Annotated in this window: 21 protein-coding genes; 5 read left to right on the top strand and 16 right to left on the bottom strand. The window is 41.1% G+C overall.

Going from position 1 to position 45,773, the window contains the following annotated elements; all coding sequences use genetic code 11:
- Positions 1 to 1,344 precede the first annotated feature (1,344 nt).
- Positions 1,345 to 2,910 (bottom strand): helix-turn-helix transcriptional regulator, encoded by a 1,566-nt coding sequence (locus H524_RS16430; protein WP_052338931.1) that lies wholly within the window; start codon positions 2,908 to 2,910, stop codon positions 1,345 to 1,347.
- Positions 2,911 to 3,459: 549 nt separating this feature from the next.
- A complete protein-coding gene (locus tag H524_RS0105550; protein WP_027939513.1) occupies positions 3,460 to 4,365 on the bottom strand; it encodes an AraC family transcriptional regulator in 906 nt (301 codons plus the stop codon).
- A 1,010-nt stretch (positions 4,366 to 5,375) separates the two neighbouring features.
- Between H524_RS0105550 and H524_RS0105540 the strand changes: the two genes are divergently transcribed.
- Positions 5,376 to 6,800 (top strand): rhamnulokinase, encoded by a 1,425-nt coding sequence (locus H524_RS0105540; protein WP_027939512.1) that lies wholly within the window; start codon positions 5,376 to 5,378, stop codon positions 6,798 to 6,800.
- Positions 6,801 to 7,806: 1,006 nt separating this feature from the next.
- On the opposite strand, the gene H524_RS0105535 is transcribed toward H524_RS0105540, so the two are convergent.
- From H524_RS0105535 to fucO (H524_RS0105455), 14 genes are all read right to left on the bottom strand, one after another.
- On the bottom strand, positions 7,807 to 12,639 hold the full coding sequence (locus H524_RS0105535; protein ID WP_027939511.1) for a hypothetical protein: 4,833 nt from the start codon (positions 12,637 to 12,639) through the stop codon (positions 7,807 to 7,809).
- Between the two features lie 25 nt (positions 12,640 to 12,664).
- Positions 12,665 to 15,154 carry a hypothetical protein gene (locus tag H524_RS0105530; protein ID WP_027939510.1) on the bottom strand — a complete coding sequence of 830 codons (2,490 nt, stop codon included), beginning with the start codon at positions 15,152 to 15,154 and terminating at the stop codon, positions 12,665 to 12,667.
- A 25-nt stretch (positions 15,155 to 15,179) separates the two neighbouring features.
- Complete coding sequence (locus tag H524_RS0105525; protein ID WP_027939509.1) at positions 15,180 to 17,321, bottom strand: hypothetical protein; 2,142 nt, start codon at positions 17,319 to 17,321, stop codon at positions 15,180 to 15,182.
- 63 nt (positions 17,322 to 17,384) lie between these two features.
- Positions 17,385 to 18,224: a phosphoadenosine phosphosulfate reductase family protein gene (locus H524_RS0105520; RefSeq protein ID WP_027939508.1), complete on the bottom strand. Its 840-nt coding sequence runs from the start codon at positions 18,222 to 18,224 to the stop codon at positions 17,385 to 17,387.
- 153 nt (positions 18,225 to 18,377) lie between these two features.
- Positions 18,378 to 21,977 (bottom strand): hypothetical protein, encoded by a 3,600-nt coding sequence (locus H524_RS0105515; RefSeq protein WP_027939507.1) that lies wholly within the window; start codon positions 21,975 to 21,977, stop codon positions 18,378 to 18,380.
- Entirely contained in the window at positions 21,970 to 23,178 is a 1,209-nt protein-coding gene (locus tag H524_RS0105510; RefSeq protein ID WP_027939506.1) for a DUF4007 family protein, read from the bottom strand. The genes H524_RS0105515 and H524_RS0105510 overlap by 8 nt, the downstream gene beginning before the upstream one ends.
- A gap of 498 nt (positions 23,179 to 23,676) precedes the next feature.
- On the bottom strand, positions 23,677 to 24,717 hold the full coding sequence (locus tag H524_RS0105500) for a substrate-binding domain-containing protein (protein ID WP_044121565.1): 1,041 nt from the start codon (positions 24,715 to 24,717) through the stop codon (positions 23,677 to 23,679).
- A gap of 1,116 nt (positions 24,718 to 25,833) precedes the next feature.
- Entirely contained in the window at positions 25,834 to 26,817 is a 984-nt protein-coding gene (locus tag H524_RS0105495) for an ABC transporter permease (RefSeq protein ID WP_156907549.1), read from the bottom strand.
- Between the two features lie 210 nt (positions 26,818 to 27,027).
- Positions 27,028 to 28,518 (bottom strand): sugar ABC transporter ATP-binding protein, encoded by a 1,491-nt coding sequence (locus H524_RS0105490; RefSeq protein ID WP_027939502.1) that lies wholly within the window; start codon positions 28,516 to 28,518, stop codon positions 27,028 to 27,030.
- Positions 28,519 to 29,186: 668 nt separating this feature from the next.
- Entirely contained in the window at positions 29,187 to 29,840 is a 654-nt protein-coding gene (locus H524_RS0105485; protein ID WP_027939501.1) for an L-fuculose-phosphate aldolase, read from the bottom strand.
- A gap of 381 nt (positions 29,841 to 30,221) precedes the next feature.
- Positions 30,222 to 32,000, bottom strand: coding sequence for an L-fucose isomerase (locus H524_RS0105480; protein ID WP_027939500.1), 1,779 nt, complete (start codon positions 31,998 to 32,000; stop codon positions 30,222 to 30,224).
- Positions 32,001 to 32,264: 264 nt separating this feature from the next.
- A complete protein-coding gene (fucO, locus tag H524_RS0105475; RefSeq protein ID WP_027939499.1) occupies positions 32,265 to 33,413 on the bottom strand; it encodes a lactaldehyde reductase in 1,149 nt (382 codons plus the stop codon).
- A 308-nt stretch (positions 33,414 to 33,721) separates the two neighbouring features.
- On the bottom strand, positions 33,722 to 34,156 hold the full coding sequence (locus H524_RS0105470; protein WP_027939498.1) for an RbsD/FucU family protein: 435 nt from the start codon (positions 34,154 to 34,156) through the stop codon (positions 33,722 to 33,724).
- Between the two features lie 1,985 nt (positions 34,157 to 36,141).
- Entirely contained in the window at positions 36,142 to 37,290 is a 1,149-nt protein-coding gene (gene fucO, locus H524_RS0105455) for a lactaldehyde reductase (protein ID WP_027939497.1), read from the bottom strand.
- A gap of 1,076 nt (positions 37,291 to 38,366) precedes the next feature.
- On the opposite strand from fucO (H524_RS0105455), the gene rnt reads away from it, so the two are divergent.
- The 4 genes from rnt (at position 38,367) to H524_RS14415 (ending at position 44,995) form a co-directional block, all read left to right on the top strand.
- Positions 38,367 to 39,026, top strand: a complete 660-nt coding sequence (gene rnt / locus H524_RS0105450) for a ribonuclease T (protein WP_044121563.1) — start codon at positions 38,367 to 38,369, stop codon at positions 39,024 to 39,026.
- Positions 39,027 to 39,799: 773 nt separating this feature from the next.
- Complete coding sequence (locus tag H524_RS0105445) at positions 39,800 to 40,381, top strand: superoxide dismutase (protein ID WP_027939495.1); 582 nt, start codon at positions 39,800 to 39,802, stop codon at positions 40,379 to 40,381.
- A 2,175-nt stretch (positions 40,382 to 42,556) separates the two neighbouring features.
- Complete coding sequence (locus H524_RS0105435) at positions 42,557 to 43,066, top strand: hypothetical protein (protein WP_027939494.1); 510 nt, start codon at positions 42,557 to 42,559, stop codon at positions 43,064 to 43,066.
- 876 nt (positions 43,067 to 43,942) lie between these two features.
- A complete protein-coding gene (locus H524_RS14415; protein ID WP_044121562.1) occupies positions 43,943 to 44,995 on the top strand; it encodes a DMT family transporter in 1,053 nt (350 codons plus the stop codon).
- Positions 44,996 to 45,773 lie beyond the last annotated feature (778 nt).

Here is a 45,773-nt window from a genome sequence, read left to right as displayed (position 1 = left end):
AGTAGGTAAATGACCTATATAACAAGGGTCATTTATTTGATATAGAAAAACTGTTGTAAAAGATAACATATAACACAACTAACATTGGTCATTTAAGATTTATTGTTCTATTAAACCTAGTATGTAAATGACCTATATAGCAAGGGTCATTTATTTGATATAGAAAACAGTTGTAAAAGCTATACATATCACACAACTAACATTGGTCATTTAAATTTTTATAAAAATAGCCGCAAAACCATCACTTAACTCATTTTAAGAAAAGTCAATAGCTAAATAAGACTTTTTGAGCTATTTTGAAACAAATAAATGACACATAGGGTCTAAATTTAGTGACCCATCACACCATCGACGACAAGCAGATCACCATCGCTTACGACGATCTCTTTGGCACTAACTTCTCTGAGAACGTCTACTCAGCTGGTATCCGCTATCAGTTCTAATTTTAGTGTAGCTACATAAGCTAAGCTAAAAGAGCAGCAGCTAAAACTATCCCAATTTTCGCTCTTTTAGCCTTTACGATATTCAAGCTACCTAATTACACCGAGTTTAGAGCCCCGCAAACAAGTATTAGACACTTGCATGAGTCTAAGATCTTCGATTCATGGTGCTGTTTTAGACCCCAGCAGCGCCATGATCTTGGCTATAAACAAACGTTTGAGGCCACTATCTATGAGCCATAGCAAAAAGACTATAGGCAATAAATGACAGGCTATAAGCACGTGCGAGCATGCTTATGGCCACGGCTTCAGACTAAACTTTTGTATGTATAAATAACTTGTCTTGTATGGGACATAGCAAGACAAGCTTAGCTGCAAGCACCGCCTCATGTGACTTAACCATCCTGCAGTTACATAAAAGCAGTGCACCCTACCTCGCCTTTAACTCCGCTCCTAAGTATTAAGGCGAGATTGCAGCAAATGTACATACCCATAGCCATACGAGCATGCAAAACTCAATGCAAATATCTAATACAATGAGCGGGGCTCTTCCGTGACAAACTCAATTAATCCCCTTAGCATTCTCATCAGATAAGAGCAAAAGCATCAGGCCAACTATCCGCGCCCAGGTTCTTTTCTAGCCTTGCCGTCCACCTTCCCATGCATATAGCTCACGATCTTAAATCAGTTGCGATCCATCCTATTTAATCAACACAATCCGGCCTATCCAATCGACAAAATCCGGCCATTTAATCAACACAATCCAGCCTATTCAATCGACAAAATCCGGCCTATCCAATCGCCGCAATTTGCTCCACCTGATAACTAACAAAGCCACAGTCTCATAAGCCAATGGCTAGCGAGACTCTCGCTTTGCTAAGATTGCCAATGAGACGCAAGAAACTTACTGCTTGCAATTAGCCTCACGCCACTCGCTTGGAGTTAAGCCGTCAATCTCTCTAAATACATTGCAAAAATGAGCTACTGATGAAAAGCGCAACACCAGAGCAATTTCTCGTACCTTGCAGTTACTATGCATAAGCATATCCTTGGCGATGCTGATGCGTTCTTTAGTTACATACTCCATCAAGGTAATGTTGCAATGCTTTTTGAAAAGCCGGCTTAGATGCTCGCCACTGCAGCCAACGTCTTTGGCAATGTTCGCCACAAAGATATCCTCGTAGATATGCTTATCCAGATACTGTAAGGCTTTTTCTATCATCTTTGGCAGTGGAGCCGCACTATCACTAGCATCTAATTGAACAGCTGCAGAATGCGAAGCACTCGATCCTGATAGTAAGTCATCACCACTTAAGGTCGCTGAATTTAAACTATCGCTATCATCTGCACTAGTATTGCTATAAGCTACAGCACCCGCACCATCCCCAAGTGCTGCAGAGTCACCTTCAGTTGCTGCTGAGTCATCTTCAGCACCATGACTGATATTCATTTCATTATGAAACTCAGCGGCTACAGTTTTACCATCTGCATTACCATCTGATGCAGTTATACCATCTGTATTACCAGTGGTTGCGGCTATACCATCTGCATTATCTGTGGATGCGGCTATACCATTTGCGTTGCCATTTGAGGTTGCAGCATTCTTCTCCTTTACTGCTGCATTAGCTGAGGCAAGACTAAGTCTTGTTTTAGTAGGCTCTCTTTTTCCTTGAAGGGCGGAGACTAAATCAGTAAAAGCACGTGCTGCAATGTAGCGCATGTGACGGATGCGCTCGGCATCAGTTAAAGCTTCTGTAGCAATAGCAAGGCGCTCAGCAAGTGCTACGATACGATTTTCTTTTACCCCTGCAAGACGTGCCTGCCTTGAGGCTAGTCCAATCATAAAGATAACTTCATGACGAAGCGACTTAAGAGTATCTACAGATAGTGTGGAGCTTTGCTGCATGGCATAGAGGCGATAAGCCCAACCTAAACGCTGTATATCACCAGCTGCTACGGCGCTTAACAAAGACTCTAGACTATCGCCACCCAGAGTATGCTTGTTACCCTTGTATACGACACTCTTAGACAGATCTTTTAAGATCTCATCATCACCCTCAAAAGACTCTACTAGCTCATCCACTGAGATTGTGTTTTGCTCGCTACTTGCTTTCTTCTCTATGTTCTCTTGAGAGGACTCAGATTTAACCTCGCCTTCTTTTTCATCCTGGGCTGGCATATCGGTATTTTTACCGAGGTAGTGGTCGTCTAAAAAGCTAGTAGCTTGCCTTAAAGCAATAGCTAATGGAACTTCACCCTGATAGTTTGCTTTCAGTGCCTCCACGCTGGTTGATGCAGCGCAATTAAGCGACTTCTCAGCACTACTCTCTGTCGCAACAGTAGGCATAAGCTTGCCTTTACCTTCTGCAGCATGTTTTTGCATCACTATTGCTGCAGATACTGCTGTAGGATCTTGTCCTTGAGAGTTAGCCTGTGCGGTGACATCTAAGGCCATATTATTTGCTGACATGGTAACTCCCCAAAAGAACAGATAGATCTACGCAGCTGCTATTAAGCTAAGCTGCAAAAAGTGACTATAACGAGTAGTTAACTAAGAAAGAATGCATGCAGCACTCTTACTGCAAAGCATGTAATGCGGCACAGATGTTAATTATCAGCAATTTGCATGCTGTATCAGCTGTCTTGAGTTAACTATGTATTGCCGCACCATGACGTTGCGTGATGCTACGTGATACAGCTAACAGCTGAATGTTACGCCATTGAGCACGGTATCGCCATGCTTTGGCTGATGCAGAGCACGAATGTAGCGTAGCGCCGTTTCTATGCGTTGTTATGGCTAGCTTACACACTTAGATAACTTAACTGAGCTAACTTAGCTTAGATGCATTGATAGCACCTTAGGTCACATACAATGAATTGCATTGCGTTGCGTTGCAAGGCATTTCTTTAGTAATGCCTTAGTTTTGTAATGCCTTGGTTTGTTCATGCATTGGTGTAGTAAGACCTTGGCTTAGTAAGGCATTAGTTTGGTTTGCTTGGATGCTGATAGCTAATTTGCTTACTTGAAGAGATCAGGATTTTCTCGAGTCTTGGTGATGAACTGACGTGGGGTTTGGTCAGTGTATTTCTTGAAAACCTTGGTGAAGTAAGAGACATCGGTAAAGCCGCACTCTAAAGCTACAGCAGTAACGGAATTGCGGCCTTCTTTGAGCATTTCCTGAGCGCAGTTGATGCGGTAGGAGTTGATGTACTCTAGTGGCTTTTTGTTGATGAGCTCTTTAAAGAGCTTTACCACTGATGGCGGCTGCAGATCTAAAAGCTCGGCGATCTCAGATAAAGAAATGTGTTGCTTGTAGTTACGGTGAATGTACGACAGCGCCATACGCATCTTCATAATACGGGACACAGCATCACCGCCAGCCTCATTCGGCTGCTCGAACATGGCCTTGTCTTCAAAGAGGCCTAAAAGATAGTACATGATGCCAAATGACTTAAGCTGATAGCCTGCACCTTGATCTCGTAAGGTAAAAAACAATCGCTGTACTATAGAGCAAATGTCCTCTAAATCAGCTTGCTTTTCTTGTGTGTAAGGAATGTAGCTAACGAACTTTCTTTGATTGTACAAAAGAGAGTAGATAAAGGAGTTAGACAAGGAGCGCTCACGGAGCAAGAAGTGCAGATCGAATACTACGCACTCGTATACGCAATCGTGAGGAATAGCACTATGCACAGCACCGGAGTTGAAGATAAAGATATCGCCTACTCCATCACGGCCCTTGCCGGTGAAGGTCTTGCCATCAATGGTTACCTCTAAGGTACCAGAGAGGACACGGCAAATCTCACACTCCTCATGCCAGTGAGTTTCCATGGTATAGCGAGGATGCTTCTCAGTTACATGATAAAAAGCAAATGGGAATGAGATATTGCCATGTGCTTTACTCTCTTTTAAGAATATGTCCTGCATAGCGCTTCAGCCTGTACTTATGATAAGAAATGCTGCCAAGGCTTAAGTCCTAGGCAGTAGCTACAATTACTTAACACACACACTAAAGCTAACTTTGCTAAGCGTTAGCAACTCTAGAACAACAAGCAACATAACACCAACGCTTGCAGTTCTCTCAAGAGACCACTACCTCTCTTGAGGGGCTAAGGTTTAAGCATTAATGATTAACCTTAGATGAGCACATCCAATCTAAAACTTAAGATGGGATAGGCATGTGATGATTTGAACACCTTTTACTCACACATGAACAGCCTATGCTCACGTATGAACACCTTATGCTCACACATGAACAGCCTATGCTCAAGTATGAACACCTTATGCTCGCGTATGAAGAGCTTATGTTCTAACTTTTAACGCTGATTAGATTCAGTAAGTTTTCATGTAAGATGAAAAATTTACCAAACTTAATGAATGCTAAAGACTATTCTTTAGGCTGTTTCTTATCTTAAACAGCACCTTCATGCAGCGCAAAGCCTTGCATCATACCTTGTATATTATGACCCTTTTAGCGGCTGTTAATACATAGCTAAAGCCCGTAAATAGCCGTGTTGTTAAAGTTTGGAAGCTGGATCCCAAATTTCGTCACACCCTAGATACTACCTACTGTGCCTCAAGAATGCCTAAGATTGATGATTCTTATCTTGGCTTATTGTCAATTGGTAAGAAATCATCCATTTAGGTGAAAATATTACCAAATCACCTGAAAATCGTGCAAGTATCCCCTACCCCATCAGGCCATAATGAAACCTACCCTCCCATGTATGCTTCGTATGCATTTAACAACATCCATTTACTTAGCAAATTTAGTAAAAAACTGCGCACTGCTAGCTAAGCTTGCTTATATGCCACTTAGCAAGGCCAAAGGTTTCTGATCTTTGTACTTACTAGAGATTGGTGATATTTAACGCCAATAATGCAGTGGACCGATGATTGTGAATGCTAGCGAGCAGATGTTTACAAGGAACGATACCATGGCTCGATATTCATTAGCTTTTGACTTCGGAGCAACCTCGATTCGCGCAATTTTAGGCGCTGTAGAGGACGGTCGCTTTACTTGCAAGGAAGTAATGCGTATGTCTCATCAGCGAGAGACTGTTAATGGTCGCAGCCGTTGGGAGTGGGACAAAATTGTCTCCAAGGTAGCCGAGACCATCGTGGCACATCAAGACGAAATTGACTCCATTGCTGTTAACACTTGGGGCGTTGACTTTGGCCTCATCGGCTCTGATGGCAAGCTCCTTTGCAACCCAGTTTCCTACCGTGATGCTCGCCACAACGAAGGCTATGATTACGCCCAGGAAAAGCTCAGCCTTGAAGACATCTTCATGGCGACTGGCAATCAGATCATGTCCATCAACTCCCTGTTCCAATTACTCGTCTATAAGAAAGACGAGCTTGATGGCAAGGACGACACCATGGGCAAGATCGACACCCTCTTGTTCATGCCAGATCTGCTCAACTACATGCTCACAGGCCAAAAGCGCTCAGAGCTGACCATTGCCTCTACCTCTCAGATCTTAGATCTGCGCACTAAAGAGTTCTCAGAGAAGATCATGCAAACTTATGGCATTCGCAAGGATATCTTTGCTCCTGTCATCTACCCAACTGAAGTAGTTGGTAGCATTAAAGACTCACTCATTCCTGAGGTTAAGGCTTTAAATAAAGACATTCCGGTTATTGCTTGTGCCTCTCATGACACTGCCTCTGCAGTACTGCTCACCGAGGCTTATACCGACCGTGATACTGCCTTCTTATCTTGCGGTACCTGGTCTTTAATTGGTGGCTTAACTGATGAGCCTGTGATCTGCAAGGACGCCTTTGCTCGCGATCTTACTAATGAGACTGGTTTTGCTGGATCCAATATGTTCTTTAAGAACATTACTGGCTTATACATCCTCGAAATGTTAAAGAGCGACTTAGAGTCTAAGCGCGGTGAGAAGATTCCATTTAGCGAGATCACTGAGTACGTTAAGAACTGTCCAATTACCGATACTGTCGATGTTGATGCAGCAGTCTTCTCTCAAAACGAGTTTGACGTAAAGGAGGCTATCGATGGCCTCACTCACAAGCACTATGAGCACGACTACGATTACTTCAAGGTCATCTATCTGTCCTTAGCTAATAAGTACAATGAGACCTTAAAGAATATTGAGTCAGTAATCGATCATAAGTTTAAGAAGCTGCACATGATCGGTGGCGGTACTCAATCTGAGTTCTTATGCCAATTAGTAGCTAACGTCACTAAGCTTGAGGTGATTGCAGGCCCAATGGAGGCAACCGCCTACGGCAACCTCCTCGCTCAAAAGCTTGGCCTCAAGGAGTTCAAGGACTTAGCTGAAGGCCGCAAGGTTATCTTAGCCTCCTCTGAGTTTAAGGAGTACCACCCTCAGAACTAAGCTCAGAGAGCATGCCAAGCCGCCCAGCGCCTAGCTCACGTAGTTTGGCAAAGCTCACTAAGATGGCTTGTAATTGAAAACATATGCTCACGTATGTGTAGCTGCAGCGCCTTAGAGCGCTGCTGCCATAGACATAACTCCACGCGTAAATGCAATCGAGTAGCCCCCTTTCGGGGGCTCTCACGCCACGGATACGTACCGGTCGGGTATATCGCGGCTTCAACCTGGTTACCACTCAATGGTTCGAAATGTTTGAGTGTTAAGTCTAGATCGTAACTTGGAGCTTTTAGTTGTTGGCACGCTCTTTCGCTACTGTCTAGACTGAAGATACTAAGACTTGTATATCTTACATTCAGTCCTTGGTTTAACCCATCACTTCAATTTCTTGTTCCGCAATACTCTTGTGTTTGTGTTAGGTTCGTCGATGGAGTAATCATCCTTAACACTAATTTTCTAGCCCGTGATTACTCTGTTCGTATTTCTAAACCTATGAATGAAGTTCTAAGAATGTTTTCTTCTGGTTGATTCGGTCCTTTCCGCCTGCCAAGCCTTAGCGGTACTACGACCTCTGCTGACTTCTTACTGTTCGTTGTTACTACGAGTTATTACCCGCCAGTAAGATCTCCTCAGGTAAGAGCAATTTCTTCCGCCTCATATATCTGCCTGCTTTACGACTAAGGTTCCGTCTAGTTATTGGACTTTGACTTATGTTGCAGTCTCGTCCACCTTTCGCCGCCTTATAGCAGGTTTCTGTTCGTCAGACCGAGGTTTTGCAACTGTATGACCGATTTTTTAATATCGAATCAAAACCGACTTCCTTCAGCATACATGTCACCATGCACACCTTGTCTTCAGCTAACGCTTCCCACTAGCGGGCACGTAAGGGACTTTAACCCTCTAGAAATTGCTCATGCTGAGCACACAACACTAAGGGCAGTCATATGACTGCCCTTGTTTTTTAGTACATACAAAGATTTAATCGCTCTTAAAAGCAATAAATCTTCTACTATTTATCGCTATTGCGATTCTTGAACAAGTCGACCACCTTAACAAGGTACTCACTGAACTTCTCTTCTTGCACAAGATGTGAGTCGATAACAGAATCTATCTCACCAATAAGATTAAAGGTGTCATGATTGCACTCAGACATTTTTACCTCATTAGTGCTAGTCTTGTGCTTTAAATAGCTATCAAATAGCATATTTAAACCTTCTGTACCAATTTTTAATTGGCCAAGATTAATATCTGAATTCTCTAATGTATGATTAGGAATAGCCTCTAAAATAAAATCTTTATCTTGCAGCTTAAAGTCACCTGACTCTAATGATGAACAAATAGAGATTGCAGTATTCATACATGAGAATCTGCCAGTCTTAATCGCATTTTTAATTAAATTAAGCTTCTCTGAATCAGAATATTCGCTCTTCATTGACTCAAAATCAGTCCATATCAAGCTTAAAATTCTTGATACGAAATGTGACTTATCAAATCTAACAATATTGTTCTGCTTATGCTTATGCTGCTCTTCCTCTACACCCTCATAATTAAAATGAGCAGAAAGACTTGCAGCACTAGTAAAGGCCTGATGTATGGAGTTCTTAAGAGCTTTAACACTCGACTGATTATAGAACTTTGACTCAGCAAACATGAAGTTCAATATGCAGTGATTTGACTGATCATCATAAAGAACATTGATCGCTAAAATATCGGCGACGCTCCTTTGATCCAGACCTAGATAGCTTTTGAAGTCATCTAGCATAATGTAAGTAGTGAACTTAGTAGCAAATCCAATTGTTTTAAGCTCAGATCCAATAAATTCAATTGCCTTATCGAGAATAAATTTAGACAGGACAATACCTATCATCTCGAAAAGATTATTGTGGAAATTGTACGCGCGTAAGACAATCGAGCCTGATAGAGCAAGAGCATCCTCATAAAGAAAATATGCTAAATTTTTAAAGTATGGAAGATCATGGCTTCCCTTAAGGTGCTCATACAATGTATTTGCAACCACCTCTTCTAGGCTTGCACTAATACTATTATCACAAGCTGAATAAATAATATTTTTGCCAGAAATTGGTGACTTCTTGTATTGCAAGATTCTAAACTTGCTTCGACCTTCATCATCCTGAATATTTGCAAAGTAACTCTTCTTTACAAAGTCATCACATGATAAAACAATAGAGCCTAGCTTATGGGCGCAATTAATAATTTCGTTAACCTTATGTGCATCTGGGAATGCGCAATTAGGAGCCCATATAGAGTCTGAATTGCCAAACTTGTTCGACACATAAGATAAAGCCTTTAAAAAGCCTGTATGACTCTCTGACTGCATATGTCTGAGCAGTGAGCGACTTTCTCCAGTGTATTGATTTTGATTGTACTCAGACAGAGATGGTAAATACCTAAATAAAGAGTCCTCGTCATTTACAACATCAAATGAGCTATAGAAATCTTTATCTTTAGGGAAATTACCAAGCTCTTGCTGTAATTTAGATTTAAAAGTATCAAATAAAATACATAAATCAAACTTAGGGAACGATAATACTTTACTTGAAATTTTGCTGCTTATCTTATCGTCTGTGCAAACAGTAATATTAAACTTACGCAGCACCCCGCTAGATAAAGTAGGGTTTAGGTAAGCCATTTTCTTCAATGCTGACTCAGTACGATATCTAACCTCATTAGCTACCTTGACACCCTCATCATTATTAGCATAGACAACATAAAGACTAATACGTTGTACGCTATCATCATCAGATAGAAAATGTTCTGAGAGCAAGTCGGTGAACAACCTTAATGGCAATGATGGCAGCATACAGTGATAAAGTACAATGCTTACTTCATTTCGTACTTCACCTAACCTTTTAATGCTATGCAGTATTTGCTCCTTTAGTAAAATAACCTCATTTTCAGTAATGAGACCAGAGCCAACATTATTACTAAATAAAGCATATCCATCGACTGAAGTGCTAATGCCTAAAATTGTGTCAATACCACGAATTTCAGATAAAGAATCAAAATTCCTGTCTAATGAAGCTAATTGCAGTGGAGCGAGATATTCACGACTTGGAATAAACTCTAAATAAGTATCTAGAGATAATTCTCCAAACAATCCTTGCTCATATAAAGAAAAATTAATATTTTGATATTCGCTTCTAGCATCAGTATTGTTATCACGGGAGAATAGACGCCAAAGGCCTAGAGTTCTCTCATTCTTTAAAGCAGTAGCTTTTAGGCTCTCAAGATGCCAAGGGCACACAATAGCAGAGTTCTTTACATACTCTCTTTCTGATTTATCAAAAGCAATACCAAGATTAAGTAATGCAAGTGAAATAACTCTGCCCTGAGACTTAAGTTTATCTTCAACAAATCGTAAGAGGTCGTTATATTCTTTACAGCAATTTTGCACATACTCTAAAGACAACTGGCCTAATAGAAATTGCTTTAAGCAAATAGAGTAGTTTTTAGAAAACTCCTTGAGTTTAACCTCAATTAAAGGCTCGTTCTCTTTTACAATTGATTGATTGCCAGCATACTGTAATTTATTATTAATAATACTTAAGGTACTAGTAATTACTTCTGTAATATCAAGACTCTTGCTTGATATAAAGCTTGGTGGTAACTCTAAAGGCGAAGAACTAGCCTTTAAACATGACTTATCAGATAGGCTAAGTTCTTTGAATAAACCCTTCGAGCCCGCAAGATTATATTCATATGCAGGGATCTTTAATATAGCTTCGGCTTTCTCATAGCTATCAGACGAGATTTCATTCAGGCTGCTTTTAAACCAATTACAGTAGTCGATTTGGTTACTTACATTTTCAGCACCATTAGCTAAGAGCTCAATTAAATCATGAGAAAGAGAGCTAGCAACAGAATCAAAATTAAAGCGCCACTTAAATGACTGCGTAAAATCATAAGATGTATCTTGATTATCATCGCAGCCTGACAGTTTTAAATTAAATTCAAAATTAATATCGCAATATTTTACTTGGCCTTTTCTAACCTGGGTATCAAATGGCAGACTAAAGTCACTGTCGTTTAATGCGCTCAGGTCCCATAGCAATTTTGCGGATCCATTTTTATCTTTATCGATAATAGTAACGGACTTATTCTCGCGTAATGAGCGCAGCAATGGGCCATACATAATTGAGAAGAAGCTGACAGCTTGCAATGATTTAAAATCAAGCTTTTCAAAACCGTATTTAACAACAATTTCTAAGCTAGAGATCTTAAATGATCTTTTTAAACCCTCATTAGAAATGCCATAGTAATTAAATGCTGCAAGCAATACTTTACTAAAGCCCTCACGAAAGTCTCTGTACTCAGCATTATTGGTTTGAAAGGCTAGCTTCTTCCATGCGTTGAAAAGAGTCTTATTCTCTCTAGATAAAATACTTCTGAGCTTATTAAAGAAGAATAAAATTTTATTTCTTTCTTCAGGCTCAATAGAGGTAAGTTTAGTGTCGCCTAAAGTAGCAACTTCCTGCAGATCGCTAAAATACTCTTCAAGATCATCATTTGAACAATCATATTCGTTCTGATAACTCTCAAGAATTTCTTTTTTATTTTTGTCAAGAAATTCTTTGGTTGAAGCTTTAACTGACTGCTTTTTTGCACCTGAATTTACTTTCTTTTCAATAATAAATAAGCTATCGAGTTTGTCTTGCCACTCAATACAATACAGGCTTCTCCATGAAAGCTCGAAGCTTAAGCCATCATCATTGTCTGAATTTTTGTATTCAGTGATAAAACGTGAGATAACCTCACTTTCCTCGTCAGAAAATAAACCATTACTCTCGCTAAAAGACTGACAGAAGTGATTGAATCTAGTCTTATCTGTACCTTCGATTAATCTTGCTAGGTTAGAGCCAGTATGAAGATCTTTGATAATCGCCTTAGACCAAGCACGCTGCCACCTTTTCATATCACATGACTTCTGTAATGAAGTAAATGCGTTGGTATTGCGAGGACAACTACAAACAGCTAAGGCATTACCCATGGCTGTTTCAATGGCAGTACATACGCCGTTAACATCTTTAACTGATTGTGATGATAACAAGTACAGAACTGTGGTTATGTACCTTGATGCCTCTAACAAATCATTATTACACAATCCACCAGAGAAGCCTTTCTCGGATGAAATATTGAATGCGTAATTAATAAAGTTAGGGTAATTTAATTTAAAAGTTCTATCTGCATGAATTTTTTCATAGAGCTTTCTAAGCTCAACAAAAAAACTGTCTATATTGAGCTTATTAAACAGATCTTCATTAATTGCTTTAGCTAACTGCTCAATCGATATGCCATCGTAGTACATGGATAAGAAGGCCGCCTCTGGCATCTTCTTGATCACATCGATTGCTTTAATAGTATTAATTTGTCCTCTAGTATCGAGAGCCTGCTGACTATTGGTGTATGCATCTGAGGTGATGTAAAGAACAGCATTCTCATTGGCATGATTACGCACAAAAACAGTAATGTTCTTACTATCGTATTCAGTGGATAAGAAACATTCTATTTTATTAATGCCGTTTTGCTTATTCTCAATAATCTGAGGTTCAATAAGCTTAATAGCTGCTTCTAATGCTTTGTAATACTTACTACCTAAACCATCAAGTCTAATTAATCCTGCACGGCCTTTAGCATCCGTATTAGTTGCCTTGGTTTTGTCATAAATAGAGGACATCACTCCATATGCAACTAAAAGAGTCTCAATAAACTCGAACTGCTGAGATAGTTCACTTTCAGGGCTACTAATCAAACTTCTCTGAAGAGAGATTAATTGATTGAAATAACGACGGTCATCATCGCTGCTAATAAGAGTCTGAGTCATATTTACAACAATCCCTTTTTAATCTCTATTCATCTATGTATGGGTTAAATATGTAGTAAAAACTAGCATCAGATAGTTCTTTACATAAGCCTAACTGCTTAAGACGAGACTGTAGCAGCGTTTCGTTGTGCTTTACTTTATTTTCATCAACCACAGAAAAGTGCGTGTCTGTACTCTTAAGAGTTCTGAAATCCTTGGAACTTACAACCATTCTGAATCTATTGAAAATCTTTTCAAGGAAATCAGAGTTCTGCATATAACGAGTATTGCAGCAAGTCAGTACAAGGGCCTCTAAAAGCTCGTCCGTAATTGCATAGTGATAATAATTCGTTGTGCCTTTAGTAACTAAGCCAATTGATTTTGCTGTCTTTGCAAGCATTGCATCACTTACAATTGAAGAAAAATCACGTCTTTTGCGCAAGGCCGCAGTGCAATTAGACAATATTTTTTCAAACGAAGAGCACTTATATACGATCTTGTTTAAATCAACTTCATCATCTTTAGTTTTATCGATATACAGTACGCTAGAAATTACATTCTTAAATTGTTCAGTTACATCCTTAGAGTTATCAAACTCTAATGAAGGCTCATCAACATACTTTGTTAAAGCGTCATATGAGCGCTCACTTAGTTCACGCTTTATGGATAAAAGCAACCAATCTCTAACTGTACGAGCAATAATATTTTCATAGTAGCCATGTACTGATTTAGATAGTGTCCTTAAGTCACAATTGCCGAAAATAAGCGGCATATATGGCTCTGGAAACTTGCTATCGTACTGCTGTATAACAATGTAACTTCTTCTAAGGAGGTAGCAGTAAATATATAAAGAGCTGATAATTGTCAAAACTCTAATCTTTTTTCTTGCAGAAAATTTAAGATTTAATATAGAAATAAAATCTTCTGCCATATTATCAAATAGAGCCTGACAGCTCTCCTGTGCTTGAACCGGGAAGTAAGACATGCCTTTTTTTGTCTGAATGTCCTCATTCATGACAGGCTCATCTAAACCCTCAATATCATCGCCAGCAAGAACTTTTACTGATTTAGTAAAGATATCGTCTTCTTGATTTAATAAGTCTGATAATTTGCTCTCAATTTCATTTTTTACTTCTGTTGAGCTACTTAATGAGAGCATCGCTAAAAGCGTATGTCCTTGACCTCTAAAGAATCTTGAATCTAAATTCAACTTTTCGTGAGTCTTTGGTTTTCCTTTAGCTAAATTTACTTCTGCATCATGGAAAAGACAACGCTTACTAAATGGGAATAAGATTTTTGAAGTCCATCTCTTGCTTGATGTATAGTCAAAAGTATTTGAGCGCAAGATATCAACTATATTGAAAAAGCGTTTAAATGACTCATTGGCATTATCATCATCACTTTTAGTAAAACATTTTTGCAAATGGTCTACATATTTAGTGAATCTTTCAATGAAAGCCTCATCGTTATCATACTCATGAACGCTTATGTAGTAATCTCGCCATAAAGTCCAAAGATCACCGTCTGAATGATCCTCTATGAATCTGCTATTAAGATTAGCATTGTCATAGAGCATTCTTCTTAATAAATGAGCCGGATTCAGCTTACTTGTAATATTAGTATTATTAATAGTGGCAGAAGCTAATTTGCGTGCAACATAATCTAATCTAGAGCCATCGCATTCATCTGGAGTGATGCCAAACAAGAATGTAAGGAACTCCATGAATGTGAACTCAACACTCTCTTCAGGCGAAAAGCCACGGCCAAATATTGACTCTTCAATGCAATAACGCTGCTTTCCTTTACTGCTCTTTTCTGAATTATTGTCTTTTATAGCGTTGCTCATAATTAAGGATCTCTTATCAGAGTCATGCAAGTTGAAGGAACTTGAATTTTTTTGAGATAAAGTCGAACCATCAACAATGGCAGAAGTATAAATATCTGCTGCAAACTTATCGACCTGTTGATTGTTTACCGGTGATGCACAGTTAAATGCATCCTCTTCTTTAACTAAATTATGATTTACAAAATTACTAGAGCCATTTGTTGACTCTAAATCCAGATCATCAAGAGAGTAATCCTTAGGTCCAAGTCCTAGAGAGCTATCTCCTATGCCATCTTTCTCGTAAACAAGTCCGACATACTCCTCATCTGTCATAGCGCTAAGGTCGCGATAACGACTCCTTCTGTTAGGCCTAAATTCTTGATGATAAATAATCAAAGTTGGATCTGGACCTAAATAGAACAAGTCTTCATCTTGAGGCATTCGGTCTACTAATATTTCGACATCTGAATATATATTAGTAAACTGTATGGAGTCTTCATAGTTATCCATGTACTCCATGTCATACATATCTGTTACAGATACATAACTGCTATGATCGAAATCTAATATCTGCTTATATGTATCTGCATCAGATAAGGTCTTTTTAATACATGAATAATCACCAATAGTCATCCTTTCTTCTAAGGTCTTGTCTTTTCTACGACCCTTTCTTAGCTTTTTTAAAATAAGATGCCTATCAATATTATTCATAATTCACGACCGCATCATTAATAATCTATGTAAGACCAGGAAGCACGTCGCACAGCTCAATATGATTACATTGAGCTTGAATTATTTGGGCAGATAACTTTTCTCTGAAAATTTCAATAGCAGCTAAACATTGAGGCGAATAGTTAATAGAAAGAGCTCCCGAACCAAGGCCTGATAGAGCTTCATAAATATCTGGTGTTACAGTCAAAGAAACCTTTGGATCTCCGGCTTCAACCATCGGTAACTCTAAAATACTTTGATTTGGAATAATAGCCCAAGAGTCATAATCGGACTCATAGCTTTTTTCATTTAGCGATAAGACTAAATCCTCATGCAGCATGCGACTTTCGTTTATTTCATTAGTCGTACTATTAAAATGAATATTAATTTTTTTATCATCAGAGTCTGCATCATAGCAATCTGAGAATACGGCTTTAAGACCAAACGAAATATTCGTATACCATGAGTGTGGCAAATAATGCTTTTTTAACTGAAAAGGTAATTCTTTACGATTGTCTAAATAAGGCTTTAAAGAAATTACCTTATGCCACAAAGTCAAAAACTCAATTCCGTGCTTGAAAGAAGAAAGATTGTAAAGATCATCTAACAGTTTCTTACAGGCATCCATTCGTTCTCTACTACCACTAACAGTATTGTCATCGTGCATAGTAAAGAAAAAACACCTTCTTAAACTTTCAAGAATATTTAACTGATCTAGATGGTGATGACTGTCTGTTTTTCTATTAGACACATTACTGTTCTTTCGCTCATCAAAGTCGCGTCTAATTGAAGCTAGAGCGGCTTTAAAAGAGTCAAAGGCATGATCTTTATATGTTCTTTTAAAGCTATCATCGGTAATAAAGTATTTGGCAACTGGAAAAAAGAAGCTATTTGAATCCTGAACGTCATCTTTTTTGCAGTTAGTCAAAAATGTATCGATAGGAATGCTGCTGCGTGTTCCTATGCCGGTCGACATTAGCTGCTTAAATACATTACTTATACCTGAATCATCATTGTTTTCACTATCATCAAAAGCAATAAGATTAAGGCCAAATAAATTATCGTACGGGTTCGAGTGTACGACATAGTCGTTTGAACCATAGCCGCCATTTAAGCACTCTGTTTCATATTTAAAGTAGTTGTACTCTTGAATGATTTTCTTATCGACAGGTAAACTCTTAATTTCCTTGCATGTTATTAAAGGAGCATTCTCATCCCAACGACCAAGTAGAGCATTAGATAATATGATAAGTAGTTTTCTGATATTAAGATGAGCACCATTAGCTATTAATAACATGATAATAGATGCTAGTCCGTACTTAAATCTTTGATTATCAGCATTTAAGACTTCATAATTTCTATGAATCGGACAGCTATTTCTTAAAGAACAGCTAGAGCAATCAGAGAAGTGCTTTTCATCAAAAAGTTCGGAGACTATTTCGTAAATTAATTTTTCATCAACAATGGATGACATATCCATTAAAAATAGCTTTTCACTAGCTGCTTTTACAAGCTTGCTCGAACGAACGTTTAAGGCGCAAAGGGCACCTTCACTAAAGCACGTATTACTATCGCCCAAAAAGTAAGAACGTAATGTCAGCAAATATTTTTGTGAAAACTCTTTCCTAACATCATCTGAGACGATATTTAACGACATCTCCTCAAAATGCTGCAGCAGAATACCTTTGTTAGCAGCAAGGATAATAATCTTGTTGACCTTATGATCAGTTGCGCTGTCATCTAAAAGAATGCCCATCATGTCATTTAAGAGCAACTCTTTTTCAGGAGATTGATCAGCGAGCTCACTGCAGTCTGAAACGAGCCAGACTGGGCATTTTCTATTAGGCTCTAAAGAATTAAACTCAGTAATTTCACGATAAGTTGAGTCATTCAGAGAAAACTGTAAATTAATACCAAATCTGCTTTGTAAAAGATTTAATATTAAATGAGTTTTGCCATCGCCTGCCTGTCCATTAACAACAATAATTGCTGGTCTATCCTGCTTTATCACATCGGTCATTGTTTCGATGTAATTTTCACAGCACTCAACGATAAACTGAAAGTTATCTCCTGTTTGGCTCTCAGCAAAAGAATTATTGTTATTTAAAGATGGGCCATATTTAGCAAGCTTATTTATATATTGCTCTGTACTTTCTTGAGTATTCATAATCCACCTAACTTGCTAAATAGATGACAATATTCATTTAATAAATCTATGTAGCAATTATTGCTACTTCATACAAAACGCACAGCTGCCTTTTCCTTCCATGCAGCCGTAAATAGTATCAATATCTAACTCTTCTTCGAGACCTACTCTAAGAGGATTTACTTTTCGCTTTGCTTCTGCAGATTTTTTTCTTGCCTCAAAGTCGCGTTTAATTTGAGCAACTCTTTCAGGCTTAGATAGTTCTGCAAGGGATTCGCCTTGACTCCATGTAAATGGAGTACCGTCCTCAATTGAGGTCTTCTCAAGCTCCATTGCTCTTATGAAAGCTTCTGGATGGTGCTCAAGCAGGCCAACCCACTCAATTTTTTGCTGGAAGAAGCAGAAAGTACATCCTGATCGAGAACGCCAGTCATAGTACTTTGGAAGACCCAAACCAGAGCTTTCTAAAATATCCATAACGCCGGCTTTATCAATGCCATCTTCACGGAATGGCATGACTACTTTGAGGTTATCTCTATTTGTAAGCAAACCAGAACGGCTAGGCTCATCAATACGAATTGCCACGTAGCTATAGACTTTCTCACCTGCGTCTAATGATGGTTTAATCCAATCGTAGAAAGGAACTAACTTCATCTGAATAGTGCACCAACGAGATTGTGGTGATGGTAGAAAGTTGTTGTTCTTCTTAAGAAGAAACTCGAATGTCTTGTCGTTATTGATGTAGTTAATTGGCTTGCCGAGATAGCACTCTAGCTTGCCAAGAAACTCATACACCTCAGGTAGCTCTTCGCCAGTGTCAGTAAAGAAATATTCAATTGGAGTGTCTGGATAGTTCTCTTTCATATAAATAGCCAAAGCAGCACTATCTTTTCCGCCCGAAAGGCCTAATACATGTCTGGCCATTTACATTATCCTCATTAAACACAGCTCTAAATATCATACTTCATAGATACTTTAAGCCATCTCGTTTACGTATACAAATTTGACGATGATCAAATATATTTTAAAGACGTACCAACGCTAGCGAACACACATTCAAGCTTGAGATGGTTGCGTTTATCTAGTTGCTAGCTTAAGCATTTGTGAACACAGAGCCACGATCTGCTTATAGTCACATTTACCAATGGTAGTCAAAATATTCTGCGCTTGTTCAGCAGCTTGATGAAGCTCTTGCGTTGTGAGCTCAACTACCTCAGAAATATCATCACCATCAGGTGTAGAGGAAATAACGCTAACAAATCTTCTATCTGACTGCTTATCGTGATAGCCTGCAAAACACTCTGCTTTTCTAAAGCCCATAGCTAACTCTGGTATTAGAGCTAAAGTCACAGCAATATCGTGATCATTAAGTGATTTAACTGGCTTATCTGTACAGAGCGTTATGATGCCTTCTATTGAACTTCTACCACCTTCAAAAGTGCTTAGGCGCTTAATAAACATCTCGACCTTGCTGTCATTAGCTGCAGCAATTTCATTAATTGATTCAGCACGGTTCTTGATTTGCTCAACAACATCAGCACCTGAACAACCTAAAGACTTAAATAATAAACTTTGAATTTTGTTCAAAGTCTGGCTGTAATATTCAATTATCTCTTTAATATCTTGAATCAATAACGAATTATCTTTAGCAATATTTGGATAGAGTCCAAATAATTTGTCATAGATAAGATCAAGTGGGTCGTTAGCATTGAGCACGTAAGACTTTAATTTTTGTGCTCTTTTTGAAAGATTAATTGTTCTCTGTGTTAGAGCAGGTAACTTCAACATGAAGAAAACGATAGCTCTTGCTAATGCTAAAGGCTCACTACTTGTGCACTTAATTTCAAGATCTCTAAATGCCTCTAACAGACTATTAGCAGCATCTAGAGAGGTATTGTCGAGCTTATAAAGTTTAAATGTGAATCGATCAACATTTACAAGATAGTCGCCAACAAAATCCTCAGAAAAATCTGTCACGAAGAAATTGTCGTTATAAACAGCAACACGATCTTTATTAACGAGCATATAGAATAATAATAAGATCAGGTGAAGGCCTGCTTTAACGCCAAATGGTTGGTTAGACCAAAGATCAAAGATTTCAAATGCACTTACATTAGGCTTAGAAATAAGCAGCTTATCAGTTGCATCAAAGAGCGCACAAATTTTTGGATCAGACTTGTCATCTAAGACAAAACCATAGCCTGTAGAGTTTTGTCTATGCAAGCCATGTAGCTCGAAAATAGTCCAGTACAGATTCATCTCAGGAGGAGTTTTTTCAAAGCCTAAATTCTGCTTATCGGAATAGCCGCACATATGCTCAAGCAGAATTCTTCTTGCTTTAGCTACACTAGCTGAGATCTTATTCCTATTAATGAGCTCATTTTTGATAATTGGTGACTGATCAAATAATGCATCAGCAATATCTGAAGCTAAGACCCATAAATCAGCACTTTTTACTGTATAGTCCTTATTCCTTAAGTACTTACTTACACAATATAGAGCTGCATAATCATTATCAATTAACTGTTCTAGCTCTTTTCTTGCTTCAGGAGTTAAAGAGTAACGAGCGCTAATTTCATTGGCAACCACATGCTCTGTCGAAATATTTGCATCATTAATTGCAAGCGCATGTAGCTGTTCAAAATCTAAATATTTCCTGCTCTCGCTATTTAATTGATATCCTAATAAAGGGATAGTTTCAGTATCGACAGCAAGACATAATTTAGATAATACAGATCCGTTATGAACAACAAATGCGTCGTTTAAAGAGTTATAAACTAACTGCTCTAAAGACAACTGTTCAACTCTTAATCTCTCATTAACTTCTCGACGAGCAACAGCATCACCCTCTAATAGAGGATCGCTTTGCATTTCTTTATATGTCTGTAGTGTTCTAGCTGAATTAAATATCTCTGATGACTTCAGACACACTGCATAAATATGATTCTTACAAATGGAACTGCAGTATTTAGCGACTGATAAAGCTTCAGCAAATGACTTAGCCTTATCGCCAGTATCATTTGATAAAACTAAGAATACTTTGCCAATTTCGGTATTTGTACACTGGTATTTGTAAGATTCAGTGAAAACATCCTCAAGTAGAATGGCCTCTACCTCAAAATACCTCAAGCTACCAGTACGCACGTAGTGACGCTTGGCTACAACGGTTTTGCTTTCAGCAATATATTGCTTAATAACGTCTAATTTAACGTCCTGAGAGTTATAGAATTTTGCGAAAGATGCATCAAAGTCAAAATCAGAGCCGTTAAAGCATCCATAAGAACCATCGTAAGACTTGTATATGACTGCTTTTGCATCAATAAGAGCAGCTATATCATTTTCAAATGAAGCATCAGCATCAGTTGTTTGGCAATAATATGGAGATGCAATAATGTTTCTATAAATATCCTCAAGAATTTCCTTCTTAGGATAAATAGAATAGCCCTTACCAAAAATCTCCATTACGGCAATGGTCTTAAAGAGATTTAGCTGCGATAAAGTGCTATTGCCTTCAAGATGCGTGATGATCTCACATGTCTCTGCATATAGCTTTCCTGTCTGACCATAACCAACTAGACTTTGATTATTTCTAATGTAATCAAATAAACAGCTTGGCAGATAAAGATCAGAGCTATCACGAGATTGTGAGGATAAAAATGAGCTAAATGAGAATGGCTCGTAAGAGTTTAAAAAGCCAAAAATAGTACGCTCATTCTGACCGAAATAAAGACGCGACATTGCGCATACTAGCAGAATAGAGATTGGATGCAATGGCAAGCAATTGCTAAAACTTCTGCTGATGGCGTCAAGATTGTTGCTCTTTGGGTATAAGATCTTGGCAATATATGATGAATCATACTCAGTATGATATTCATCATTATTAATTGAGCTAGCAACTAAATTAATGCTTTCAAACTCAGAAGGAGCAAGGATCTGATTTTCAAATCTACCTTGAATCTTAGCCCACTCATCTTTGAGACTCTTATCAGACTTTGCAATATATGATTCAAAAGACTGATGCATTATTCCAAGAAGTATTAAATGGCCATCTGATCTAGCTGCTGCCTCAGATAATTCTTGTAATAAATAAATATCATTAGTCTCAATAGCATGCTGAAGAAATTTACCGAGCTCATCAACAATAATTAATACCCTTTTATTATTATCTTTGAGTCGATCAATAAATATAGAAATCTCAGCTTGATTGAGTTCGCTAGCTGTGTAAAATTCGCTAGTAACTTTATCTTCTTTAAGTCGAGAATGTAAAACATTGCGCAGGCTTGTATTGCTGCCCACGATGTTGATAGAAGACCAGTACTTGTAAGCGCCTTTTTTAGCAAATAGCTTTGTTATGTTATTGTCGTCGTGATTATTCTTGAAATCTTTGACAAAGCCTAAAGCCTTATTGCGAATAACACTATCTTGACTGATTAATGAGCTTAGAAGAAGAGCTAAAGTTGATTTACCAGAGCCAAATGCGCCACTCCAGGTAAAGGCACAATTGTGCTTACCCAGAATAACAGCACACATGTTGTCAACAACATTTAAGCTTGACTGCAGCGGGATAAATCCGTTCAGTGCATTGCGGTCTGTAACATCTAAGTCAACGCGAACTGCCTTTAAGAATTGGCGTTTAATAACAATCTTGTCGGCTAGAGATTTTTGTTCTTCAGACATTTCTATAAACTTCTTCTAACAACTGTTGCTTGAGCTTAATACGACTGTTTTCGTCTGTTACAGTGCAATATATCTGTCTAATACCGTTTTGCTCTATGAAGCTTATAGCTCCAGAACTTACCTCAGACAACTTAGATAAGTAATTAGCCAAGCTTTCTTCATTAAGCTTAAAGACTCTTCCAGGAGAATCTACTTCATAGGCGATAGTATTGAAGTCGTATGTGACAATGCTATTTTTAGGTCTGCCAATATAATCTAGAAGGCAGTATGCAAACACATATGGGCTTAAGCTACTGTGCAAACCTCGGTTGGCGCTAATAGACTCAACTGAAGCACTTAAGAGTTGCAGCTCGCGCATCGGGCAGTCTGAAATATCTTCAACATTATCAAGCTTTTTGACCGTAGTACGCAGAACACCAATGTCTCTTGTTAAAGGTGAATATGTTCTAACCGCAACATCAATATCTGTTTTAAGAGTTTTTTCTGCAGGCAATTTTTTAATATTGCCAGCTATATGCTCTCTTTCCAAGAAGCCTTTTAGCTCGCTTGCGATTATTTCCTTTGTAACAGTGTTTAAATTTAATTTATTAAAAATAAACCACAAAGCTGTATATTTAGAGCTATCAGAACAAATGAAGTAATGCCAAAGCCATAGAGTATCAACATACTCAGAATAAGGATCAAAACCCTTAATAGACTGCTTTAACAAAGAAGCAACTTCAGGATCTACCTTGATTTTCTCATCAGGTAAATTGTCGAGATCATCAGTAATTGGTTCGAGACACTCTGTACCAAATAGCTTGATTGCAAATGCTGTTACATGGTTGTTGCTGTCAAGAATATTGAGGCATCTTGCCCAGTAGAGCATGGAGTCAATCATATTTGAGCCAACGCCAAGCTCAATGATTGCCTGTTTGACATCTGAGAAGCTTACTGCTTTACCTTTGAGCATGCGTCTCAGACTATATTGATAGGCCTTTAATGGCCATAATTGACGAAGGGAGAAAGATTGCGTACCGCCAAACTTGTAGTTTGGGCAAGATGAAACGCTTGAGATTTTTGCTTTTTTTGCCTTTTTTATGACTTTTGTATTAGATGCACCAGCTTCAATTGCTGCTGGGGAACCCCCAGTTTTTTCAGACTTCTGCCCTTTTGTTTTTAGGCCATTATCTAATTCCTGAGAGTTTGTTACGTGTGACATCTTTGTTGGTTTCTATCATAAATAGGTTATATGATGTTCCGTAAACAAAAAATTTTTAAATATCAGAACAATCATATCAGACAAAAAGCGAAATCTTAGCTAATAGCAAAGCACTTACAATCGCCAAAGAGAATTTAAATTTAGGGAACCCCGCGACATTATAAAATAATAACTATCTTCATTTGAAGCTTGCTTTTTCATAATAACACGTGTATGTAAAAGGGTTGCAATCCCTTATCTACATAGCATTTTGAATTACGAAAGTAAGATTGTATTCTCGATGCTTTTATCAACTGCACTATTATTGAACAATTTCTACTTAAACTTTCTAACACAAAAGCTATATGGCAGTTGTCTTGAGCTTATAAATATTGGCGGAAAAAGAAAAGCAGCACATGTGGCTGCTCTTTTAGACGTACTAAGAAAAAGAGCAGCCCGAGGGCTGCCCTTTTTCTTATGTGATTTGATTGCTACCCGTGATGGGAGCATCTTTGAAACTTAGCGGTATAAGCAGACGCTAATCTCAGGATCGTTCATGTTCTCCTTGGTGTACCAAAGAGCACCGGTATCAACGTCCTGAACTGGCTTGCCGTTAACTGCGTCAACAGCTAAGCGAACTGCCTGGTAACCAATCTGAACTGGGTTCTGAGTAACAGCGCCGGTTAATACGCCGTCTTCCATTGCGTCAAGAACCTTGGTGCCTGCGTCGAAGCCAACAGCGATAACCTTGTCGCTACCTAAAACGTCTAATCCTTCGTTAGCAGTGATGATTGCGTTGGTAGCAAACTCGTTAGAGCCGTAAACAGCGATGATGTCTTTCTTCTCTAAAATAGCAGAAGCAACTGCAGCAGCGTCAACGTCCTTAACCTCAGCTGGAATACCTACGTCGAGGATAACAGATGCGCCCTTAACTTTAGCGCGTAATGAGTCGTGACCTTCAACAGATACCTTGTCCTTACCTACAGCTGCTACGAAAGCATCAACGAAGCCCTTAGTACGGGAAACGATGGACTGTGAGTTGGACTCCTGAGCGATAACACCAATACGTACTGGCTTGTCTGGAGTTGCTGCATCAAGCTTTGCCTGGATGAGCTTCTTGAGCTCAGCAGCTGCTAAACCACCAGCAGCGGTGTTGTCGGTAGATGCGGTTGCCTTAATTGCACCCTCTGGAGCATCAGGTACACCAGAGTCGAAACCGATCATTGGGATGCCTTCATCCTTTGCCATTTGGATGGAGTCGAGCATAGCACGAGTATCAAGTGCTGCAAGGCAGATTGCAGCAGGCTTAGTGGCGATAGCAGCGTTGAGGTACTCTACCTGCTGAGCAATGTTGGACTCATTGTCTGGACCTTGGAAGTCAACAGATACGTTGAACTCTTTAGCAGCCTGTTGGGTACCCTGCTCAACGGCCTTCCAGAATTGGTGCTGGAAACCCTTTGCTACTACGTTAATATGCATCTGATCTGCTGCAAAAGCAGAAGCGGAGAAAGCTACAGATGCAGCTGCGCCTAAGGCTAAAACTAACTTGCTAAGCTTCATAGAAAAATCCTTGAGATCAATTTTCTTTTAACACTGTCTACTTTAGATTAGTTCCAAGCTTTGCATTCATGCATCATTATGCATTGATGCTCGGTAAGGCAAATTCCTTGAGCGGCGAGCTTAATTAAATGTACGCCTGTACTTCAGTATCTACTAAGTTCTTGCAAGCTAACTTAAGAAATCCTCATGACTTAAGCGCCTAGTGTAAAACGTCAAAGTAGATGCTGTTTACTAATCTTCATAAAAAGCGTTTTTAAGTGATGCCATAATTAAGTTCATATCCACTCTAGTCACGGCTACCAAACCTTAGTCAGGGGCTTAGTACCTACATCTAGACCTTCAAGTACTTAATCTGGCAAATACTCACCAAAGCATGTGCAATGGCTGTGATGCACCAGAAGATACAAGAGCAAAACTAAGTCTTGCTATAGCAAAGAAGCATCTTCTGGCTAAAGTCCATTCGCAACGAGCTGCAAAGTAATCTCACGGCGAACAAACTATTTGCAAAAGCTCAAGCCTTTCCCTTAGTTAGTCAGGCTAAAGTACAGTCCTTGTGCTCTTACTAAATTCGTACGGTCTTGCTTGTTTTTTTTCTTCTGTCTCTTAGCCGCAAGCGACAGGCAAACTGCTTATGCTGCATCCAATCAATGCCCAGCAGCTTGTTGTTGCGTCGTGCTCTTAGCACGGCTTATGTATAAGTAGCTTGGCTACTTAAGTAGCCGCCATCTAGTGCAGTGACTAACTGTCTACATGGCGGATACTAAGCTGCAAGTGCAGCTAAGTGGAGCGAACGCTGCTTTAGCAGCGAAAGCCGCCTTGCAGCGAGAGCTACTGTAGCAGCAAGCGGTGCTTTGCAGCGTAGGCTGCATGGCGGCGCTTGCAGATAAAGCAGCGTCACAGGGACGCTGCTAGCCTTGAATACTATCCTGCAGTGTTGGCCAAAGCTGCAGGGGCCTTTGGTAGTACCTACAGTGTGTATTACTACCTGCTTGGTAAGTTATGGTCTTTGTACTATAGGATAGTAACCTACAATACTTAGCTCAATCTTATGAGTAAGAAATTCTTCTCTCTTGCCAAGCTCATTTGAGGTGGGACTTACCGCTTGCGCGTGCCTAGCTATGCGAGGCCCTTACGCTTACGGGTTAAGATATCCATGTAAACAGCGAATACCAGAATGATACCTGTAATGAACATCTGATAGTGTGACTGGACACCGATATAAGGGAAGCCAATCTTAAGCACTGTCATAATGAAGACGCCGATCACAGTACCAAAGATGGAACCAACGCCACCAGCAAGTGAGGTACCGCCGATAACTACACCAGCAATTGCATCAAGCTCGAAGCCGTTACCAGTATTTGGCTGGGCGGTGGTGAACACTGCTACGTAAGCAATACCTGCTAAAGCAGCAAAGAAACCAGAGATGATGTAAGCAATAGTCTCGTAGTAGTTTACGTTAATACCGGAAAGACGGGTTGCTTCACGGTTAGAACCGATGGACAGAATGTAACGACCAATCTGAGTACGGTTTAATACTAAAGCCATAACGATAACGCAGATGGCTAAGAGAATGAAACCAGTTGGGAAGTTACGTGGCAAGAAACCATCGCGTGAGGTAATCATGAAGATCTCACGGAACCAAGCACCATCAGCAGAGCCTTGTGGGAAGGAAATAGTCTTAGTGCCTGAAACGATAGAACCTAAACCACGGGACATCATCATGGTACCTAAGGTAGCGATGAATGATGGCAGACCAAAGTGCGTTACTAGCAATCCGTTTATCAAACCAAAGAGCACACCTGTGGCGAGCATGGTTAATAAAACCAGAGGCATTGGCAATCCGGCTTCCATGAGCGTACCGCCGACGAGAGCCGAGCAGATCGCAACTGTACCAATGGACAGATCGATACCGCCGGTGGCAATAACGAAGGTTACACCAATGGCCATGAAGGCAATGTAGTAAGCAGACTTAGAAATATTGGTAAATGTGGTTGGCTGCATGAAACGATCAGTCATCATCGCAAATACAGCACAGATGAGTACGAGGGCCAACACCACAGCGGCCTGTTGGTTAGAAACCAACTTCTTTAATTGATCCACGGAAAACTCCTGCTTTTTCACAAGCCCCTGTCTAAAGTAGCTAAAGGTTAGAACCTGTGGCGAAGCAGCTATGAGGCTGCTTGGCGCTTTTTATGATCTTGCCTTTAGTTATTGCTTTGATGCACTTAAGTGCTTAGCACTTTTAGACAATGGGTAAGAGAGCAAACTTACCTATATGAGCTTTACAGACAATCTATTGAGGATGAAGTACTAGCGGGTAGCTAGAGTCATAATCTTTTCCTGAGTAGCCTCTTCAATTGGAAGAATGCCAGTTAACTTGCCTTCGCACATCACGGCCACACGGTCGGACATACGCAGCACCTCAGGAAGTTCTGATGAAATCATGATGATGGCTTTACCTTGTTTAGCCAGCATTTCCATCAGATTGTAGATTTCACTCTTAGCACCAACGTCGATACCACGGGTTGGCTCATCGAAGATGAGAATATCAGAGTCATCAGTCAGCCATTTTGCGATAACCACCTTTTGCTGATTACCACCAGAGAGCTTCTTGATGATCTGCTTAATGCTTGGAGTCTTGGTCTTGAGCTCACTGACATACTTTTTAGAGATTTCCTCAGTTTTAGCAGTGTCAATGAAATTAATGCCCGAGATGAACTTTTGCAGTGAAGCGATAACAGTGTTTTCTTCAACTGACTTGTCTACGAGCAGACCATAACGCTTACGGTCTTCTGATAAATAACCGATACCGTGTGCTACTGCATCTTTTGGAGACTTGATGGAGACTTCTTCACCATTGATGTAAATCTTGCCTGAATCCATCTTGTCTGCGCCGAAAATCAAGCGGGCAGTTTCAGTACGGCCAGCCCCCATCAGTCCAGAGAAGCCAATAATCTCGCCTGCATGTACCTCAAAAGATACATCCTGAACAAACTTGCCACGATTTAGGTGCTCGCACTTTAAGAGAACCTTAGCATCTTCTGGACAGGCTGATTTGGTCTTAGGTGCAATATAAACTGCGCGGCCAACCATCATCTTAATGATGTCGTCCTTTGAGCAGGTCTTAGCATCTAAAACACCAACATACTCACCATCACGCATTACGGTGATACGATCGGAGATCACGTTGATCTCGTCCATACGGTGAGAAATGTAGATGATTGCAGCTCCCTTTGACTTCAGGTCGCGAATTACGCGGAAGAGTTCTTCAATCTCGTGATCGGTGAGAGCTGCAGTTGGCTCATCTAAGACGATGACCTTGGCGTTTTTAGAAATAACCTTGGCAATTTCAACCATCTGCTGCTTACCAACGGTAAGCATACCTACCTTGACTGATGGATCGATGTCGACGTTCAAAATCTTGAACAGTTCGCTAGCCTTGCGCTCCATCTCGGCATCATCGATTAAGACGCCTTTCATGGACTCGTGGCCAATGAAGAGGTTCTGAGCTACTGTCAGATCCTTCATCATATTCAGCTCCTGGTGCACAATGGCAATACCTGCAGCCTCAGACTCGGCAGGACCATGGAACTCAACATCCTTTCCGTCATAGAAGATACGACCCTCATCGCGTGAGTAGATGCCGGTTAAAATCTTCATCAGAGTAGATTTACCTGCACCGTTCTCACCCATCAGGGCATGTACTTCGCCCTCGTAGAGATCAATAGCGCCGTTCTTGAGCGCAGGAACGCCGTTGAACGCTTTCTTGATTCCCTGCATGGACAAAATTATATTAGCCATACTTTGTTTCATCCTTTTTGCTCAACGCTAAGGGTCGTTTTTAGTGAACTCTTAGATTTGAACATCTAAGACCATTGCTAAAACCTTAACTCATCAAAAGGTGGCGATCTGAGATCACCAAGCACATGGTCTATGTTTTTGGGTGATGCCCCTCGGACTCAATAGCACAGCAGGTCAAACAGAGCAAAGTGAGATGCAATACTATTGCAAGCGTGGTTGGTAGTACGTCCGTGTTGCTACCAACTGATAGCCACGAGCTTAAGCTCATGATTATCAATAGTTACCTAAAAGCTGCTTGAGATCTTTTAGGTTTGTACACTAACTAAGTGCTAAGCGTACCTTGCGGTAGCTGAGCGTGGCGAGCATACATATATGTGTGCCCAGTTAAGTAAGCATACATATATGTGTACTCAGTTAAGTAAGCATACATATATGTGTGCTCAGTTAAGTAAGCATACATATATGTGTACTCACAGGTAGTTTTAAAGTAAGAGCAGTATTTACTTAGAGCTTAGGCGCATGTGAGATAAGTAATAAGTTGCTTGTCACTACCTTTACTGACTCAAACTTGGATAAATACTATTTATCGCTATTCGATCTTTAAGAGCTACTAGCCCTGTTAAACAGGCTAGTAGCTTGAATCTATGCCTTAATTAAGAGTGTTACTCTTAGGCGTTGGACTTACGCTGACCGTAGGTCTTGAACTTCTCAGCCATTAAAGTCATTTCCTCATCTGGGAGGATGTGAGGCTTGCCCATGCAAGATGCCATATAGTGGATCTGAGAGCAGTACTCAACTTCTTCAATGATATTGAAGGCGTTTAATAAGTCCTGAGCGCCAGATAAGATGCCGTGGTTAGCCAGGATTACAGCACGACGATCTTTCATGTACTCATAGGAGTTAACTGCTAACTCATGAGTACCGTAGGTTGCATAAGGAGCGCAACGTACATTAGGACCGGCAACAGCAACCATGTAGTGTGAAGGTGGCAGATCTTGACGCAGAACTGCAAGCACGGTTGCATAAGTAGTGTGAGCGTGAATAACAGCATCGATATCGTTACGGTGACGATATGGCATGAGGTGCATTTCCCACTCTGATGATGGGGTCTTAGTGCCCTCAACGGTCTTGCCGTCTAAGTCGATAATGACGATATCCTCAGGACGAATCTCAAAGAAGTCGATGCCTGAAGGAGTGATCGCTACAGTACCATTCTCACGATCGAATACAGAGAGGTTGCCGCCAGTGCCCTTAGTCAGGTTTGCAGTAACTAAACGCTTGCCAAACTCAACTAAATCATGACGTGCTTTTTCCATCAGCATAATTGTGTTCCTCATTAAGTACAGACCAAATGTCTGTGTGCACCTTTGTATGCTTCAAATAAGCTGATGAGTACATACTAAAGATGCTTATGTCTTGTCTTGCACAAGACGTAGAGCCAAGTCTCTTACAAGGTTGCTATCTTAGAGCTAAAGCTCTAAAAAAGAAGCCTGCTAGGGCCTAGGCTCTTAAAAAGTAGCCTGCTTTAGGCAGGAAGAGACAAAGCTAAGCTGCCTCTTGAAAGCAGGCTACGTTGAGTGTGTGTGTTGATAAGACTTAAGCAAGTACTCTAAGTCCTAAGCTAAATGGCTATGCCACTTTAGCTTTGCTATAAGCCAAAGCCCTTGCAGGATTTGGCTTAGCGCTCTTTAGATAAAACTCTATTAGAGCTTGTACAGAGGGCCGTAGTTCTTGCATGCACGGAAGTCTTGGCCTTCCTTATCCATACCGAATGCGTTCCAGCATGATGGACGGAAGATCTTGTCCTCTGGTACGTTGTGGCCGCATACAGGGATACGGAGGATGGAGGCTAAGGTGATTAAGTCAGCACCGATGTGGCCGTAAGCGATAGCACCGTGGTTAGCACCCCAGTTGTTCATTACGTCATAAGCGGTCTTGAACATAGCGCTCTTGCCGTCGCAACGTGGAGCAAACCAAGTGCAAGGCCAGGTGTAGTCAGTACGCTTCCACAGCTTCTCAGTAACCTCTTGAGGTAACTTAACAGACCAGCCTTCAGCAATCTGTAGAACTGGACCTAAGCCCTTAACGAGGTTTAAGCGCATCATGGTCATTGGAACTTCAGCGTCAGTTAAGAAACGTGAAGAGTAACCGCCGCCACGGAAGTAGCCTAAGTCAGCTGCGTTCCAGGTGGTTGCCTCTAAGCACTTCTTAATGTCTTCATCAGTCATGTCGTACCATGGCTTGATGGTGCGGTTGCCCTGCTCATCACGAGCTTGGCAGGAGAAGTCTAATGCAGATGCACCTGAGTTAATTAAGTGTAAGAAGCCGTCGCAATCCTTAGCATGGCCTTCAAGATCGTAGCCGGTTACACGCTTAACAGCATTGCCTGACCAGTAAGTACGTACGTCAGAGAACATGGTGGCGCGGTTGGTTAATAACTTACCAAAGAGCATACCGAAGCCGTTTAATACGTCATTCTCGGTAGCTAAAACCATGGTCTCGCGCTTGCCGTTCCAGTCAAATGAGGAGTTTAATAAAGCCTCAGCGTAGTCGCCGTTAGGGTAGAAGTCAGTCCACTGTCTTTGACCCTGGAAGCCTGCTGCAATAGCGTTGTGGCCTAAAGCCTCTTCCTCACAGCCAGCTGGTAAGTTCTTGTTGCCCTTCATGAGGTCCTTAACGATGACCATCATCTTAACAACGAACTCCCACTGCTCTTCCTTAACCTCTGGAGAGTTCTGCATGGACTCAGGGTTCTTATCGAAGCCTTCCTTGCAGTAAGCCTTGGTCCACTCCATGGCCTTCTTGAACTCTTCTGGGTCGTAGATGTTGTTTTCCATACGACGGATGATTTCAACCTCATCTACAGACTCAACACGCATGCCGAGGTATTCTTCGATGAAGTTAGAGTCGATGATGGAACCAGCAATACCCATACAGATAGAGCCGATCTGCAGATAGCTCTTACCACGCATCTGAGCTGCTGCTAAAGCAGCGCGGCCAAAGCGTAAGATCTTCTCTTGAACGTCTGCAGGAATGGAGGTGTCGTCAGCATCCTGAACTTCGTGGCCATAAATACCAAATGCTGGAAGACCCTTTTGTGCATGACCTGCTAATACAGCAGCTAAGTACACAGCACCTGGACGCTCAGTGCCGTTAAAGCCCCAAACACCCTTAATGGTGTGCTTGTCCATGTCCATGGTCTCAGAGCCGTAGCACCAGCAAGGAGTTACGGTTAAGGTGATATCAACACCTTCACGACGGAACTTCTCTTGGCAAGCAGCTGCCTCAGGAACACGACCGATAGTGGTATCAGCGATAACTACCTCAACAGGGGTGCCGTCGGTGTACTTTAAGTTAGCGCGCAGTAAGTCAGCAGCGCTCTTGGCCATATTCATGGTTTGCTCTTCAAGAGACTCACGAACCTTCAGTGGGCCGCGACGACCGTCGATAGTAGGACGAATACCGATCTTTGGATGTGACATGGTTTAACTCCTGATGAAATGAGCCTACACAACGACCGAATCTTAGTAAGCAAGACAAAAGCATAGCTAAAAAAATGCAAAGTGCTTGGCTTTAAAGAGTGCTTGCTAAGACAACGACAATCCAAAATGGTCGTTGTACATTGCTCTGAAGAATCTATATTGAGCAAGTCTTTGCATGCAGAGGGATTACTCACTGACCCTCTGCATGTGCCTACAAACAGTAGTTTGGTAAGCTAGTTAAACTGTATGGCTATTGGTTATGGCCTACAGTAATGACTTGTAGAGTTCCTTAATATCAGCAACTGAGGTATCACGTGGATTACCGCCAGTGCAAACGTCATTGAAGGCTGACTTTGAGAGGAAGTCTAAGTCCTCTTCCTTAACGATAGCCTTAAGATCCTGTGGAATGCCCACATCACGAGAGAGCTGAGCAACGGCATCAATGGCAGCCTTGCGATACTCTTCTTGTGACATGCTCTCAGCACCCTTAACACCAAATGCCTTAGCAATTGATAAGTACTTGTCGCCAGTGAACTCAGCGTTGTACTTCATAACTGTTGGCAGAATGATGGCGTTAGCTACACCGTGTGGGGTGTCATAGTGAGCACCTAATGGGTGAGCCATGGAGTGAACAATACCTAAACCTACGTTAGAGAAGCCCATACCAGCTACGTACTGAGCTAATGCCATGCCCTCACGGCCCTTAGGATCACCCTCAACTGCTAAACGTAAGTTTGCAGCGATAAGCTCGATGGCCTTGATGTGGAACATGTCGGTCATATCCCAAGCAGCCTTGGTAATCAGACCTTCGATAGCGTGGGTTAAAGCGTCCATACCAGTTGCAGCAGTTAAGCCCTTAGGCATAGAGGCCATCATGTCTGGATCAACCACAGCGATCATTGGCATGTCGTTAGGGTCAACGCATACAAACTTACGATCCTTAGCTGGATCAGTAATTACGTAGTTGATGGTTACCTCAGCTGCGGTACCTGCAGTAGTTGGAACTGCAATGGTTGGAACAGCATGGTTCTTGGTGTCAGCTACACCCTCAAGGGAAACTACGTCAGCAAATTGAGGGTTGGTGATGATAATGCCGATAGCCTTGGCAGTATCCATGGAAGAACCGCCACCAATTGCGATGATGTAGTCAGCACCTGACTTTTTGAAAGCCTCAACACCGTGCTGTACGTTCTCAATAGTTGGGTTGGCCTTGATGTCTGAGTAGATTTCAAAATCTAAGTGGTTCTCAGTTAACAGATCGGTAACTTTGCTGGTAACGCCAAACTTGATTAAGTCAGGATCAGAGCAAACAAATGCCTTTTCAAGACGGCGTTGCTTTACCTCAAGAGGAATGTTCTGGATGGCACCTGCGCCGTGATAAGAGACGTTGTTGAGAACAATACGATTGGCCATAAGTATTTCCTACCTACATGAGTCCCACAATCGCTCAGACTGTTAAGCCGTATCTTTGCTACTAAACAAGTATTAACTTTGCCTACATGGCGCTTAGCTTGTCAGTACAAAGTAGAGCTTATTCTTAAGCTCTATATACCGGCCTGTCAGCTTGGGTGGTGGAGGCTATAGAAAGTTATGTGATTGTTTGCAGCTATGTTTTAAGTGTCGCTGTGTAGCACTTTAAGCAGGTAGGTCAGGCTTTTATCTTAGTTAATCTTGCAGTCTGCCTACGTGCTTTTGTTCCCTAATTCCAAGGAGTGGAATCTTTAGACAACACCCTTTTGCAGAGTGATATTGGCATACAGAGCCTTTTCTGAGGTGGCGATAATGCAGTATGCCTTCTTAGCATCCTCGTAGAATGCAAAGCGTTCAATGTTTTCAAAACACTCAGCGCCGCGCTTATCGTATTTAGCAACGATAGCCTTGTACTCATCCCAAATTGGAGTTTCTACAGGATCACCAGGAACAACCTGCATTAAGCTCACAGGCTTGTCGCAGTAAGTATCGAGAGGGAATACCTGTAAGATGGCATCTAAGATCTCTGGTACGCCATGACCATCAGCACGGATGACATAGCAATTCTCACCCATGGACTCACTTGGGAAGTTGCCATCAGCAATAACGATACGATCTGAGTGTCCCATTTCGCAGAGAATCTTTAACAGATCAGGGGAGATGATTGGTGGAATGTTCTTCAGCATGAACTTGCCTCCAGCGTAACTGATGCATATCTCAGTACGCTTGTCTTAAGCACTAAAGCTACAAAGTGATCTTTAGTCATTGTGCGCCCAAGCATTTATCTACAGGAGAATCAATGATTGAGAACCAAACTCAGGCGCAAGACTCATCAGTGTTATTTGTAGTGCAAAGCGCAAGACAAAAATGGTAATTTTTTCATCTCAAAAGGTAGGTTATTTACAAAAACTACCAAAAACGGGACGTTTTGGTAAATTTCATATGTCTAAAATACTGTAATGACCATATTTTGCTAGTGTTTTGGTAAATTTTTAACCTTTCAAACTATTTTACAAAAGGTGATAGAGATTTGATTTCAAATATCACCTCTTTTCAAAAACTGGAATCCACATCTCATTTAACAGCGAAAAAGCCCAATATAACGCCATTTGCGTAATATCTAGGATCCAAGCTGTTTGCATATCTACCGCATTTGTCTTACATTTTTGCCTATCAGTCACAACCTCTCTCTTTGGTAAATTATTCACCTTAAGAAACATTTTGTGCCTACCATTTTATGCCCCCTATTCTTGAGTAAGCCCTCCACTGCAAACAAAATGATAAAACCGCATACACACGCCATTTACCCCCATTTGAAAGCCCAAAAACTAGCTTATTTCAAGCAACACGACCTCAATAAACTTATCCAAGATCTGATTGAGACCATCCACCACATCACATCACCTGAGCCCAAACCAAGTAAGAGTACAAATCTATACAGAACCACCCAGAGTTTGTCTTAAAACCTCCAAGATTCTATAAAGAATTGAAGATACAACTTTGTATCAAAAGCTCATTAAAGTTAACTGCAACTAGCAGCAGCTGCAACACCATTACTTATAAGAGCCTAGGATTGCTCTATCCATAGATGAGCATCAATAAGACTCCAGAGTTTGACTGCGCATTCAAAGGGACTGACTTATCAGATACAAACCAGGCAAATCCGCCCCGGATCGGCTGCTTAAAGCCAAGCTAAATTTGAGATCATGTTAGCTGTTGAGTGGGACTGTGCTTTTATAAAAGAGCGTCTGCTCTTGATTGAAGGTGATTAGAGGGCAAGTGAAATTGCTAAAGACCGGATCTACCAAGCTTGTGTTATTTGCCTTTGCTTGCTTTTGTTAGGTTCCCATAAAGCCTTGTCTAGCCTAGCTTGGCGAGATCTTATTAGTCGTGGTAGCCGTTTGGATTTGTCTGCCTGGCGCAGTTTTATTAGTTTTGGGATCCGTATGTCTTTGTCTGCCTGGCTGGCTTGCATGCTTAATTGAGGTTGCCGTATGGCTGTGTATGCCTGGCTTGGTTTTATTAGTTGGGTGGAGCGGAGGGATGGTTTATTGAGTTTGCTTGGGGATCAAAAAAGGCCTCATAGAAGACTATAAGGCCTTTAGCTTTTGGTATGCACTTAAGTGTAATCAAGCATGTTTTTTAAGCTGTTCTTAACAAAGGGGACAATTGCAAGAACGGCTGCAAACAGATTAGTTGTGCACCATAAGCTCTGTGGCTAGCTTAGAGCTCTAATCTGTTTGGCTTAACACCGTGCTTTTAGCCAATAGGAGCCAAAACTCAAAACTCGGTGTATTTAAGCTAATCAACACAACTGCTTGATCGTGGAAAGTCCGCATGCAAATATGCGGTAACAGGAAGAAAGATGCAAAACACTTAATACTTTGCTCAGCCTTGGCATGTTGTGGGACATGCTCTTTTATGTACTTGTTAGCAAAGTGATTAAGTATGTGTTCTATAAGATCGCGCCTTATAAAACGCTTCCCATCTTCTTATCCGCTCGAGGGTGGGAAACAGTTTTATGGGCATGTCATAAGAGACACATTTGTTAAAAAAGCTGTGTGGAGACTGCGTGCTTAAGTGCCTAAAAACAGGCTGCTCTTATTTCTAAGAGCAGCCTGTCTAAGGTCAATCCTTACCTGTTAGTAGTTAAAGCAGTGCAACGCTTGTACTACATGAGAGACTTGTAGAGCTCACGAATCTCGAATACAGAAGTCTCACGTGGGTTGCCAGCGGTGCAAACGTCAGCGAATGCAGACTCAGCGAGGAAGTCGAGGTCTTCTTCCTTAACGATGTTCTTGAGGTTGTGTGGAATACCAACATCGTTAGAGAGCTGAGCAACAGCATTGATTGCTGCCTCGCGGTACTCGTCCTGGTGCATGTCATCAACACCCTTAACACCGAATGCCTTAGCAATGTGACGGTACTTGTCGCCTGTGTAGTCAGCGTTGTAGCGCATTACGGTAGGCAGAATGATGGCGTTAGCAACACCGTGTGGAGTGTCATAAGTAGCACCGAGTGGGTGAGCCATACCGTGAACCAGACCTAAACCTACGTTGGAGAAGCCCATACCTGCTAAGTACTGAGCTAAAGCCATGCCCTCACGGCCCTCAGGCTCGTTGTTTACAGCACCACGTAAGGAGCGAGAGATGATCTCGATAGCCTTGATGTGGAGCATATCGGACATTTCCCAAGCTGACTTGGTGATGAGGCCTTCGATAGCGTGGGTTAAGGCGTCCATACCAGTTGCTGCAGTTAAGCCGCGTGGCATTGAGGACATCATGTCAGGGTCGATAACTGCGATGCAGGCCATGGCGTTTGCGTCAACGCATACGAACTTACGGCCACGCTGTACGTCGGTGATTACGTAGTATGCAGTTACTTCAGAACCAGTACCTGCAGTGGTTGGTACGGTAATGGTTGGAACAGTTGGGTTGCGGGTTGGAGCAACACCTTCTAAGGAAACAACATCAGCAAACTCTGGGTTGGTGATGATGATACCGATAGCCTTGGCAGTGTCCATTGAAGAACCGCCACCAACAGCTAAGATGTAGTCAGCGCCGGAGGCCTTGAATGCTGCAACACCTGAGTTTACGTTCTCGATAGTTGGGTTTGGCTTAACGTCGGAGTAAATCTCGTATGGCAAGTCTGCATCGTCAAGTAAGTCGGTAATGCGGTTGATAACCTTGAACTCGATCAGACCAGGATCGGTACAAATGAAAGCCTTTTTCCAGCCGTGCTGCTTAACTTCAGTAACGATGTGCTGAATTGCGCCCTGACCGTGGTATGAAACTGCGTTGAGAATGATGCGGTTTGCCATAGTAATCAATCCTGAATGTTATTTGTTGACTTACGCCTGCCTGAAGAGGTGCAAGAGCAAATTTGCTTTTTCTTCAGTCGACATGCAGGTGGTCATCAACAAGTTTTAGTGCAATTCTTTAAGTCGACCAAACTTAAAGAACCTGTATACCAAATTTGTTCAACTCACTAGAGCTGAACTAATCAACTCATAGAGGCCTCGAAGACACGCTGTAGTTAGAGTAGCTATCAAGCCACACTCAAAGTTTTGCAAAGTGAAGTGCGTGTGCTTCGTTGCGTTGAGGCTATTTTTCCTAAAATCACCAAGTAGTTATGGTAAATTTTTAAGGTATTTTGGTAGATTTTATTAGTACTTTTCGTTAGTTCATTGGTAGATTTCAGTATTTACAAGTGTGAAAAACCACTTATGTATAAGCATTTTGCAAAAATTGCCCTATGCACTTTCTTGCTGTGAAAAAAGTCGTTCTAAAAGGAGATCCACATTTGATTTTCCTAGTAGATAAGGATTATCACTTGATTCTCTCATGTTCAAATTCTCAAGTAGCAGAGAGCTTTATCCCCAATTTGAGCAATTTTTAATCTTCACTTGCGTTTTCTTGCACTAGATCCTTATCACACAACGATCTACGTCACATTCACTCCTGTGCTACAATGACGCTGCAAATTTGCCGAGTCTACAAGGCTCCACTAACTAAGACTTAAAGATCATCTTTGAGTAACTACAATCAATTAACTTTGGTTAATACACAATATTGACCGTAAAAAGCGTCAATGTGTCCTAGATCGCTAAAACGGCTAGGAAGCTAAGCAAAGGCACTGCTGTTAGCAAAGTTAGCCAAGTAGTTACACGCAAATGCCAAGTTCGATCCCATACATACGCTCCAGCCTATACTTATATATGCTGAGCGTTTGTTATATGACCACTAGCAAGCATCTGCAGATGCATACATGTGCATATTTGATTGGCAACTGCATCTAATAAATGCCGCAACTAGTGACAGTCTACGCTTGATCCTGGCTTTGCTAAGAGCTTTATAGCACTAGATGAACTTATGTCTTCTTACCGGTAACTATTAAATGATTGATATCAAGGTAATAAACCCACCTTATCTCAATCCGCCTTATCAACTACGCGATCGTTTTAGAACCTATCTGCCTGTAGTTGTTGATGTGGAAACTGGTGGTTTCAACCCTAGAACTGATGCTCTGCTTGAAGTCTGTATGATCACTGTACAGATTGATAATGCAGGTAAGCTCACTCCAAAAGATCGCTTTAGCGTCAACATCCGTCCTTTTGAAGGCGCACAGCTTGTAAAGAACAATATTGATTTCTTAGGCATTGATCCTTTCGACGAAAAACGTAATCTTGTCGATGAGGCTGAGGCCATGAAACCTCTATTTAAGGCTGTGGCAAAAGAAGTGAAAGCTCAAGCTTGTACCAAGGCTATCTTAGTTGGTCACAACGGTGCCTTTGATCTAAGCTTTATCAACGCTGTAGCAGAGCGCATTAATTACAAGCGCAATCCTTTCCACCCATTCTCAGTTATCGACACAGCATCATTAGGCGCATTAGTGCTCGGTCAGACCGTGCTTTCAAGAGCATGTATCTCTGCAGGCATTAGCTTTAATGACAACAATGCCCACTCTGCTGTCTATGACACCGAAAAAGAGTGTGAATTATTCTGCTCGATCTACAACCGCTTCACTATGTATGCCGGTCTCCCAGGTAGGGAATAAACTACCTAAATTACAGCCTGACAAGATGCCTAAAAATGGTACCGACAAGCAGCATATGCTTGTACTTGCCACGACTGTATCTGAACGCCCGCTCTTGCGGGCGTTAAAGTTTTAGCGCTACTAAAAAAGCAATCTCCTACGGCCTAATCAGAGCATTCACGCTCAAATCACTATCCGCAACAACCTGCCTCAAAATCCCCAACCTCAAGTTAGATCTGCACCAATTACACAGCATCTGTAGCCATGGCCAGATCCAAGATCTTAAGAGACGTGTAAGTTTCTACGCAACGTCTAAGATAGCTGCTACTTTTATCAAAAGCCCATAATCATCTTCAAAATCAAGTGATAACCACCTTGCAAGGTGAGTGTGATGAAACATCAGCACAATAGCCTTATCTGCGCTCTTTTTATCCTTACAAGCTGCAAAAAAGCCAGTTACCTTTTTAAAGTAGCTTAACGTGGATGCACTTGATAGCCGTGATCTGCTTTTGAACTGATAATCGATAAATTGCTAAGAAAGTCGTGGTGCATTCTTGTGAAAGTGATGAAAATGTTCGAGAGGCATTGCACTCAATATTAGATACGATACATATCAGGCTCAAGCGGCAAAAGCGCAAATTTGGTCGTGTAAAACAATGCATCTATGTTGATCGCCTTTGTCTGCGTAATTGAGAAAATCACATCATGTGATAAGAAATTGTGAGTTGTGAGCTTGTTATATGAAGCTTTAAGGCATATGCTGTTTTTAGTTTCACAAATTTTGGAGCATCGCAATGTCTTTTGAATTAGTTCCACTCAAGTACGAGAAAAACTCTTTAGGTTTCCTTTCTGAGAACACCTTAAACTTCCACCACGGCAAGCACTTCAACGCCTACGTTGAGACCACCAACAAGTTAGTTGCTGGTTCTAACTACGAAGGCAAGTCCTTAGAAGAGATCATGCGCACCTCCGATGGTCCTTTATTCAACAACGCTGCCCAGGCTTGGAACCACGAGTTCTACTTCAACTGCATTACTGGCGAGACCAAGGCTCCTGAGGGCAAGTTACTCGACTTAATCAACCAGAACTTCGGTTCTTTAGAAGAGTTCAAGCAGAAGTTCGCTGCTTCAGCTGTTGCTAACTTCGGTTCTGGCTGGACCTGGCTCGTTCAGACTGGCCCTAACCTCCTGAAGATCATGAACACCTCCAACGCAGCTAACCCACTCGTTGACGGCTTCACCCCAATTTTAGTTGTTGACGTATGGGAGCACGCTTACTACCTGGATTACCAGAACCGTCGTGCTGACTACCTCAAGGACTTCTTAGAGCACGTAGACTGGACCTTCGTAGCTTCTCAGATGCGTGACGTACAGTAATCTAATATCCTAGATTTACTGCAGCTCCTGCTTTAAATGCCCACAAGGCATAAGGTTTTTAGAGGGCCTAAGCGCCCTCTTTAAACCATAAAGCAGGAGCTTTGTTGTTTTTGTAGCACTAAAAACTCAACATCCGCCAGTAACAATCCTTCATCCCTCCCCGCTAACGCAAGAGCGCTCAAAGGCCTCGCGTATCTTTTGTCCCGAAAGTATCTTTGGCCCCCACTTACTATCATCTGCACATCTTTTTGCAGCTATAGCATTAGCCGCAAGTCAGATCCATTCTCTAATAGCTAGTTCGATCCATTCATTAACAGTAAGTCAGACCTATTCTTTAACAGCAGGTAAGCTCCGTTTCTATTTCCGTTAGATAACGACATATCTACTGGAAGCTTTGTCTGTTATGAAGAGCAACTTGCATAAGAACAGCAAAGCTATCATTAACTAGCTTAGCACTTTTCCACGCTGAGCTCTTTGCATCCGACAAAACGATCTTTCATCTACCATCTTCAATATTCAATATTCAATTTCCTGCAGCTCAGCTCAGCTCTCGTGTCATGTTGGTGCGCTTGCACCATTCAATTGCATAGTTAACTTTACAAATGGGCAGGTTGCTGTTGCTTTTAGCTGTTGAGATTTGCTTAAGTTAGCCTGCACTCAGGTAGCTACAAAACTAGTCTACATATACACTGTTTGCACTTTTTATTTGCTAAAAATATGTAGCTTTCGGCTTTGTTTTTCGCATAAATATCGAGTTTTAGGCGAGCATAGTAAACTTGCATGTAGATCACAGTTTTACACTTACACAAAAATGTTAACTTGCCATATAGCCTCATTGTGTTAGTTTTTACTCAGCAGCTTTTCAAGCTATGCATAAGATGTCTTGCTTTAAGCCCATGATTAGTTGTTCATCAGCACTACTCCATTAAGCAACTCATAAGCGCTGATGTGTGACTAAGCCAATCGATTCTTGGGCTAGCAACTGACTCTGACTGTAAGACCCCAGTTAGCATAGCTTTTTAGCTGCTAGAGCAATCCTTGTATGTGTCTTCCATACTCATAGCCCAATATAGCGGCCGTGGGATCTAGTTCAAGCCTAGGTTTCACGGCCGTACATTGGTACACATAAAGGTTAACTCTAATACAGTTACTACAATCACCTGAGCGAGTCTGTCAGGACTATTGTTTTATGGATACGCCCGTAGTCTTGCTTATGTGCAGAGTAGCAGCTTTTCTCTGCTCATTTATTTTTGATAGTACGCATAAGTATCGCTCATATGCTTTTTGACCTTAGCCAAGAGATGCGCTTGTATCTTGGTTTAGATTCTTATGCACTTGTATCTTGGTTTAGAGTCTTATGCGCTTGCTTTTACATCATGTATTTTAATGGGCTGTAGTTTTTTAGCCCGCTTGATGGCAAGTCTTTCGTTGTTGTGTTTATTAGCCACCTCATGCTCACTATTGAGTGGCAAGCTTGAAATACGATGCGCCAAAGCATCCTTGCTTTTCTGAGTAATTATTTACGTTTAACCGGTGGCTGTTTTAGCGCAAGTGCATTTAGTTTCTTAACTAACTTGAAGCACTTTGAGTGTGTAAGTGCATTCTAATTTGCCGCTTACTGACACTTGAGTGTGATCTTGCTTATAAAAACATAAGTTATTGTACAAAGCTGATTTATTTGATCAGCTAGTATTCGCTATCTAAAGTAGAGCGCGAGTATAATTCTCCGCTCGCGGCGGCTCTTAACAGCACTGAAGCTAAAAAATGCGTCATCTTGTACGAGCATTACAGCTTTTTGATAACAGGTGCTAAACAGTAGATAAGAGCATGCTCTAAGGATTTGATTTACGTGTACATCTCCTATGTCTTTATGGCAGCAAAAGAAATTTGTGTCTAGCCACATACATAGCTTAGAAAACTACTTTTAGCCTAAGGAACAAGCTGCATACTATTACAAAGAGCAATTTGAGAATGTACCGCTTTTTGGCAACTAGCTTTAAAGCATGCATGTAGCTGCTTTAAACCAGTTTGCCAGGCTTTAGCATCATAAATAAGGTGCAGTGCCTCGTCATTCATAGAGTTTAGATTGAATGCAAGGGCATAAAGACTTGTACCTTCTTTGAGATTACAGATAAGTAATGATGCTCAGCCCTTAGTTAATCGTAAGGAGGGGGTATGTTGATTAAAGATCAAGCCCATCGCTACAAAGAGTTAAACGCACCGGAGCGACGAAACTTCATAAGTGCCATCATTGCCACTGTTTTTGGCAAGGTAGTGCTTTCAGGTATTTTCTTACTTGCACTTTTAACCTTAGGTTTCTACACCTTAAACTCTTCAACTGTATACGCAAGCCCACAAGGCTTTACCCACAATCAGATTCAAAGAGCCTCTCCTAAAGGTTTTGGTATCGAAGGTACTCAACCAAACACCGTCCACGGTGTCCTGCACAATGGCCACACCAACGACTATGTAGTTTTAGAAGGTCGTTTTAGCTACAAAGAGAAGTCTGACACCATTCAGTACTACTTTACCGATGCAGCTGGTGACACCATTGCTGTAGATATCAGCAAGTCCAATAACGCTGCCCCTCCGATTCCTGATCTCAACTACTACCTCTGGGGTCAAGTTCAGCAAAGCTTCTTCTCTACCTCAATCAATGTAATTGAGTTCACTCCAATGGGCTAAGAAGCTAATCACAGCTTATGCACTCTGTGCAACATTGCTGGCAACCTAAGCCATGCTCCAAGCTTAGCCTATCAAGCTAGCCACGATCTTAAACATGGCTAGCTTAAGCATCCTGCCCATAGACTTCTTATTTATCCGCCAAAAATCATCCGTAACGCATGGCAATTGCAATCTAATCCTTGCTACGGCATGCCTATCCTTTTGATCTTAGGTACTGCTATTACAAAGTTGTTGAGGCTATAGTTTGATCTAGTGAGGCTGCAGCTCCCCACTTAACTAAGTCTGATCTTGTGAAGCTGCTGATCCCACTTCATTAAAGTGATAACTAAGGCTTATGCACTCTTGGTTAAATGTGGTGCAAAGTATCCTAGATAAGCTAAATATCTACTTACTATGGTGCAAGTGCCGTATAATCATGGCCTCATATCAGACAAACACAAGGCTTGCAGTCATTAAGCGTACTCGACTTTATTGCTATGAAATTCACCTTTAAGTAGATGATTTGCTGTAGCTTGAGCTACTGTTCTTATTATCTTTAGCTTTCTTGTAGCTACTGATGATCTTTATGATCTAAGCGCTAGCTAAAAAGGCGTATACATCATGATCATGGCTGCTAGTTAATGATCTTTGTGATCGAGTGGCGCTGTTATGTTTAGATGTATGGCGCTGCATCGTGCAATCTTGTGTCTGAGTTTAAGCATGATAGACATACAAGGCTTTTACGCGCCATTGGCTCTAGCTTTGATAGCGCACGGCCCTTTGCTGTTTGCGGGTGACTAAAGCTTTTTTTGCTATTTGCGTGTGGCTTTAGTTAGCGCTTGTATGTTTAGTTGACTGTTGCGTAGTGCAGCGGCGTGGATACTTAGGTTTATAACAATGTTTCAGCTTAGGCAGTCATTCTTTCTCTTCTTAACTGCGACCATTTGGGGTTCAGGATTTGTGGCCCAGTCCATTGGTATGGATCACGTCACTCCTTTTACATACACCTTCTTTAGAACCTTTATTGGTGCTGTAGTCTTATTGCCTATCGTTTTCTGGATTAAATCTCGTTCAGCTAAGCAAGAGCAATCAAGTGCGCTTGATGCCGATAGCTCTAATGTGGATGTACAAAAGGCGCATGAGTCTGTCACCTCCAAAAATTACCAGCGCAAAGATCTCATCATGGGATCCTTAGTTTGCGGTGCCTTTTTAGTGGGTGGTGAGTCCTTTCAGCAGTATGGTTTGGTTACCACAGATGCTGGCAAGGCTGGCTTTATTACCTCCATGTACATCGTCTTTGTGCCAATTGTTGGTCTCTTTTTAGGCAAGAAGATCAATATCAGCATTGTAATTGGTGTATTGCTCTCCTTAATCGGCCTGTACCTTTTATGCGTTAAGCAGGATTTAACCTTTGAAAAAGGCGATCTCTTAATCTTAATGTGCGCCTTTGTCTTTACTTTCCATATCTTAGCTATCGACCACTATGTACATAAGTGCGATGGCGTGTACCTCTCTTGTGGTCAGTTCTTCTTTGCCTCATTAATAGCGCTCATCTTAATGCTCATCGTCGACTATGACGTCTTTGCCTGGGAAGATGTATGGGCAGCATCCTTAGCTCTGCTGTGGTCTGGCGTAATGAGTAATGGCGTTGCTTATACCCTGCAGGTAGTGGGTCAGCGCGGTATGCATCCAACTATTGCTACCATCATTCTCTCTTTAGAATCTGTAATGGCCGTAATCTTTGGCGTGCTCATCTTAAATGAGTCCCTGACCTTAAAAGAAGGCATTGGCTGTATCCTTATCTTAGTTGCGGTGATCGTGGCTCAGGTAAACTTAAAGACTCTCATTGCCCTCTTCTCAGGCCGCAAGACATCTGTTAATAGCAGCGACGATACGCTTGCATCTGAGGGCAATGGGCAGAGTGCAAAGAGCGCAGCTGAGGGCAACTAAAAGCCAACTACACTATTTGAGCAAACGCATATGCCATGTATCTGCACTTGCTTAGCATCCTACTTTCACGCCACATTTTTCAAAGGCAAGATAGACTCTCTATCTTGCCTTTTGTATTTAAGGCTGCAGCAAAACTTTTTTCATGTTTAGGCTGAATTATTTATGGTTTAAGGTGATGGTGTCTATCTGCTTGAGGGATCTGCAAATGTCACTTCCAAGAGGTCTATTTGTTGCTATGAATTAGTGCAAAGTACGATCTACTTTTTGAAGTAGCTCCTTTCTATGGTGCAATTCAAGAGTGTTGTAATACTTGTTATCACCTTGCTAAAGAGCAAGTTTGCGATAACTTGGCTTGTATACAAGCTTTGTTAAGTCAAGTTGAGTTAGTAGACTTACATTTTGTAGATTTGACGTTTTAGAAAGTGCGCTCAGATAGGCTATAATAAAGAATCAATTTTTTAAAATGTTACGTGATACAGATCACTAACATTTCAATGCTAACAGCTCCTGCGCTGCAAGTTTGCTTAGCAAAAACCTTGATAGCTTCATATCGCTGCTACACTAACATCTGAGCTTAATCTTTTGCACTTTTACCTGCCGCTATAGTCTTAAGCACTAAGCATTTTTTAGGCTATTACTATAATTGTGTATAGATAGAGCAAGTAACAGTTTTGAAAAATATAGAAAAATGTGTTAATATACATTTATTATGAGCACATATAAGATTGGACAATTTGCTAAATTGGTACGCCGTACCCCAGCTACGATCCGACGTTGG

Origin of the sequence: Anaerobiospirillum succiniciproducens DSM 6400, from assembly GCF_000482845.1 — a bacterium.
GTDB classification, from domain to species: domain Bacteria; phylum Pseudomonadota; class Gammaproteobacteria; order Enterobacterales; family Succinivibrionaceae; genus Anaerobiospirillum; species Anaerobiospirillum succiniciproducens.
This window is presented reverse-complemented; position numbering and strand designations above follow the sequence as displayed.

Excerpts from the sequence above, each read along its gene's own strand:
- H524_RS0105540 (WP_027939512.1), top strand. The coding sequence starts at position 5,376 with ATGGCTCGATATTCATTAGCTTTTGACTTCGGAGCAACCTCGATTCGC.
- H524_RS0105520 (WP_027939508.1), bottom strand. The coding sequence starts at position 18,224 with ATGGCCAGACATGTATTAGGCCTTTCGGGCGGAAAAGATAGTGCTGCT.
- rnt (WP_044121563.1), top strand. The coding sequence starts at position 38,367 with ATGATTGATATCAAGGTAATAAACCCACCTTATCTCAATCCGCCTTAT.
- H524_RS0105510 (WP_027939506.1), bottom strand. The coding sequence starts at position 23,178 with ATGTCACACGTAACAAACTCTCAGGAATTAGATAATGGCCTAAAAACA.
- H524_RS0105480 (WP_027939500.1), bottom strand. The coding sequence starts at position 32,000 with ATGTCACATCCAAAGATCGGTATTCGTCCTACTATCGACGGTCGTCGC.
- H524_RS14415 (WP_044121562.1), top strand. The coding sequence starts at position 43,943 with ATGTTTCAGCTTAGGCAGTCATTCTTTCTCTTCTTAACTGCGACCATT.
- fucO (WP_027939497.1), bottom strand. The coding sequence starts at position 37,290 with ATGGCAAACCGCATCATTCTCAACGCAGTTTCATACCACGGTCAGGGC.
- H524_RS0105530 (WP_027939510.1), bottom strand. The coding sequence starts at position 15,154 with ATGAATAATATTGATAGGCATCTTATTTTAAAAAAGCTAAGAAAGGGT.
- H524_RS16430 (WP_052338931.1), bottom strand. The coding sequence starts at position 2,910 with ATGTCAGCAAATAATATGGCCTTAGATGTCACCGCACAGGCTAACTCT.
- H524_RS0105535 (WP_027939511.1), bottom strand. The coding sequence starts at position 12,639 with ATGACTCAGACTCTTATTAGCAGCGATGATGACCGTCGTTATTTCAAT.
- H524_RS0105470 (WP_027939498.1), bottom strand. The coding sequence starts at position 34,156 with ATGCTGAAGAACATTCCACCAATCATCTCCCCTGATCTGTTAAAGATT.
- H524_RS0105500 (WP_044121565.1), bottom strand. The coding sequence starts at position 24,717 with ATGAAGCTTAGCAAGTTAGTTTTAGCCTTAGGCGCAGCTGCATCTGTA.
- H524_RS0105485 (WP_027939501.1), bottom strand. The coding sequence starts at position 29,840 with ATGCTGATGGAAAAAGCACGTCATGATTTAGTTGAGTTTGGCAAGCGT.
- H524_RS0105525 (WP_027939509.1), bottom strand. The coding sequence starts at position 17,321 with ATGAATACTCAAGAAAGTACAGAGCAATATATAAATAAGCTTGCTAAA.
- H524_RS0105445 (WP_027939495.1), top strand. The coding sequence starts at position 39,800 with ATGTCTTTTGAATTAGTTCCACTCAAGTACGAGAAAAACTCTTTAGGT.
- H524_RS0105490 (WP_027939502.1), bottom strand. The coding sequence starts at position 28,518 with ATGGCTAATATAATTTTGTCCATGCAGGGAATCAAGAAAGCGTTCAAC.
- H524_RS0105515 (WP_027939507.1), bottom strand. The coding sequence starts at position 21,977 with ATGTCTGAAGAACAAAAATCTCTAGCCGACAAGATTGTTATTAAACGC.
- H524_RS0105550 (WP_027939513.1), bottom strand. The coding sequence starts at position 4,365 with ATGCAGGACATATTCTTAAAAGAGAGTAAAGCACATGGCAATATCTCA.
- H524_RS0105435 (WP_027939494.1), top strand. The coding sequence starts at position 42,557 with ATGTTGATTAAAGATCAAGCCCATCGCTACAAAGAGTTAAACGCACCG.
- fucO (WP_027939499.1), bottom strand. The coding sequence starts at position 33,413 with ATGGCCAATCGTATTGTTCTCAACAACGTCTCTTATCACGGCGCAGGT.